The organism is Collinsella sp. LCP19S3_A7, assembly GCF_052121995.1.
Lineage (GTDB): Bacteria > Actinomycetota > Coriobacteriia > Coriobacteriales > Coriobacteriaceae > Collinsella.
Window position 1 is genome coordinate 288,358 of the sequence record NZ_JBQKDE010000001.1, and the last position, 46,187, is coordinate 334,544.

Annotated in this window: 34 protein-coding genes and 3 tRNA genes; 23 read left to right on the forward strand and 14 right to left on the reverse strand. The window is 57.7% G+C overall.

The window, feature by feature from the left end; all coding sequences use genetic code 11:
* Window positions 1-676: 676 nt before the first annotated feature.
* Window positions 677-1,162, reverse strand: a complete 486-nt coding sequence (locus ACTQV3_RS01190) for a CarD family transcriptional regulator (RefSeq protein ID WP_154518254.1) — start codon at window positions 1,160-1,162, stop codon at window positions 677-679.
* Between the two features lie 342 nt (window positions 1,163-1,504).
* On the opposite strand from ACTQV3_RS01190, the gene argS reads away from it, so the two are divergent.
* The 4 genes from argS to ACTQV3_RS01210 all read left to right on the forward strand — a co-directional run bounded on the left by argS (window position 1,505) and on the right by ACTQV3_RS01210 (window position 8,936).
* Entirely contained in the window at window positions 1,505-3,358 is a 1,854-nt protein-coding gene (gene argS, locus ACTQV3_RS01195; protein WP_441014784.1) for an arginine--tRNA ligase, read from the forward strand.
* 981 nt (window positions 3,359-4,339) lie between these two features.
* Window positions 4,340-6,718 (forward strand): transcription termination factor Rho, encoded by a 2,379-nt coding sequence (rho, locus tag ACTQV3_RS01200; protein WP_441535715.1) that lies wholly within the window; start codon window positions 4,340-4,342, stop codon window positions 6,716-6,718.
* A gap of 313 nt (window positions 6,719-7,031) precedes the next feature.
* Entirely contained in the window at window positions 7,032-8,480 is a 1,449-nt protein-coding gene (locus ACTQV3_RS01205; protein WP_441535716.1) for a hypothetical protein, read from the forward strand.
* A gap of 6 nt (window positions 8,481-8,486) precedes the next feature.
* A complete protein-coding gene (locus tag ACTQV3_RS01210) occupies window positions 8,487-8,936 on the forward strand; it encodes a VanZ family protein (protein ID WP_427794116.1) in 450 nt (149 codons plus the stop codon).
* Window positions 8,937-9,049: 113 nt separating this feature from the next.
* Here ACTQV3_RS01210 and ACTQV3_RS01215 read toward each other — a convergent pair whose 3' ends face one another.
* Window positions 9,050-9,940 (reverse strand): ROK family protein, encoded by an 891-nt coding sequence (locus ACTQV3_RS01215; protein WP_441535717.1) that lies wholly within the window; start codon window positions 9,938-9,940, stop codon window positions 9,050-9,052.
* Between the two features lie 140 nt (window positions 9,941-10,080).
* Window positions 10,081-11,262, reverse strand: coding sequence for a pyridoxal phosphate-dependent aminotransferase (locus tag ACTQV3_RS01220; protein WP_441535718.1), 1,182 nt, complete (start codon window positions 11,260-11,262; stop codon window positions 10,081-10,083).
* Window positions 11,263-11,427: 165 nt separating this feature from the next.
* Between ACTQV3_RS01220 and ACTQV3_RS01225 the strand changes: the two genes are divergently transcribed.
* From ACTQV3_RS01225 to ACTQV3_RS01235, 3 genes are all read left to right on the forward strand, one after another.
* Window positions 11,428-11,504, forward strand: a tRNA-His gene (locus tag ACTQV3_RS01225).
* A 22-nt stretch (window positions 11,505-11,526) separates the two neighbouring features.
* Window positions 11,527-11,602: transfer RNA gene (locus ACTQV3_RS01230), tRNA-Lys, on the forward strand.
* Between the two features lie 44 nt (window positions 11,603-11,646).
* Window positions 11,647-11,722: transfer RNA gene (locus tag ACTQV3_RS01235), tRNA-Lys, on the forward strand.
* 7 nt (window positions 11,723-11,729) lie between these two features.
* On the opposite strand, the gene ACTQV3_RS01240 is transcribed toward ACTQV3_RS01235, so the two are convergent.
* From ACTQV3_RS01240 to ACTQV3_RS01255, 4 genes are all read right to left on the reverse strand, one after another.
* A complete protein-coding gene (locus tag ACTQV3_RS01240; RefSeq protein WP_441535719.1) occupies window positions 11,730-11,993 on the reverse strand; it encodes a hypothetical protein in 264 nt (87 codons plus the stop codon).
* A gap of 121 nt (window positions 11,994-12,114) precedes the next feature.
* Window positions 12,115-13,641: an FAD-binding protein gene (locus ACTQV3_RS01245; protein ID WP_441535720.1), complete on the reverse strand. Its 1,527-nt coding sequence runs from the start codon at window positions 13,639-13,641 to the stop codon at window positions 12,115-12,117.
* Window positions 13,642-13,897: 256 nt separating this feature from the next.
* Window positions 13,898-14,902: a GGGtGRT protein gene (locus tag ACTQV3_RS01250; RefSeq protein WP_154518278.1), complete on the reverse strand. Its 1,005-nt coding sequence runs from the start codon at window positions 14,900-14,902 to the stop codon at window positions 13,898-13,900.
* A gap of 18 nt (window positions 14,903-14,920) precedes the next feature.
* On the reverse strand, window positions 14,921-15,655 hold the full coding sequence (locus tag ACTQV3_RS01255) for an iron-sulfur cluster assembly scaffold protein (protein WP_006235554.1): 735 nt from the start codon (window positions 15,653-15,655) through the stop codon (window positions 14,921-14,923).
* A gap of 402 nt (window positions 15,656-16,057) precedes the next feature.
* On the opposite strand from ACTQV3_RS01255, the gene ACTQV3_RS01260 reads away from it, so the two are divergent.
* Entirely contained in the window at window positions 16,058-16,870 is an 813-nt protein-coding gene (locus ACTQV3_RS01260) for a transposase (protein ID WP_441535721.1), read from the forward strand.
* A 633-nt stretch (window positions 16,871-17,503) separates the two neighbouring features.
* Here the strand turns inward: ACTQV3_RS01260 and sufU are convergent.
* Genes sufU through sufC form a run of 5 tightly spaced genes read right to left on the reverse strand, consistent with a single transcriptional unit; the run spans window position 17,504 to window position 22,857 of the window.
* Window positions 17,504-17,938, reverse strand: a complete 435-nt coding sequence (gene sufU, locus ACTQV3_RS01265; protein ID WP_441044703.1) for a Fe-S cluster assembly sulfur transfer protein SufU — start codon at window positions 17,936-17,938, stop codon at window positions 17,504-17,506.
* Complete coding sequence (locus ACTQV3_RS01270) at window positions 17,931-19,256, reverse strand: aminotransferase class V-fold PLP-dependent enzyme (protein WP_441535722.1); 1,326 nt, start codon at window positions 19,254-19,256, stop codon at window positions 17,931-17,933. The genes sufU and ACTQV3_RS01270 overlap by 8 nt, the downstream gene beginning before the upstream one ends.
* Complete coding sequence (locus tag ACTQV3_RS01275) at window positions 19,253-20,632, reverse strand: SufB/SufD family protein (protein WP_441535723.1); 1,380 nt, start codon at window positions 20,630-20,632, stop codon at window positions 19,253-19,255. Before ACTQV3_RS01275 ends, ACTQV3_RS01270 begins: the two co-directional genes overlap by 4 nt.
* Window positions 20,632-22,044: a Fe-S cluster assembly protein SufB gene (gene sufB, locus ACTQV3_RS01280; protein WP_441535724.1), complete on the reverse strand. Its 1,413-nt coding sequence runs from the start codon at window positions 22,042-22,044 to the stop codon at window positions 20,632-20,634. Before sufB ends, ACTQV3_RS01275 begins: the two co-directional genes overlap by 1 nt.
* A gap of 12 nt (window positions 22,045-22,056) precedes the next feature.
* A complete protein-coding gene (gene sufC, locus ACTQV3_RS01285) occupies window positions 22,057-22,857 on the reverse strand; it encodes a Fe-S cluster assembly ATPase SufC (RefSeq protein ID WP_441535725.1) in 801 nt (266 codons plus the stop codon).
* A 223-nt stretch (window positions 22,858-23,080) separates the two neighbouring features.
* Between sufC and ACTQV3_RS01290 the strand changes: the two genes are divergently transcribed.
* From ACTQV3_RS01290 to ACTQV3_RS01300, 3 genes are all read left to right on the forward strand, one after another.
* On the forward strand, window positions 23,081-23,512 hold the full coding sequence (locus ACTQV3_RS01290) for an RrF2 family transcriptional regulator (RefSeq protein WP_154518293.1): 432 nt from the start codon (window positions 23,081-23,083) through the stop codon (window positions 23,510-23,512).
* 138 nt (window positions 23,513-23,650) lie between these two features.
* Window positions 23,651-25,324: a hypothetical protein gene (locus tag ACTQV3_RS01295; protein WP_441535726.1), complete on the forward strand. Its 1,674-nt coding sequence runs from the start codon at window positions 23,651-23,653 to the stop codon at window positions 25,322-25,324.
* Window positions 25,325-25,526: 202 nt separating this feature from the next.
* Window positions 25,527-27,323, forward strand: a complete 1,797-nt coding sequence (locus ACTQV3_RS01300; RefSeq protein WP_441535727.1) for an AAA family ATPase — start codon at window positions 25,527-25,529, stop codon at window positions 27,321-27,323.
* An 11-nt stretch (window positions 27,324-27,334) separates the two neighbouring features.
* On the opposite strand, the gene ACTQV3_RS01305 is transcribed toward ACTQV3_RS01300, so the two are convergent.
* Window positions 27,335-28,354 carry a glycosyltransferase gene (locus tag ACTQV3_RS01305; protein WP_441535728.1) on the reverse strand — a complete coding sequence of 340 codons (1,020 nt, stop codon included), beginning with the start codon at window positions 28,352-28,354 and terminating at the stop codon, window positions 27,335-27,337.
* A gap of 255 nt (window positions 28,355-28,609) precedes the next feature.
* Here ACTQV3_RS01305 and ACTQV3_RS01310 point away from each other — a divergent pair, with 255 nt between their 5' ends.
* The 11 genes from ACTQV3_RS01310 (at window position 28,610) to ACTQV3_RS01360 (ending at window position 43,837) form a co-directional block, all read left to right on the forward strand.
* Window positions 28,610-29,713, forward strand: coding sequence for a glycosyltransferase (locus tag ACTQV3_RS01310; RefSeq protein ID WP_441535729.1), 1,104 nt, complete (start codon window positions 28,610-28,612; stop codon window positions 29,711-29,713).
* Window positions 29,714-29,719: 6 nt separating this feature from the next.
* Window positions 29,720-30,760 (forward strand): glycosyltransferase family 2 protein, encoded by a 1,041-nt coding sequence (locus tag ACTQV3_RS01315; protein ID WP_441535730.1) that lies wholly within the window; start codon window positions 29,720-29,722, stop codon window positions 30,758-30,760.
* 74 nt (window positions 30,761-30,834) lie between these two features.
* Window positions 30,835-31,953 (forward strand): glycosyltransferase family 2 protein, encoded by a 1,119-nt coding sequence (locus ACTQV3_RS01320; RefSeq protein ID WP_441535731.1) that lies wholly within the window; start codon window positions 30,835-30,837, stop codon window positions 31,951-31,953.
* 12 nt (window positions 31,954-31,965) lie between these two features.
* Window positions 31,966-33,033, forward strand: a complete 1,068-nt coding sequence (locus ACTQV3_RS01325) for a glycosyltransferase (protein WP_441535732.1) — start codon at window positions 31,966-31,968, stop codon at window positions 33,031-33,033.
* A complete protein-coding gene (locus tag ACTQV3_RS01330; protein ID WP_441535733.1) occupies window positions 33,034-35,520 on the forward strand; it encodes a glycosyltransferase in 2,487 nt (828 codons plus the stop codon).
* A 193-nt stretch (window positions 35,521-35,713) separates the two neighbouring features.
* Complete coding sequence (locus ACTQV3_RS01335; RefSeq protein WP_441535734.1) at window positions 35,714-36,280, forward strand: hypothetical protein; 567 nt, start codon at window positions 35,714-35,716, stop codon at window positions 36,278-36,280.
* Window positions 36,281-36,320: 40 nt separating this feature from the next.
* Entirely contained in the window at window positions 36,321-37,400 is a 1,080-nt protein-coding gene (locus ACTQV3_RS01340; RefSeq protein ID WP_441535735.1) for an acyltransferase family protein, read from the forward strand.
* 632 nt (window positions 37,401-38,032) lie between these two features.
* On the forward strand, window positions 38,033-38,245 hold the full coding sequence (locus ACTQV3_RS01345) for a glycosyltransferase family 2 protein (protein ID WP_441535736.1): 213 nt from the start codon (window positions 38,033-38,035) through the stop codon (window positions 38,243-38,245).
* A 382-nt stretch (window positions 38,246-38,627) separates the two neighbouring features.
* The gene (locus ACTQV3_RS01350) at window positions 38,628-40,034 is read left to right on the forward strand and encodes a hypothetical protein (protein WP_441535740.1); all 1,407 of its coding nucleotides are present in this window, start codon (window positions 38,628-38,630) and stop codon (window positions 40,032-40,034) included.
* Between the two features lie 59 nt (window positions 40,035-40,093).
* The gene (locus tag ACTQV3_RS01355; RefSeq protein ID WP_441568596.1) at window positions 40,094-42,325 is read left to right on the forward strand and encodes an N-acetylmuramoyl-L-alanine amidase family protein; all 2,232 of its coding nucleotides are present in this window, start codon (window positions 40,094-40,096) and stop codon (window positions 42,323-42,325) included.
* Between the two features lie 231 nt (window positions 42,326-42,556).
* Window positions 42,557-43,837: an IS256 family transposase gene (locus ACTQV3_RS01360; protein ID WP_441568597.1), complete on the forward strand. Its 1,281-nt coding sequence runs from the start codon at window positions 42,557-42,559 to the stop codon at window positions 43,835-43,837.
* 89 nt (window positions 43,838-43,926) lie between these two features.
* Here the strand turns inward: ACTQV3_RS01360 and ACTQV3_RS01365 are convergent, their stop codons facing one another.
* A complete protein-coding gene (locus ACTQV3_RS01365; protein WP_441536307.1) occupies window positions 43,927-44,940 on the reverse strand; it encodes an acyltransferase family protein in 1,014 nt (337 codons plus the stop codon).
* 197 nt (window positions 44,941-45,137) lie between these two features.
* On the opposite strand from ACTQV3_RS01365, the gene ACTQV3_RS01370 reads away from it, so the two are divergent.
* Window positions 45,138-46,187: GH25 family lysozyme (locus tag ACTQV3_RS01370; RefSeq protein ID WP_441536309.1), on the forward strand; the 1,050-nt coding region annotated here is incomplete at its 3' end.

Below are 46,187 nucleotides of genomic sequence, written 5' to 3' on the forward strand. Positions count from 1 at the left end.
TCAACAGCTGAACCTGCTTAACGGTTAGCCCCTGTTTTCGAAGCGCGAGAATCGCCTCATTGCGAAGTGGCTTGGAGACGGATTTGAGTTCCGTCGGAGCGCATCCTGCGACACTCTGCACGATTGCTGTGCCAAATGAATATGGTTTCCCATAAGGCACCAAGCGATAAGCTCGATATTGTGTTTGGGGAGGATTGCATCGAGGATCTGAAGCATGGCGATTCGGTCCTCGGCATCGTCAAACAGCAATTGCCCTCCGTTTCCACGCAACGTGACGTGGAAATAACCGGTTGGTGACTTTGAACGAGGTTTTCTCGGCATGGCCCCTCCTTTAGCTTGGATGGGCTGAAGATACCTCATTCGGAGGCCTCGGTTGTCGAGATTCAGTTTACCGACTATAGCTGCTACCTGCCGAAATGTTATTGCGTTTTCAAATTGATGCTTTTTAATGGTAATTGAGCAAGACGTGTGCGCTTGTTGCGGATACGGGCGTTGGTTGCGTCGATCTGGACGGCCCTCGCGTGATGTCATCACAAATGGGCTTCACGCATTTTCGCGGCGATAGAAAAATGGCCGGGGCTTACAAACAAAACGGAGCACCCGACCATTTACCAATTGTTTGTTGACGTTTCCCCAGATAAAACCTGCCAAAATAAACCTGTCCCTTTTTGGCAGGTTAGTTGAGGGCGGCTTGGGCTAGGCGGGCTTCGGCGTCTTCCTCGGTGACGCCCAGGGCCACGGCAATCTCCTCGATGGAGCGGCGCTTGGCTTCCTTGAGTACGCGCATGTAGTAAGAGCTGGGTTTTTTATCTGCTTCCTCGGCCTGGCGAATACGGTGCATCATTGTTTTTGCCACGCGGACCGTCTCGGGCGCACCCAGCTTGAGCTGCTGCTTAAAGTGCGTCTCCTCGAGCGAGCTGTTGCGCTCGGTAAAGGTGTCGCATTCCAGCTCGTCGTAATGGCTCAGTAGGTGCTCGGCATCTTGCTGGGAGATGGCGGCATGCAGACGGTCGGCCTGCGCCACGGGGTACATGAGGATCGTCTGCGCATGTCCCTGCTTGGTCTCGAGCAACAGCATGGGCTGCGGTGTGTCTTCCCTAAAACCGACGACGGTGCAGACTCCCTGACCCGGATGAATGACGTGTTGACCGATTGAGAACATGCTACCTCCAACTTATACGAATTTACGTATGTCTAGAATACCACGCTGACGTGCGCAAACCCTTACTTTATGCAGGAAAAGCACACAAATCCGATAGGTAAGAGTATTCGATATTCTGAGCTGCCCATGCAGATGTTTATGCATTTTCGGCGGGTGCACAACCAGCAGGCAGACCGCCATCTTTGAATGGCCTTGCGACAACTGTGGTCAATTTTGTGCATATGCAATATCGATTGACTTTACCCTGCGACAGTAGTTACCGCTTGTGATAGAGTGCTGCAAACTCTGGCTTTTGCCCTACGAGTGACCAAGAGCTCGGGGGCTTTAACACAAGGAGGATCTATGCCCGAGAAGATTGAAGAGCTGGTACGCGCTGCGCTTGCTGCGGCCCAGGAGGCCGGCGACCTTTCCGCATTTGAACTTGACGATTGCGCTATCGAGCGACCGGCTGACACTTCTCATGGCGAGTGGACCTCCACCATGGCCCTGAAGTCCGCCAAGCTGGCTCACTGCGCCCCGCGCAAGATCGCCGAGGCCGTCGTTGCCCATATGCCCGAGGATCCCGCGATCGAGAAGGTCGAGATCGCCGGCCCTGGCTTCATCAACTTCTACCTCTCCGTCGCCGTCAAGAACGCCATCTTCGGCGAGGCTCGCGAGAAGGGTATGGACTTCGCTAAGTCCAACGTCGGCGGCGGCCTGAAGACCCAGGTCGAGTTCGTCTCCGCCAACCCCGTCGGCCCCATGCATATTGGCCATGGCCGTTGGGCCGCTCTGGGCGACTCCCTCTGCCGCGTTATGGACCATGCCGGTTACGATATCCAGCGTGAGTTCTATATCAACGACCACGGCTCTCAGATGAACACCTTCGGCAACTCCATCAGCACGCGCTATATGCAGCTTGCCGACATCATCGCCAAGCAGGGCGTGGATATCGACGAGGCTCACAAGCTGCTGATTGCCGACCGCGATGCCTTTGTTGCCGACGAGAACGACGAGCATCCCGAGACCCATCCGTATCAGGACAACTTTGCCGAGACTCTGGGCAAGGACTCCTACGGCGGCGACTACATCATCGACGAGGCCGCCGAGTTCTGGCGCACCGACGGTGACAAGTGGGTCGACGCCGATCCGCAGGAGCGCATGGAGAGCTTCCGCGAGCGCGGCTACGTAAAGATGGTCGACAACATGCGTAACCTCTGCCACGCCGTCAACTGCGACTTCGATCGTTGGTTCTCCGAGCGCTCACTGTATGTGAAGGACACCGAGGGCGAGACCGCTGGCACCTCCGCTGTCGACCGCGCTTTCGAGAAGCTCGACAAGATGGGCTACCTCTACACCAAGGACGGCGCTCTGTGGTTCCGCTCCACCGACCTGGGTGACGACAAGGACCGCGTTCTGATCAAGTCCGACGGCGAGTACACCTACTTCGCCTCCGACGTTGCCTATCACTGGGACAAGTTCCAGCGCGTCGACCACGTCATCGACATCTGGGGCGCCGACCACCATGGCTACATCGACCGCGTCCGCTGCGTCTGCGACGCTCTTGGCTATCCCGGCAAGTTCGAGGTTCTGCTGGGCCAGCTCGTCAACCTGCTGCGCAACGGCAAGCCCGTCCGTATGTCCAAGCGCAAGGGCACCATGGTGACCCTGCAGGAGCTCGTCGACGAGGTCGGTTCCGACGCCGCCCGTTACACGCTCATCTCCAAGAGCTCCAACCAGATGGTCGACTTCGATATCGAGGCCGTTAAGAAGCGCGATAACTCCAATCCGGTCTACTACGTGCAGTACGCTCACGCTCGTGTGTGCTCCATTCTGCGCCGTGCCGCTGACGTTACGCCCGAGCAGGCTGACGAGATGGGCATGAAGGCCGTCGCCGCCAAGGCCATCGGCGAGAACGTCGACTACTCGCTGCTGACCGACCCCACCGAGCTTGCCCTTTCGCGTAAGCTCAACGAGCTCGCCGACCTCATCGCCAGCTGCGCTCGCGACCGCGCCCCGTTCCGTCTGACGCACTTTGCCGAGGAGCTCGCCGGCGACTTCCACAGCTTCTACGCTGCCTGCCAGGTGCTTCCGAGCGAGGGCCGTCCCGTCGACCCCGAGCTTTCGCGCGCCCGTCTGGCCGCTTGTGACGCCGTCCGCGTGACGCTCGCCCTGGTGCTCACCCTCGTTGGCGTTTCTGCACCCGAGCAGATGTAATCTACGGGTCGTTTGACCGTGTAGGTTTGGCTTTGCTGAGCCCTATAAGCCCGATCTCCCATGCGGAGGTCGGGCTTTTTGCGTTTGGCGGGGCTTTTTGGCGTGTTGAAAAATGCTACAAAAACGCAACTATACCGGTTTACGGGGCTGAATCGCTGCCTGGCGACCATAGCAACAGCAGCGAAAATAAAATCGCAGGTAGACGGCTTGCCGAATATTAAAAATGCAGGGTATGGTTGGCTTACGCCGTTCTTGCACCGTAATCCGCGATCGTTTTGAAAACGACCCCTTGGGGACGGAGGAAAACGGATCATTTTTGTCCGGTGGGAGAGCGGTGCGAAACCGTCCGCCACGAATCGGGCTTATCTACTACGTTTAGTCGCATACCCCGAACCATGCCGAAAAGTACGATATTAAAACCGCAGGTATCGGGCTTGCGATTTTAGGAAGATCGAGGGGGTGGTCAGGGGTCGCGGGTCAAACGTAGTAGATAGGCGCGTTTCGTGGCGCGGCTATTCCGGATGCCACGGCTTCACTCCTCTGGTGCGACAGAGGAAGCGCTTTTGAGGGAGAGTGTCCCTTTTGACCAGTTGTATAAGAACGTCCAATGACTAAGTTGCAGGTGGTGGCGGTTGTGTTACACTAACGCTGCGTATTTGACGCAATCATCTCGATACAGATCAATGATGCCCGTTGTGTTTTGAACGGAGCTAGACTGTTTAGCCGCCCTGAAGGTTTATGCAGGGAGCATGTGATCACAGGGCTTTAAAAGAAAGTTGAGCAAACACTGTGTCTGATCAACAGCAAGAAAATGAAATAAGCACGGCACAAACCACTCCCACTGCACCGGTTGCGTTGGACCAGATCGCGAAACCCGTACCGTCGCAGGCGTCGGTCCCCGAGACACACCAGAACGCTGCCTCGGCTTTGAGTGAGAACCCTGTTCCCGCCGCGCCTGCTACCGGGGAGGAGGCTGCGCCTGTGAAGCCCAAGCGCACGCGTCGTGTGGCCAAGCCCGCTGCGGATGGCGATGAGGCTGCAAAGCCCAAACGCCGCACCACGCGCACGACGCGTGCCAAGCGTCCGGTTTCCGCCGAGGTTTCGGCGCCGCTTTCAGATGAGGTCGCGCAGGCCCGCGCGCTTGCACAGATCAGCGAAGCCCAGGTTGTTCGTGCTCGCCGTCGTGCCGCCGAGCGCGATGCCGCGGCTCTGACCGAACTCGCGGCTTCGACCGCCCCCGAAGCGCCTTCGGCTCCGGCTCCCGAGCAGGTAGCAGAAAAGCCGGCTCCGCGCACGCGCCGTCGCACGGCGGCCAAGGTCCAGCAGGCTGCCGAGCAGGCTTCGTCCGATGCCGCCGAGACCTCGGTTCGCTCTGCGGCGGAGGGGGACGCTTCCTCTGCTGAGTCTGTCGTGCCTGCCGAGGCCGGCGGTGCATTTGTCGTCGATCCTGCTTTGCGCCCGCATCGCCGCGGCCGCAAGCCCAAGGCATTTGTCGAGGCGGAGAAGGCGGCCGCTGCCGCGGCTTCTGTCCAAGATGCCCCGGCGTTCGTCGAGCCTACAGCGGCTGTCGTGGTTTCGGCCGAGGGTGCTGATGTTCCTGAGGTCGCTGTTTCTGCCGCTGCCGAGTCTGCCGACGTTCGTCCCGGGCGCAGCCGTCACACCGCAGCCAAACGCCCAGCTAAGGCAGAGGCGAAGTCCGGCGCCGAATCTGCGGTAGCTGAGTCTACCGAGGTGAGTGTCGACACGACTCCCGAGACGGAGGGCGCCGATCGGTCGGCAGGCGAGAAGCCCAAGCGCACGCGCAAGAAATCTTCCAAGACCAAGTCTGCCGAACAGCAGGGGGATGCTGAGCAACAGCCCGAGTCCGACGCTAAGTCGGACGGCGAGACCCCGGCGACCGCCGATGCGCCCACGATGCCTGCCGTCGAGAGCGCTGAGGCCGAAGAGGGTTCCCGCCCCAACCGTCGTCAGCACAAGCGCAACGATGAGCGCAGCGAGCGCAAGGATGATCGTAACAACGACCGCCGCAGCCGTCAGCGCGACCGCAAACAGCGCAATAAGGAGCGCAATGCTGCTCCGACTGAGCCCACGCTTTCGCGCGAGGAGCTCGCGGCCATGAAGGTCGCCGAGCTTCGCGAGAAGGCCAAGGAGTTCGAGATCGAGACGACCGGCAAGAAGAAGGCCGAGCTCGTCGAAGAGATCTACACCACAGCCGCGAAGGCCGAGGGCTTCCGCGATATTAAGGGCATCCTGCAGATTCGCCCGGACAGCTCCGGCATCATCCATGCCCACGGCTACATGAAGTCCAATGACGACGCCTTCGTGCCCGCCTACCTCATCCGCTCCGCGCGTCTGCGCACGGGCGACGTGATCGAGGGTTCGCTTCGTCCCTCGCGCGGCGGCGACAAGCGTGCCGGTCTCGCCAAAATTACGACCGTCAACGGTATGGACCCCGAGCAGATTCGCAATCGCCCCAAGTTTGGCGATCTCACGCCGGTCTACCCCAATGAGCCGCTGCGCATGGAGCATGGCAAGGATTCCATTACCGGTCGCGCCATCGATATCGTGTCGCCGATCGGCAAGGGCCAGCGTGGCCTGATCGTGTCACCGCCCAAGGCCGGTAAGACCACGATTCTCAAGAAGATTTGCCAGTCTATCTCGATCAACAATCCCGAGGTGCACCTCATCTGCCTGCTCGTCGACGAGCGCCCCGAAGAGGTCACCGATATGCAGCGCTCCATTGAGGGCGAGGTCGTGGCCTCCACCTTCGATATGCCCGCCGACAACCATACCCGCGTGGCCGAGCTCGTCATCGAGCGCGCCAAGCGCATCGTGGAGTTGGGCGGCGACGTCGTGGTGGTGCTCGACTCCATCACGCGCCTTGCCCGTGCGTACAACCTGGCGGCGCCCGCCTCGGGCCGCATCCTTTCGGGCGGCGTCGATTCGGCGGCCCTGTATCCGCCTAAACGCTTCCTGGGTGCTGCCCGCAATATCGAAAACGGCGGCTCACTCACCATCCTTGCTTCCGCCCTTATCGATACCGGCTCCAAGATGGACGAGGTCATCTTTGAGGAGTTCAAGGGCACCGGCAACATGGAGCTCAAGCTCGATCGCGATCTGGCCGACCGCCGCATCTTCCCGGCCATCGACCCCGTTGCCTCGGGCACGCGCAACGAAGACCTGCTGGTCGACGAGCAGATGCGCCCGTTTGTCTTTGGCCTGCGCCGCATCCTCGCCGGCATGAACAACACCGAGCGCGCGGCAGCGTCGTTTATCAAGGGCCTCAAGGGCACCAATACCAACCAGGAGTTCCTGGTGCGTTCGGCTAAAAAGCACAGCGATTACGAGCAGATGTTCTAGCCCGTCCGCTGCACGCGACAGCAACCATAGACATGCCAGAAGGGCCGGGGTTTAGATCCTGGCCCTTTTCGTATAGCCGCTCGCCAACGATTATTGACCTCACGACCGGCAAGCAGCGATTTTCCCGTTTCAATTCCGCTTCGTCGCTTGCAATCCCCAAGGGGGTTTCGCATAATAGCAGTTAAGCTTCGCGACGGAAAACGCAGATGAAACGAACCTTATACCGTTGCTTTGGGGCTCAGGCCCCGCTTCATCTTCTCTCGCGCAGCCAACTGAATGACGCGATTTGGGTGCTGGAAGATGGGGAGAGCTCATGGCTTCTTCTGATGCAACACAACGAGCAGTCCTTGCCGGACTTTCCTGCGGGATCGGCCTTGCCGCACCCGTGGTCGTGTATGCCGCTACACTGCCGTTTTCGTCAATCAACGAGACGGTTGTCGCGGGTGCTGTTCCCTTTGCCGTGGGCGCAGTGGCCGGCGTGGGTATCTATGCCGCCTCGCTGGGTATCTCTGAGTATCGTGCGGAGCACGATGGCCGCCTGTTTGAGCCCGATGCCGTGGGCGGCGCCGCTCAGTTTAGTCGGACCTACAACGAGTTCAAGACCGCCTCGATTCCCGCTCAGCAGGAGGAGGCCGCTCCCCGGGCTGCTGCGCCTGTCACTTTGGACGAGCAGGGTCAATCCTCTTCGCTTCTTTCCGGTCTGACCGGCGCGTTTCAGCGCCGTCATGCCGATGATGGCGTTCCGACCATCGCCCGTGCCGCCAACGCCATGGACGAGGCCGATGCCTGGGCTATGATCGATAGCATGCTCGACGACGATTCGCCGGTTAGCTGCGATCCCGCTCGCTCGCGCGATGTCTATCAGGTCGCAATTGACGAGCTCACAAACGGTGAAAAGACTGGCTCCTATAACCGCGACGACATCGCTGCTGCCGCACGTGCCGTCTCGGGCTCTCATGCCGCCCCTGCGGGCAGCACTGCAGCTTTCGTGGCGCTTGTGGCCAATGCCGCCAACAATGCCGCCTATAACGGTGCTTCGTCGGCTGCGTACACCTCTGCCGCGGCGGCCGCTTCGACCGGCCAGCAGGGCGCAGCTCAGCCGGCTCCTATTGCCGACCCCTTTGCCGATGAGCCCCTGGTTGTCGACGAGGAGACCATCGCCGCTCGTCGTGCTGCCGAAAGCTCGCTTTGGGGCGCTTCGGCCCAAATGCAGGTCGCGGAGGCGGTGCCGTACAACGCCAAGCTCGCCAGCATGCCCATCATTTCCGATGCCAAGGGTGTGGATCTCACCGATTTGGACGAGCCCGCCGCCATCACTGCCTCTATCGATGCCCAGAATCGCGTGGATACCGACAGTCTCCCCGATGCCTCCCTCGAGGAAGATATCCCCATGGCCGATTATTCGGGCCACGAGAACATGTGGGCCGCCGCTATGGCGATCATGGCCGAGGTCGCCGAGCCCGCCCCCGCGCCGATGCCCACGCCTGCAGCCTCACCTGTCTCGGTTGCTCCCGTCTATGTCGGCCGCCACAGCTCCGTGTTTCCCGAGGATACCGCGCGTATCTCGCGCGAGGGTATCGAGCGCGCCGAGGCTATCGCCGCCGGCGTTATGGAAAACCGTCGCCATGAGCGTGTCAATCAGATCCTTGAGGAAGAGATCGAGCGCTTGCAGTCCTCTACCGCCAAGCGTACGGGCCGTGCCTATTTGAGTGTTATCGAGGGCGGTACCGCCAGTTTTACGCCGCTTCGTGCCGAGGCCTAGTTCTGCATGATTAAGATCGATCGTAAGTGGGCGGTTGCGGCCTGCGCCATGGTGTTGCTGATCTGGGGCAATTCACTGGTTCCCGGCACGGGGTCTGGCTCACTGAGCCTGGCGATCATGGAGGACGTCCGCGGGTTTTTGCATAGCTTGAGCCTGCCGTATGAATGGGTAACCAACTTTGTCGTCCGCAAGTGCGCACACTTTACCGAGTATATGGTGCTCGGTGTTTTGGTGACACATGCCTTTGATATCGAGGGTCGACGCACTTTTGACAGACTGCTTCCCACGGTGGTTTTTCTGTTGCTGGTCCCCTCAATCGACGAGACGATTCAGTTATTTGTGCCGGGGCGCGCCGGTATGATTACCGACGTGATGATTGACTGCTGCGGAGCGGCTACCGGCGTCGTGCTCCGATATCTCCTCCGATCGCTTGTATGCACCAAAAAGGCCGCCTAGGACGTTTTGCTTGGTCCTAGACGGCCTTGTGCGTTTGGGGGCCCTGCAGGACGCGATAGCGTTGTCTGCGCGTTATACGAGCCCGGCAATACCGTGTGTCGTTGGTGCACCCTTTACTGGAGCGCCTGTGCGCCAAGGGCCAGACAGCCCATGATGCCCTGCTTACCCTCGAGGCTGTTGTTGACAATGTAGGTATCGATGTCGTTGACCTCGGGCGTGACGATATAGCCGTTGAGCATCTCGGCGCACTTTTTGCGGGCGAGCGGCACGATGGGGGTGTGGTCGGCCACGCCGCCGCCGATGATGATCTTTTGCGGCGCATAGCACAGCGTGTAGGTCATGAGCGCCTGTGCCAGGTAGCCTGCGAGCAGGTCCATGGCCTCCGGGTCATCGGCCATGTCTCCGGCGCTTTTGCCATCCCAGCGCTTTTTAATGCCGGGCCCTGCGATGAGGCCCTCGAGGCAGTTGTCGTGGAAAGGACAGCCGCTGTGCTCGCCGATGGTGTCGCGCGGATCGCGTGTGACCAGGATATGCCCTGCCTCGGGATGCATCATGCCATGAACGAGCTGGCCGCCCGAGAGCACGCCGGCGCCCACACCGGTGCCGATGGTCAGATACACCACGTCGGTGAGGCCCTGGGCGCAGCCAAAGGTGACCTCGCCCAAGCAGGCGACGTTGACGTCGGTGTTGTAGCCACAGGGAATATTGAGCTCGTTTTGGATGGTGCCCAGCAGGTCAAAGTAGCGCCATGCCGTCTTGGGCGTCTCCAAGATCTTGCCGTATAGGGGCGAGGCAGGGTTGACTGCGGTGGGGCCAAAGGCGCCGATGCCCAGCGCGGCGATGCCCTTGTTTGCAAACCATGCGTTGACGGCCTCAACGGTCTCCTGCGGGGTCGTGGTTGCGATCTGCTCACGCTCCAGAACCGTACCGTCTGCATAGCCCGTGGCACAGACCATCTTGGTGCCGCCGGCCTCGAGCGCTCCGATAAGCTGCTGCTCTGCCATAGTATTCCTCCCCCTGGGACGAGTTGTTCGGTGACTAAAGTATAGCGCTTTAGACATATTAAGAAAGCGCTATAAAAAGAAGCCCCACAACGCGCGGGCGGTGCGGGGCTTCTTTGGTTGCTTTAGTTGCCGGGCCGTCGTTACCCGCGCGGCTTGATTTTATCGCGTAGCGACTTGAGGTTCTCCAGTGCCGCGTTAAGCGTCTCGTCTCGCTTGGCAAAGTGGAGGCGAATCAGATGGTTGACGGGCTCACGGAAGAAGCTCGAGCCGGGCACAGCGCCTACGCCCACCTTAGACGCGAGGTCCTCGCAGAAGTCGAGGTCGCTGTCATAGCCAAACTCAGAGATGTCCATCATGACGTAGTAGGCGCCCTGCGGCACGTTATGCTCAAGACCGATGCTGTCGAGCCCCTGGCAGAACAGATCGCGCTTGGCTGTGTAGAGATCGAGGACCTCCTGGTAATAGCTGTCGTCGAAGTTGAGGGCGGTGACGACGGCTTCCTGCAGGGGAGCGGCGGCACCCACGGTGAGGAAGTCGTGGACCTTCTTGATGCGCTCGGTAATCTGGGCCGGGGCGATGGTGTAGCCCAGACGCCAGCCGGTGATGGAGTACGTCTTGGATAGCGAACTGCAGCTGATGGTGCGCTCGAACATGCCGGGCAGCGTGGCCATATAGACGTGCTCGTGGGGCGCGTAGACGATGTGCTCGTACACCTCGTCGGTGATGCAGTAGGCGTCGTACTTTTTGCAGAGATCGGCGATAAAGGTGAGCTCTTCGCGTGTAAAGACCTTACCGCAGGGATTGGAAGGGTTGCACAGGACGATGGCCTTGGGGTCGTTGTCGCGGAAGGCTGCCTCGAGTGTCTCGCGGTCAAAGTCGAATGTGGGCGGGTTGAGCGGCACATAGATGGGCTCGGCACCCGAAAGGATCGTGTCGGCGCCGTAGTTCTCGTAGAACGGCGAGAAGATGACGACCTTGTCGCCGGGGTTGGTGACCGTCATCATGGCAGCCATCATGGCCTCGGTGGAGCCGCAAGTGACCACGATGTTCTGGTTGGGGTCGATCGGCATGCCCATAAAGTGCTCCTGTTTGGCGGCAAGCGCCTCGCGCATGGCCTGGGAGCCCCAGGTGATGGAGTACTGGTGATAGAGCGGCTTAGGGTCGGCGGCGATGGTGCCCAGGCTCTTGAGCAGCTGCGCCGGGGGATCAAAGTCGGGGAAGCCCTGCGAGAGGTTGACGGCACCGTACATATCGGAGATGCGCGTCATGCGGCGGATGACCGAATCGGTAAACGTTGCCGTGCGATTGGAGAGTTCTTTCATGCTTGTCCTTTCGAACATCGGGGTGGGGCAAGTTTACTCCTATGGAACCGGTGGGATTTGCTCGAAATGGATCCGAAAAACTCTTTTCAAAATTCTTGAAAATTGGGGCTTGCGTCGCGTGGCGTTCCTTGCAATAATAGTCGAGCGCGAAGCGCACAGGACACGGTGGGTGTAGCTCAGTTGGCTAGAGCGACGGGTTGTGGTCCCGTAGGTCGAGGGTTCGAGTCCCTTTACCCACCCCAGTTCTTGCTTCGTGTTGATATCGGGTCGTTAGCTCAGTTGGTAGAGCAGGGGACTCTTAATCCCAAGGTCCAGGGTTCGACCCCCTGACGGCCCACCACACGATATCTCCTCTAAAGTCCGCCACTACGGACTTTAGCTTTTGGGTCGTTAGCTCAGTTGGTAGAGCAGGGGACTCTTAATCCCAAGGTCCAGGGTTCGACCCCCTGACGGCCCACCAAAGCATGTTAAAGCGACTGGCTTAGGCTGGTCGCTTTTTTTGTTAACCATACATGGGTCGAACCCGAAAGGGCGCGGAGCTGAGGAAACGCGTAAGCGTTTGCCAGCGCAGCGCGCAAGGCGCGAAGCGCCGCAGCGGCCGCCTGCGCAGCAGGCTGACCCCCTGACGGCCCACCAAAGCATGTTAAGACGGTCAGCGAAAGTTGGCCGTCTTTTTTGTTGACCTCGCATGGGATCGAACCCGAAAGGGCGCGGAGCTGAGAAATCTCCATTGTGATTCCCTTAGGGAAAACACGGCTAAAGCCCCGTAAGCGTGTTCTCCTTAGGGGAATCATGCTTACGGGGCTCGATACATGTTGAGTAATTGTGATCAAGCTCAAGGTGGGAATCGAATCAGTCCGCTCGATAGTGCGATCCGAGGCTTTCGGTTCGCTTGCGCATGGCTTTGACCATTTCCTGTGCTAGTTGAATCTGCGATTGCAGGCGGGCGAGGGCTGCGATTTCGCTGTCCTGAGCTTTCTGTGTGCTCAAGGTCGTTGCCTCCGTCTTCAAGCCCTCAAGCTCGTGTAGCGCCTTGGATAGGCCCCCTTCAGTGCGGTTGATCATGCAATAGGTGCTCATCGTGTGCTTAAGGCCGCGGGTCAGGCGCTCGGCGTCTGTTGTGGCAATGCCATGCTGGGGGAGGGCGACATCCGCCTTTGGGGCCACCTCAGGTGCATTCTGTGCTGCTTGGGCTGCCGAGGCGCCCGCGATGCGCCCAAACACGATGCCGTTGGCGCTTGACAGGCCACCAATGCGATCGGCCCCGTGCATGCCGCCTGTCGCCTCGCCGCAGGCATAGAGGCCCTCAACGCCCGTGTATGCGGTCTTGTCGATTTTGATGCCGCCATTGGCGGCGTGGGCATACATCGCCACGCGCATCTCGTCGGTCGGCGCGATGCCGTGCTCGTCTTGTAGCCAGGTGGCAAAGGTCTGCACAAACTCGGGGACGTCCTCGCGGGGGAAGTCGTAGTGGAGCGCCAGACCTTCGGTACCCGCTTGATCGATGGCAAGATCGATGGCGCGGGAGGCCAAGCGCGAGGTGAAGGGACCATATCCGGAGCGTTGCTCAAGCAGATCGTCCAGCTTGTCGTCGGCGATATCGACCGGCTGGTCTACATGTACGTAGCGCCAGGTCTTCTCGTTAAAGACAAGGTTGCGCTTGGGCTCGATGAAGCCCGGCATCATCTGCATGAACTCTATATTAGTGAGCGTTGCGCCGTGTGCCAGCGCGATGGCCTGCGAGGAGCTGAGCACGTCGGCGGAAGTGAGGCTTCGCTCGAACAGGCCACCCGTGCCGCCCGCAGCGATGATGGTGGCCTTGGCTGCCATAGGTACGAGATGCTCGTTTGTGCGGTCGTAGAGTACGGCGCCGATAATCTTTCCGGTTGTGTCCTCAACAAGGTCGATAAGCTCGTGGCTGGGGAGCAGGTGAATGCCGAGAGACTTGATCTGGGCCGTACACGCGTCCTCAAGGGGCTTGCGGGTGAGGCCGCGCCAATTGCGTGTCTTATGGTCAAAGCAGGGGATAAATTGCTTTTGCTGGGCGCTCTCGGCGCTTTGCGGACGCTGGAGCTCAACACCTAGATTCTGCTCGAGCCATTGGATGGCCTGGGGAATGCCGTGGACGAACGTCTGGACGAGCGTAGGGTCGGCGACACCGCCGCCGACGGTCTGGACGGTGTCGATGAGGTCCTGCTCGTCGGCCGCGTCGGTGGGGCCAATAAGGCCAAGGCCCCAGGTGCCCGGGAAGAAGCTCGATCCGCTCATGGTCTTGCCGGCGCTTGCGTCGGCAACGGTCGCGCCCGCGCGTGCCGCTTCTATGGCGGCACAAAGGCCCGCAATGCCAGATCCTATTACCAGTACATCAGTCGATTCCATGGGATTCCTTTCTCGTCCGGCGCATTTTCGCATGGGTGATCGGCAATGAGGCCGAAAAGACTCGGCAAATCGGTAAAGGGCAAATATGGCAGATGGGCGTTATGGACGCTCTGACGCTCCATCTCATCACATCTCGTATTTCGTCCCAACTGATATATCGGCATTAGCAACCCTGCGGCAGTGCAAACAAAAAGAGCCGCTACCCGGGTGGATAGCGGCTCCGAAGCTCAACTATATGAGCATCGCGCGGGCGCGATTAGGCCTTGAGGGCCTCCTCGACGGCGACAGCGCAGGCGACAGTGGCGCCGACCATGGGGTTGTTGCCCATGCCGATGAGACCCATCATATCGACGTGCGCAGGCACGGAGGAAGAACCGGCGAACTGGGCGTCGGAGTGCATACGGCCCATGGTGTCGGTCATGCCGTAAGAGGCAGGGCCGGCGCCCATGTTGTCCGGGTGCAGGGTACGGCCAGTGCCGCCACCAGAAGCGACGGAGAAGTACTTCTTGCCAGCCTCGATGCGCTCCTTCTTGTAGGTGCCAGCGACGGGGTGCTGGAAGCGCGTGGGGTTGGTGGAGTTACCGGTGATCGAGATGTCGACGTTCTCGTGCCACATGATGGCAACGCCCTCACGGACGTCGTCGGAGCCGTAGCAGTTAACGGCAGCACGGGGACCATCGGAGTAGGGGATGGTCTCGACGACCTTGAGCTCGCCCGTGTAGTAGTCGAACTGGGTCTTCACGTAGGTGAAGCCGTTGATGCGGGCGATGATCTGGGCGGCGTCCTTGCCCAGACCGTTGAGGATAACGCGCAGCGGCTTCTTACGAGCCTTGTTGGCGTTCAGAGCCAGGCCGATAGCGCCCTCAGCGGCAGCGAAGGACTCGTGGCCGGCCAGGAAGGCGAAGCACTCGGTGTCGTCGGAGAGCAGCATAGCGCCCAGGTTGCCGTGGCCCAGACCGACCTTGCGGTCCTCGGCGACGGAGCCGGGAACGGTGAAGGCCTGGATGCCCTCGCCGATGATGGCGGCAGCCTCAGAAGCGTTCTTGGCGCCACGCTTGACAGCGAGAGCGCAGCCGAGGGTGTAGGCCCACTCGGCGTTCTGGAAGGCGATGGACTGGGTGTTGTTGACGATCTCACGCGGGTTGAAGCCCTTGTCGGTGCAGATCTGCAGAGCTTCCTCGAGGGAGGCGATGCCGTTGTCGGCGAGGCACTTGTTGATCTTGTCAGCGCGGCGCTCGTAACCTTCGAACGTAACAGTCATAGTTATTTCCCTCCCTTTCTACTCGTGAACCGGGAACACGCTGGCGACGGAGTGAGTCTCCTCGTCGGTGCGCGGGTCGATGTACTTGGCAGCGTTCTCCCACTGACCATAGTGGCCCATGGCGCCAGCGATGGCCTCCTCGGGGGTCTTGCCGGCCTTGACGGCGTCGGTGAACTTGCCGAGGTTCAGGAACTCGAACGCGATGATCTCGTTCTTGTCGTTGAGAGCCATGCGGGTGACGTAGCCCTGAGCGAGCTCGAGGTAACGAGCGCCCTTGGCCTTGGTGCCGAACATGGTGCCGACCTGAGAGCGAAGGCCCTTGCCGAGGTCGTCGAGGGAGGCGCCCACGGGCAGGCCGCCCTCGGAGAACGCGGTCTGGCTGCGGCCGTAAACGATCTGCAGGAAGATCTCGCGCATAGCAACGTTGATGGCGTCGCAGACGAGGTCGGTGTTGAGGGCCTCGAGGATGGTCTTGCCGGGAAGGATCTCGGAAGCCATGGCAGCAGAGTGGGTCATGCCCGAGCAGCCGATGGTCTCAACGAGGGCCTCCTCGATGATGCCGTCCTTGACGTTCAGCGTGAGCTTGCAGGCGCCCTGCTGAGGTGCGCACCAACCCACACCGTGCGTAAGACCGGAGATGTCGGAAATCTCCTTAGCCTGGACCCACTTGCCCTCCTCGGGGATGGGTGCGGGGCCGTGGTATGCACCCTTGGCAACGGGGCACATGTTCTCCACTTCCTGTGAGTACTGCATGCCTCTCCTCTCTATCGTATTGGCGTCCCGTCTGGAGGTCGTGGCTGGTGATTGCCGGGCGACCCTTCGAAAGGGACATGACATGCAGCCCCTATAATACCGCGAAATGCACGGAATATTCGGCGAACGGCGCAGTTTTCGTAACGAGAAGCGCGGAACTTTCAATTGAAACGATTTAACAAGCTTGGTTGCGGTTATGCGATACGTTTTAGGGGGTCAGTTCTGGTCAAGTTATTGGTTAGTTCTTGCCCTGTTGCGGTGTCTAGCCTGTGGTTATGATGCCATTCGCCGTTGGTTTGCCGCCTTTTACCGTCGACGGGTGCCATTTTGCGTGAATGTTTTGATGGCACGTTTCAATCGTGATGTATTGGATGGTAAGCAGGTCCCGGCGAAGGGAGCGTCATGCAGCGTGTTTGGAAAACGATCACCGGTTTTTACCATGTCTGTGCCCGCGGTATGGGCAGTCAGCTGATCTTTGAGAGCGACGAGGACCGGTGGGAGTTTTTGGAGCTGATGCGCGACTGCTGCCGCGATGCCCAGGTAACGATTGTGGCGTGGTGCCTCATGGGCGACCATGTTGATCTGGTACTTTTGGATTATGAGGACAACATGAGTGCAGCCATGCAACGCCTGCTGTTGACGTATGCTCGTCGGTTCAATAAGCGTACCGGGCGTTCGGGCTGCCTGTTCCGGGAACGTTTTGAGCGCTGTTCGCTCGATACCGACCGGCATGTGATGGAGGCTGTTCGCTCCGTTCACGCCGATCCGCAGGATGCGGGCATCAACCTAATTGAGCGGTATCCCTGGAGCAGCTTCGCGGAGCATCTGCGCGTTTACGACGGTGACGAGGCAGATGCTACGAGGGGATTTTCCGATCCTTCTTGCGTGCTTGAGCTTTTTGGTTCTGCCAAAGCCTTTATTGCCTATTCGCTTTCGACGCCCGACGGCGGCGATCCGGCGATGCGCGATTTGGTAGAGATGGAGTTGGAGCGGCGCGCCTTTGCCGACGAGTTGGCGAAGGGATGCGGGGTTGCGCTCCGGGGGGTTAAGGCGGCGCCGCCGGCGCAGCGCAATATCGTTATTCTTGGCTTGCACGATGCTGGTTTTACGGTGCGCCAGATTGAGCGGTATACGGGGATAAGCAAAAGTACCGCTTCTCGTATTGTGCGCGCCCGTGCTCGAACGGCGGTGCGGACTGATGACAGCCTGGGATAGGGCTGTCTGCCCACTGGGACCATCATTCTAAATGCTTGGACGTTAACTACACTTCTAAAAATGCATAGAATGATTGCCGTCTTGCATAAAACAATAGCTCAGTCCGGTTTTGCCTGTGCCTACCCCCGTCCACGCCGTGCAAAAAGCGGAGTTTTCAGCATCGTAGTGCTGTCGGAACTGCTATAACCTTGCAACTTGCGGGCCCCGAGACAATTATTTGTCTGCCAATACGCCCCGAAGCACGCGTTTGCGTCCCCGTAGACCGTAATGCCTGTTCTAAAACGCAATATATACGCGCCCGAAGGCGCTAATTTATGCTCGTGATTTGTATGCACATAGCTTGGCGTGCTGAAAACTCGCAAAAATGCACGCCGCACCCTATGGGACCCGTCTGCGGCAGGCAGGAGGCGAGCCGGAGCCTAGTAGGACGGTGCCTGGCGCTTTGCTCGGCGTGCCCCGTGGCCCTGTGGCAAGCCTTTGGTACTGTGAAAAACGCTTGTGCTTGCGGTTGGCCGTGCGATAAATGACAGATTGGGCGCCGGAAGCGTGGCTGCACGTGCGCTCGTTATGAAAAAGCCGAGCCGCCCGTATCGGGCGGCTCGGCAATCAAAAACCTTGGATTCGGGGCATCCGTTACTGGTTAGCCTGACCCTCGAGCATGCCGTCGAGAGTTCGCCAGGCGAGCTCGGCGCATTTGACGCGGGCGGGCATGTGTGAGATGTCCTGGAGCTGAGCGGCCTCGTCTAGGTCTTCCAAGTCTTCCTCGGAGAGCTCCTCGCCACGGATCATGGCGAGGAAAAGCTCTGCCAGACGACGAGCCTCCTCGACCGTTTCGCCCGTGATGAGGTCGGCCATGATGTCGGCGCTGGCCTGGCTGATGGCGCAGCCGTGCCCGGTAAACGAGGCCTCCTCGATTACATCGTTCTCGACACGCAGCTGCAGGGTGAGCTCATCGCCGCAGCTGGGGTTGATGCCGTCGTGCTCGTGCGTGGGGGCATCCATCTCGTACTTGTAGTCGGGGTGGGAGTTGTGCTCCATAAACGTGGTGGAGGTGTACAGATTACCCATTGAACGTGCTCCAAACGTGATGCAGGCCGGCGATGAACTTATCGATATCGGCCTTGTCGTTGTAGAAGGCCACGCTGGCGCGGCAGCAGGCAAGGTTCTCGACGCCCAGCCAGGTGAGCAGCGGCTGCGCGCAGTGGTGGCCGGCACGGATGCAGACGCCGTCCATGTCCATGATGCTCGCGACGTCGTGAGGGTGGATGCCCTTGACGTTAAAGCTCACGACCCCGTGGTGGTTGTCCCAATAGATGGAGCCGATGATCTGGACAAAGTCGAGCTGCATGAGCTCGCCCATCAGGTAGTGGACAAGCGCCTGCTCTCGTGCCTGGATGTTTTCGTAGCCCACCGTGTTGACCAGGTAATCAAGCGCCGCGCCCGTGGCGAAGATACCGGCGGCGTCCTGTGTGCCGGCCTCGAACTTCTCGGGGACGGGCGCCCAGACGGCGCCCTGCTCGGTGACCGAATCGATCATCTCGCCACCGGTAAGCATGGGCGGCATGGCGTTGAGCAGATCCATCTTGCCCCACAGCACGCCGATGCCCATGGGGCCCATGGCCTTGTGCGCGCTAAAGGCAAAGAAGTCGGCTCCCAGATCGGCCACATCGACCGGCATGTGCGGCAGCGACTGCGCGCCGTCGACGACCAGATAGCCGCCGTACTTGTGCACGAGCTTACCGAGATTCTTGACCGGGTTCTCGACGCCCAGCACGTTAGAGATCTGACCCACGGCCAAGATCTTGGTCTTGGGGCCCACCTTGGATAGAACCTCCTCGGTCGTGAGCTGACCGGTCTTGGTGGGGTAGAGGTAGACGAGCTTGGCGCCGGTTTCGCGGCAGACCTGCTGCCACGGGATCAGGTTGGAGTGGTGCTCCATGATGGTGATGACGACCTCGTCGCCGGGTTCGAGCACCGTGGGCGCAAAGCTCTTGGCGACCAGGTTGAGCGACTCGCTCGTGTTGCGGGTGAAGACGATCTCATTAGCCTGGGAGGCGCCGATGAGGTCGGCGATCTGCTGGCGCACCTTCGCGATGGCCTCGGTGGCCTCGACGGACAACGAGTACAGGCCGCGCAGGGGGTTGGCGTTCATACGCTGGTAGAAGTCACGCTCGGCGTCGAGCACACAGGCGGGGCGCTGCGCGGTGGCGGCGCTATCGAGGAAGGCGATCTCGGGGTGCTGTTGGAACAGCGGGAACTGCGCCTTGTAGGGGTTGGTCTCGATGTCGACGGTAGGCCAGCCGCGCGAGGCCTCGTCGCTGGCGTCGAATTCCATGGGCTCGGGGGCAGTACAGGTATCGCATTTAACGTGCTCGGTGTCGATCATGCGAGCTCCTCCTCAAAGTTATCGATCAGGTTGTTGCCCAAGCGGACGACGGCGGCGCGGGTGCGCTCGTCGGTCGCGGAAAGTGCGGCGTCCTCCAGCTTGGCACGGATGAACAGGTCCTCGGCGGCGTTTTGGTCAAGGCCGCGGCAGGCGAGGTAGAACAGCTGCTCGTCGCGGACGTGGCCGATGGTGGCGCCATGGTTGCCGGCGACGTCGTCCTCGTCGCAGAGGATGACGGGAACGGTCTTGTTGTCGACGCCCTTGTTGGCCAAGAGCACCGTCTCGCGCTCGGTGCCGACGGCACCCTTGCAGCCGTGCACGAGGTCGATGGTGCCGCGGTAGACCTTCTTGGATGTGCCGGTCAGTACACCGTTGGCATCGATTTCGCACTCGGTCTTGCGGCCGCGGTGACGAAGCTCGTAGTTAAAGTCGCGTACCTGCTGGCGGGCACCCAGGTAATCGGTATCGATCGTCACCTTGGCGGTGTCGCCCAGCAGGTCGCCGGCAAGGCCGGTGGCGCTGGCGCCAGCACCCAGTACGGTGTGCTGCACGTTGACGCGTGCGCCTTCGTCCAGGAACAGGCCGGTGTCGTCGAGCGCGATCCAGCTGTCGTCGAGCGTCTGCGTACAGGCAACGTTGACGGTGGCGTACTCGTGGGCACACACCCGCAGCACGGAGCCCACGACGCCCTCGCCGGTAACGGGGGAGTCCAGGGCGATCTGCAGGTCGAGCGTTGCCTGCGGGCGGGCGACGACATCGATGGCGGCGATGGCAGCGGCGGCGTCGATGCCGCTCACGCGCACGGTAACCGTGGCACGGCCGTAGGCGGGCACGTCGATGACGATGCGCTTGGTGGCATGGTCGGCCAGATAGGTGTAGGCGGCCTCGCCCATGCCGGTCTCGAAGGCCTCGGCGGGGGAGAGCTCCTCCTCGAGCTTGATAGCGCCGGCCTGGTAGACAGAGGTGGCGGGCACGTCGAGCTCGGTCTCGGGTGTGATGCGGGCGCGGTCGGCGGCGTCGCCGGGGGCAGAGGCGCGGCGCTCGGGGAAGCGCTCGGCCATGGCGTCCATGGCGGCGTCGAAAGCGTCGGCCGCACCATGGATCTGCTCGTCCAGCCCCTCGACCTCAACGGCCTCGGCGGGAGCGGCGGCAAGCTCGTCCGAAAGCTCGAGCTTGGTCTGGTTCATTTTGAGCCAGCCCCATGTGGCAGCCGGCATCGCGTTGACGCCCCCGATCTCCTGCAGCACGCCGTCTCGGGGCTCCGACCCTCCTCGCGTACCTTTAGTACGCGTCGTCGGGCTCGTCGCTCCCGATACGTCGCACTGCAGAAGCTCGGATGACGTAAATGCGTTCGGCGTGTTGGTGGTCTGTTTCATTATCCGATCGCTCCTTCCATCTCGAGCTTGATCAGGTTGTTCATCTCGACGGCGTACTCAAGCGGCAGCTCCTTGGAGACCGGGTTGGCAAAGCCGTTGACGATCATGGTGCGGGCCTCTTCCTCCGAGATGCCGCGGCTCATCAGATAGAACACCTTGTCGTCGCCGATGCGGCCGATGGTGGCCTCGTGGCCGATGTCGACATTCTTGGCGCGGATGTCCATGGCGGGGATGGTGTCGGAGCGGCTTTGGTCGTCGAGCATCAGCGACTGGCAGCTCACGGTTGCCTTGGAACCCTCGGCCTTAGGCGTGGCCACGATGGAGCTGCGGAAGGTCTGGATGCCGCCGCTCTTGGAGATGCCCTTGGTCTCGACGGTCGCCGAGGTCTCGGGCGCGTTGAGCACGACTTTGCAGCCGGTATCGAGGTTCTGGCCGGCGCCGGCAAAGGTGATGCCGGTAAAGCTCGAGCGGGCGCGGCGGCCGTTGAGCACGCTCATGGGGTAGAGGTAGCCCACGTGGCTGCCGAAGGAGCCGCTGATCCACTCGATGTCGCCGTCCTCGTCCACGCGCGCACGCTTGGTGTTGAGGTTGTACATGTTCTTGGACCAGTTCTCGATGGTCGAATAGCGCAGGTGTGCGCGCTTGCCTACAAAGAGCTCCACAGCGCCGGCGTGGAGGTTGGCCACGTTGTACTTGGGCGCGGAGCAACCTTCAATGAAGTGCAGGTCGGCATCGTCCTCGACGATGATGAGCGTGTGCTCAAACTGGCCGGCGCCCTTGGCGTTGAGGCGGAAGTAGCTCTGCAGCGGAAAATCGAGCTTGGTGCCCTTGGGCACGTAGACAAACGAGCCGCCCGACCATACGGCGCCATGCAGGGCCGCAAACTTGTGGTCGGTGGGCGGGATGAGCGTCATAAACTTCTCGTGGATGAGCGGCTCCCACTGCGGGTCGTGCAGGGCCTCCTCGATGCCGGAGTAGACGATGCCCATCTTGGACGCCGTGTCCTGCATGTTGTGGTAGACGAGCTCGGAGTCGTACTGCGCGCCGACGCCCGCCAGGTAGCTGCGCTCGGCCTCGGGGATGCCCAGGCGCTCAAAGGTGTTCTTGATGTCGTCGGGCACCGACTCCCAGTCGTGCTTTTGGTCGGTGTTGGGCTTGACGTAGGTGACGATGTTGTCCATGTCCAGGCCCTCGATGGAGGGGCCCCACGTCGGGTCGGGAAAACGGTTGAAGATCTCGAGGGATTTTAAGCGCAGGTCGAGCATCCACTGCGGCTCGTCCTTCTTGGTGCTGATCTCGCGCACGATGTCGGGCGTGATGCCGGCGTCGAGGCGCTCGAATCCCTCCTCGCCATAGGTGAAGTCGTAGAGGCTGCGGTCGATGTCCGCGACCTCGGTGCGGTTCTTGGTCATTGCGTCGCCCCTTTACGCCTGCTGCTCGGCAGCGACGGCCTCGGCCTGGGCGCGCTGCTCGGCGGCCTCGCGCTCGAAGGCCTCAAAGCCGTTCTTGTCGATCCAAGGGATCAGCGAGGCGTCGTCCTCGCGCACGATGTGGCCCTTGACCATAACGTGGACGCGGTCGACATCCAGGTGCTCCAGGATGCGCGTGTTGTGCGTGATGATGAGCATGGAACCGTTGCAGCTCTTGCGGTAGGCGTCCATGCCGTGGCTGACGGTGGACAGGGCGTCGACGTCCAGGCCGGAGTCGGTCTCGTCCAGGATGGCGAGTTTGGGCTGCAGCAGCAGAAGCTGGAGCATCTCGACCTTCTTTTTCTCGCCGCCCGAGAAGCCTACGCCCAGCTCGCGGTTGAGGTAAGCGGTGTCCATGTTGAGCTCGGCCGCGAGCTCCTTGACGCGACGGCGGAATTCCTTGCCCTTCATCTCCAGGCCGGGGCGGCCGGCGATGCTGGCGCGCAAAAAGCTCGACAGCGGCACGCCCGGGATCTCGACCGGAGCCTGGAAGCTCAGGAACAGGCCGGCGCGCGAACGCTTGTCGGTGGTGAGCTCGGTGATGTCCTGGCCGTCAAAGACGATGCGCCCGTTCTGCACGGTATAGACGGGATCGCCCATGACCAAGTGGCCGAGGGTGGACTTGCCGGCGCCGTTGGGTCCCATCAGCACATGGGTCTCGCCGGCGGCGACGTTGAGGCTGACGTTGTGGAGGATGGTCTTCTCGTCCACGGAGGCGGTCAGACCTTCGATGGAAAGCAGCGGATTTGCGCTCATGCTGTCCCTCTCTGTTTATGGTGTACTCATAGGTGTACTAAACCCTAGGAATCTTCTCGGAATAAAGTTACTATGGGTTCGGCGTTAGTCAAGGGAAAACCCGACTAATCCACTCGACTTTTCAGATGTGGGACATAATAGTCGGGATCGTCTGTCCCACACGCTTGGCATCGGGGGCAAACTCTGCTGATGATTTTTTCTCAAGCGCACCGGGAGGGTAGGTATGCTCATTTCTTCTAAGGGCCGCTATGCCCTCCGTTTGATGATTTATATCGCGGCGCTCGGTGACGCCGAGGGCAAAATCGCCCTGCGCGAGATTGCCGACCGTGAGCATATTTCGCAAAAGTATTTGGAGCAGCTGGTCCGTCCGCTTATGAAGGCGGGCCTGCTCAAGAGTGTGCGCGGCAAGGGCGGCGGCTACATGATGGCCGTGGACCCGGCCGAGGTGCGAGCCGGCGATATACTGCGCGCCGTCGAGGGCAGCACGGCGCCCGTCGCATGCGATGGCATCGATAACAACTGCACTCGCAGCGATCTGTGCTCTACTGTGAAGTTCTGGCGCGGTCTGGACGACGTGATTGAAAAGTACGTCGACGGCGTGACATTGGCCGACTTGGCGGCCGTGCCCGAGATTAACTTCGATATCAAGCTGTAACTCGAGCGCAATTCCTTAAGATTTCGCGGAGGGCGTTACCGTTTGTCGAGTTGCTGTTGTACGACATCGGTCTTGCTGCGATACTTAAATCTATCTTTGCAAACTGCACTTTAACTACACCAATGCAAGGAGGATCTTATGCAGCCCAAGCATTCTGCGATTGTTGCCGGATTGACGCTGGCTCTTTCGTTTGGCGCCGTTGCCGCGCCCGCGCCCGCTGCTGCGGATGAGCCCACGCCGGGCGTTGCCTCGGATGCCACCGATATCGATAAGGGCCTTTATACCCAGCAGTCTTTCTCGGGCGTGCTGAGGTCGGTCCAAGGTGTCTCGTTTGTCAATGTGACCAGCGAGATGAAGTACTTTACCAAGTATGAGAGCCACGGCAACTATAACCAGGGCTTTTCGTACGGCGATGGTTACAACGCGCTCGGTTACTACCAGTTCGACCGACGCTGGTCGCTCGTCCCGTTTATGAAGCAGGTCTATAACTACAATCCTGCCAAGTACGGCATGCTTAAGTCTGCAATTGACCGCGGGAGCGATATCTCCAACGCAAGCAACCCCATGTATTCGAACGGTCAGCTGACGGAGCTGGGCCGCATTGCACAGGAGGCCTTCCAGGGCGCCTATAACGCCGATCCGGCTGAGTTCTCGGCGCTGCAAGATTCATATGCATACAACTCCTATTACGCGGTGACCGAGGCCTGGCTCAAGAGCGCGCTTGGTATTGATATCTCTGGCCGCGCCGATTGCGTCAAGGGTATGGTGTGGAGCATCACCAACATGTGCGGCACCTATGGCTGCCAGGACTTTTTCCGCTGGGCAAATCTTACAAACGATATGACCGACCGTGAATTTGTGACGGCGCTTTCCAGCAGCGTGGTCAATAACGTTGCCCGTAAGTACTCGAGCCAGCCGCAATATCACGAGGGCTGGAAGAACCGTTACAAGAACGAGCTTAAGGATTGCCTGGTCTATATTACCGAGGACGAGGCCGCGGCGACGCCGCCGGTCGAGCCTGAGCCCGAGCCTGAGCCCGAGCCTGAGCCCGAGCCTGAGCCCGAGCCCGTGACTCCGGCACCCAGCCAGGCGCCCGCCGCTCCCGTTGCTCCCTCTGGGTCTAGTGCCGATACCAATGGTGCTGACGAGGATACCGTCGATGCTCCTTCGAACGATGCCGGAGCAAGCGACGGAAATGGCGATGTCGCTTCGGCCGGCAGCGCGGGGTCTGCCTCGCCTTCGAATTCCGCAGATGCTGCGGCAGGGTCTGGTTCTTCCGCCAGTGGATCGACTGCCGGTTCGAGCGACTCGTCGACGAATGACAAACCCTCTGCGAGCGAACAGCTTGGCTCCATGTTTGGCTCCTCGCTGATGTCTGGCATCAACAGCAGCTCGTCTTCCAAGAAGGATGGCTCCGACCAGGGCGCTACGGAAAAGACCGAGGATGCTAAGGGCGATTCGAAGGACGAGGGTTCTAAGGAGTCCGATTCCGACAGGGGCACGGAAGTCGACGGTGCGGAATCGAAGGATCCCCGCCTTGGTAAGGATGGCAAGCACGCGGACGACAATGGGTCCAAGGGCCTGGTTGATGATGGCGCCGACCAGAACCAAGGTAAAACCAAGGTTGCGACTTCCTCAGCCACGACGACTGAGTCCTCTAAGGGCAGCATGCCCAAGACGGGTGACTTGATTTTGATGGCGAGCCTTGCCAGCGCGAGCTTGGCCACATTGGGCGCTACGTCTATTGTGAGCGGTAAGCATAAACTTGATCAGCAAAACAAAGACGCTGCGGAGAAAGACGCCCAAAAGTAGGCTCTCAGCGAGCGTTTTGCCTTAGCGATTCAAATAGGGGCCCGGTGCTATCGCACCGGACCCCTATTTGTTGCGAATCGTTTTGTTATGCCCCCCTTATGGAGTCATTTCTACCGTTACCCGAATCATTTGTTGAACAATAAAAATGTTATCAAGATGGTCGCTAAAATGGCATCGTTATTCTAAAAGGGGAGATAAAACGGTGTCTGAACAGGCAATGTATGATATTGATAACACCTTTGGCGTGAAGTTGCTCAATCCCGGCGGAAATGCTGTTCTGCCGATTGATATTCATGATTTTGCCGACGCCGCCGATCATTGTGTTTTAGTTGATAAGACCATGTTTATTGCCGATATCTTAGATTGCGAATCGACTGTGGCGCTCTGTTGTCGGCCTCATGGTTTTGGCAAGAGCATGAACCTCTCCATGCTCAAATGTTATCTGGAGCGTCCTGTGCCCGGCTCGTCGAGCGTGAATCTGTTCATCGGTAGCAAAATATGGGACGCAGAAGATGGCATCTATCGTGATGAGTATGCACGCTATCCGGTCATTGCTTTGGATTTTTCTACTTCCTCCTATCGAGGCGCCGATGCCGAGGCCGCCATGCGCGATGTCGTCGCTCGTGAGTGCGCTCGTCTGTTGCCGCTGCTGGACGTTCCCGATTTAGCGCGCGGTGACGTGCGCCATATCGAGCGCGTAGCGCGCGGTGTTGCCGGTTCTGATGAAATCGATTCGGCTCTTGGGGTGTTAATCGAGCTCCTCCGTATGGCATGTGATGAACAGGTTGTGCTGCTGGTTGATGGGTATGACGCGGCGTTTACGAATCATATGCAGGCGAAGGGCGCCTATGGCTCGTGCTTTGTCGAGTTGCTTGACCGCCTGCTCTTTGAGGGCATTGTCTCCTCAATCGATTCTTTGCGGCTGGTTTGCTTGATGGGGGAGCGACCCGGCCCCGCACAGGCGGCATTTGCGCATCGCAACTGCCCGTATTGTTTGGCTTCGCCCTTGTCGAGCTGGTGCGATCGCCGGTTTGGTTTTTCGGATGCCGAAAACAGGGCACTGCTAGATTACACTGGCCAGAGCGACAGACTGGATGGCGCGCGTGAATGGTTCGAAGGCTACCGGTTTGGCGGGTTCTATTGTTCGAACCCGACGCGTGTGGTTGAGTTCTTGGCTCGGGGCTGCCTGCCGCCAACGCGCTTTGATGTATGTTGCTATGCCGATTGTCTGAACGAGACTGTGTGCGCTTGGGATTTAAGATGGCTTGCGGCAATGTTTGATTTGCTTAATCCGTATGGCTGTGTTGAGGCGCCGCTGTGCTTGGACGCCGTGAAGCCTGATGCCGGGACAGCGGAAGGTATTTGGACCGATTTGTATTTGAGTGGACTCCTGACGACAGATGCGACTGATCGCCAGGCGGACGGCAATCTGCCCCGCGCCCTGCGCCTTCCCAATAACGAGCTCCGGCATGCGCTGCGTCTTGTGATTATCGAATGGTTCGAGTGCGCTGCCGAGAGTGCCGAGACTATCGACGATTTCCAAGAGGGTCTTTCCCGCGGAGACGAGCATGCAGTTAGGCGAGCTTTGGGCGTAATTATTAATGACTTGGGCGTCGATGGAGACGAGTCGGATTTGCTGCTGGCTTTTCGTTTGGCACTGCAGGGTCTTTGTTTTGGGTTGCCTGGGTATGCCGACCCCGTTACAAAACGAACGCACGGTTCGGAGTTTGGGGGTTTCCAGGTGTTTCCGGCCGCCAATACCCTTGATGCGGCGGATACACTTGGCATATTGGATAGCCGCCCGCTGATCTCGGTCAGCATGCTGTACGACCCCGATGTCGATGCGTTGGGCCTAGAGCTTCTGTCGGTACAGGCATTGCTCGATATCGAGCGGAGCGGTCTCGACGACATTCGCGTGCCACGTCCTGCCGTGGGCCGCATGCGCTGGGGGTTTGGCTTTGATGGACAACGAGTTGCCGTCGCATGTCAGAGGTTATAGGAGGGCCGGCTTTACTCGGTTTCCTTCATGGGCGGCATGGGCTTCCAGTTGGGGTCGCGTACGATCTTGCGGGCATCCTTCATGCCACGGCGCAGCGCCGGAATGCCGGTCTTAAAGCACTTGTCGACGGCGGCAAGGCGGATAAACTCCTTGCAGAAGGTCGCCACATTGCCCAAACGGAACAAAATGGGGTGGTAATCACCGTAGATCTGCATGTAGCGGGCCAAGTAGCCGCGGTTACGCATGATGTAGTAGCGATTGGTGTCACTGGTGGAATTGAGCTGACGCTTACCGGCGATATCCCAGTTGGAGACGGCGCGGGCGCGCTTAAGCACCACATCGGCGACTACGACGGCAGGGAAGTGTTGGCTGGCGACATAGCCATAGCAGGCGTCGTCGCCGTAGATAAAGAAACGAGCGTCGGGCAGGCCGATCTTGTCGACAACACGGCGTGAGAACAGGCCTCCCTCAAAGCACAGCTGGTTCATGGCGCGGTAGCCCTCGGGGCCCAGGTCCCACTTAGCGATGGGGTTGGGGATGCCAAGCGAAAGGATGAGCTGGTACTGCCAAAAGAAGGCGCCGCCGTCAAAGTCCAGGCGCGAACCCTGGATGACATCGTAGCGGTCGGTCCACTTGGCCAGGCGCTCGATGCCCTCCGGGATGACGAGCACGTCGTCGTCCATCACCCAAAACCACTGGGCGCCCAGATCGTAGGCGCACTTGGTTCCGGCGGAGAAGCCGCCCGCACCGCCGCCGTTTTCGAGCTGCGGGGCGTAGATGACGCGGTCGGTGCCGCCCTGCGCGTCGGGCTGATCGGCGTCGATGCCCCACAGGTTGGCGAGGCGCTCGTTAAACGCCGCGCACATGGCCTTGGTCTCGCGCGAATTCTCGTTGTCGACGATCACGATACGCCACGGCGCGGCCGTGAGCTCGGTCATGGAGTCGAACAAGTTGGCCAGGAGCTCCTGACGCTTGTACGTAACGACGACGATGGCGAGCTTGTCGATGGGGGCGGGGAGGGTAGAAGTCATGGGGATTATATCCTTTCACGCGCGGCGGGCGAGCGCTGCGCGGAAGCTATCGAATGCGTCCGTTGGACGGCACCTATTGTAAAGGGTCGCTGCGCCATGTTGGCAAGGTTTGAATAAAACGCAGGAACCTGATATGTGCGCGACGAGTGGCGTGGGGCTGCTTTGCCCGTAAGAGGCTCCATAGATTATATAAACGCCCGCGGGCGGGACGACCCTTTGATACCATTAACGACAGGTATTTCCTAAGGAGCACATTTGTCTACTAATTCCTCTGGCAGCCCCGTCCTGTCGCTGCTTATTCCCATCTATAACGTCGAGCGCTACCTGCACGAGTGCCTCGATTCCGCCGTGGCGCAGACGCTCAAGGACATCGAGATTATCTGCATCAACGACGGCTCTACCGACAACTCGCCGGCGATTATCCGCGAGTATATGCAGCGCGATGTGCGCGTCAAGATGATCGACAAGGCCAACAGCGGCTACGGCGACTCGATGAACCGCGGGCTCGAGATGGCGCGTGGCAAGTACGTGGGCATTCTAGAGTCCGATGACTTTATGGCACCCGATGCGCTGGAGAAGCTGGTCTTGGCAACCGAGAGCAGTAACGCCGACTTTGCGAAGGCGAATTTTGACTTCTACTGGTCTAAGCCCGAGGAGCGCCGTTCGCTGCACGAGATGTTTAAGCCCAAGGACTGCGGCAAGCCGGTGCACCCGAGCGACACGACGCAGTTCTTTAAGCAAAAGCCGTCGATTTGGTCGGCCGTGTACCGTCGCGATTTTCTTGAGCGCAACGGCATCAAGTTTTTGCCGACTCCGGGGGCATCCTTTCAGGACACGTCGTTTGCCTTTAAGGTGATCGCGTGTGCCGATAAGGCTATTTACCTGCATGATGCCGTGCTGTCGTATCGCCAGGACAACGAGAGCTCTTCGGTCAATTCTTCGGCTAAGGTCTTTTGCGTCAATACCGAGTATGCCGAGATTGAGCGTTGGATCCGAGAGGATTATGCCCGCGACCACGCAAGCGATGACGTCGCCCGCATGCTCAAGTTTAATCAGCTCATTAAGTACGACTCGTATATGTGGAACTATGTGCGCTTGGCGCCTAAGTTCTATAAGGAGTTCCTGGTGCAGATGGCCAAGGAATTTCAGGCGGCCTTGGACGCGGGGGATTTTTCGCTTGACGACCTCAAGCCGTGGAAGCGCGCGAATCTTGCTGCCATCCTCAAAGATCCTGAGGGCTGGGTTGACGAGCATCCGAGTTTTGCGACGGATGGTGCCTTGGGGCGTGCCAAGTATTACGCCTCGGTCGGAGGCCCAGGCGTGGTCGCCGCCTTCCTCATCGAATCGCTGAGGGGGTAGGTCGACATGGGAGAGGCTTCGATTCCCAAAGCGACTATTGTCGTTCCCGTATACAACTCGGCGCGCTCGATTCGGCGATGCCTCGATTCGCTGTTGGCGCAGTCGGAGCGCTCGATTCAGGTTATTTGCGTTAACGACGGGTCCGCAGATGACTCGCTAAGCGTCTTGCGCCAGATTGCCCATACCGACGGCCGTGTGCTGGTGATTGACCAAGAAAACGCTGGCGTCTCGTGCGCTCGAAACGCCGGTATCGATGCCGCCAAGGGCGACGTGGTTTTCTTTGTAGACGCCGACGATTACATCGACGCCCAAACGGTGGAACGCGTGCTGCAGGCCATGGAGTCGTCGGATGCCGAGGTCGCCGTATTCGGTGGTGTCTGCGAGCCGTCCGACGCCGCGTCCAAGCGTGTTCAGGATCTCATGAGCCCCAAAGCTAGTACCTTCGGCGCTCGTGATCCCCAGCTGCTGTTTCATGCGAATGCGCAGCCGTATGCGTGCCGCGCGGCTTTTTCGCGCGAGCTGCTCAATCGCGAAGGCATTCGCTTTGCTCCCGGCTTGGCCTTGGGCGAGGATGTCGTATTCCAATTTGCGGCTTATGCGCTTGCCCGCAAGACCGTTGTCATGCCGGACAAGTTCTACCACTACGTGATGGAGAGCGAATCGGCGACGCACGAGTTCAACAGCGCCGAGGCCCGCGCTAAAAAGCTCGACGCCCACATGCGGATGCTCGAGGAGGTCTTGGAGGACTGGGCGGCCTACGGTCTTTTGGACTTGTGCCCCGGCGAGCTGATAACTTGGTTTTTGGACCTCATTGTGTTCGACCTGGCACGCTTGGATGCCGATGGTTTCTGTCGCGTGACCGGTCGCGTCAATATGGATTTCACGACGTTTTTGGGATCGGAGTGGGCGGATATGCCTGCTAAGGGCGCCGTTCGCCGTGTTGCCCATAAGCTCGTAGCGGCGACCTCGGGCGTTTCGATGGCAGATGCCACGCTGTTCTATCTTTCGACCCGCGGTCTTAAGGCCTGCCTGGAACGCTTTATCTAATTCTGGGCGCTGCCACCCGCCGCAACTCGGCTGCTAAAATAACCCTGTTACACGCTATCCAACAGGAGGTTCTCTTGCAGAACTCTGATACCCCTAAAGTTTCGCTGCTTGTCCCCATCTGCAATGTCGAACGCTACCTGCGCGAGTGCCTCGATTCCGCCATTGCGCAGACGCTCAAGGACATTGAGGTCATTTGCATCAACGATGGCTCTACCGATAGCTCGCCGGATATTATCCGCGAGTACATGGAGCGCGACCCCCGTGTAAAGATGATCGACAAGGCCAACAGCGGCTACGGCGACTCGATGAATCGCGGCCTGGAGATGGCACGCGGCGAGTACGTGGGCATCCTTGAGTCCGACGACTTTATGTTTGAGGATTCGCTCCAAAAGCTGGTCGCCAAGGCCGATGCTGAGCATGCCGATGTCGTTAAGGGCGACTTTTACTTGTACTGGTCTGCGCCCAGCGAGCGCCGTGAGCTGTTTGGGATTATCGACGAGCATATGACGGGCGCCGCGTATCGCCCCGTCGATCGCCCGGGCATCTTCTACCGCAAGCCTTCCATTTGGTCTGCCATCTATCGGCGCGAGTTCCTCAACGACAATCAGATTCGGTTTCTTCCCACGCCGGGCGCCTCGTATCAGGACGCAGGCTTTAACTTTAAGGTTTGGGCATGCGCCGAGCGTGCCGCGTTTATTGCGGACCCCATTTTGTGCTATCGCCAAGACAACGAGAAGAGCTCTGTTAATTCGCCCAACAAGGTATTTTGCGTGCGCGACGAATATGCCGAGATGCAGCGCTTTTTGGATGAACGCCCCGAGCTTAAGGCTCGGCTTCAGGGCATTTTAATGCGCATGAAGGTCGATACGTACCGTTGGAATGATGAGCGCCTGGTTGATGAGTTGCGCGAGCAGTTTTGGGAGAAGGCTTCACCTGAGCTCAAGGCCGATTGGGATGCCGGTCGCTTTGACCTGTCGCTCTTCGATCCGCGTGGCGAGACCGACTTGCGCCTGATGATCAAGTCGCCCCGTGCTTATATCGATTCGCGTTTTGATTTTAAGAAGCCGGGCAAGCTCAATACGTTTAAGCATTATTTTAAGATTGGCGGCCTGCCGCTGGTCTGGCGCGTGCTGACGTATCAGCGCGCCTATGGCGATAACCCGCATCCCGATGACGTGCCGGCGGCACAGTAGGAGCGCGTGATTATGGTTACCCCTAAGATTTCCGTTGTCGTTCCCATCTACAAGGTGGAGGATTGTCTGGCATGGTGCCTGGACTCCCTGCTCGCGCAGGATATGCCCGATTGGGAAGGTGTGCTGGTTAACGATGGCTCGCCTGATGGGTCGCGCGACATCGCCGCTGCCTATTGCGAAAAGGATACGCGCTTTAAGCTTGTCGATAAGCCCAACGGTGGTCTGTCGAGTGCACGTAATGCAGGCATCGCTGCGTCCACGGCGCCTATCGTCGCGTTTTTGGATTCCGACGACCGCTTTACGTCCGATGCATGCCGTGTGATCGTCGATGCCTTTGAGCGCGAGGACTGCGACGTTTTGACCTTTGGCGCGAACCCGTATCCCTTGGAGGCGGGGTATCCGTGGCTTAACTATGTGCTGAGTCCACGCGACGTTTCGTTTGAGGGCTATAGCTCCGACCTGCTGTTTAAGGAAGCGTCTCGCCCCTTTGCATGGCGCACCGCCTGCAAGCGCGCTTTTTTGCTGGGTAGCGGGATCGTGTTTGATGAAACCGTTAAGTATGGCGAGGATCAGGTCTTCGATTTTGCCGTCTATGGTCGTTCGCGCAAGACTGCGCTTATCTCGAACAAGCTGTACGACTACCGCGTGGCGCGCAAGGGTTCGCTCATGGACACCATGCGCTACGACGACGAGACACGTCTGCTGGAGCACGTGAAGATTTACTCCGCGGTGCTGGCTGACTGGCGGCGCCACGGTCTCGATGCCCAGCATGCCGATGACCTGGCGTACTTTCTATGCGATCTGGTGCTGTACGATGCGCTCAGGCTGTTGGGTACGGACTGCGGCAAGGTGTTTGCTGCCGTTGCCACGGCGCTTGCCGGTTCTGCCGTGGGCAGCGATGCTGCGCTCGCACAATGCGCTCCTTCTGTTGCCGCTATGGTGCGTGCGGCGCTTGTCGGTAAGGCTCCTGCTGCTCGTTCGCGCAAAAAACTCATGTTCGATTACGACGTCTTGAGGTTTGGGCGCCTGGGCGCGTGCAAGCGCATGGCTGCGAACGCTCTGGGAAAGCGAGAAGTGTAGATGAGTATCAAGCGTTTGGCGCTTTGCCGCAGTCAGGGTCGTCTGTTTGTCCTGCTTCGCTTTGTCGGCCAGGATATCGCGGGGCTTATTGAGCAGGAGGGTTCCCAGGCCTTTGCTCGCGCGACGACCAATCGCGCTTGCGTGCCGTCTTTGGCACTGCCGGTCGATCATGGCCGCGTGCTTGCACTTTGTCCCTCCGTTGCCGATTATGAGCGCGAACTCGTCGTTTTGGTGCTTCCGTTTATGGACGGCTCTACAATTGATGTCTCATTTGCGCCCGGCGGCAAAAGGCTGGGCTCCATTCGCCTTGATAGTCGTATTGCCAAGCTTGAATCTAAGATTAACTACAAGGCTAAGCCTGCGATGTGCGCGCTTATCCGCGATGCGCAGCGCGGCGAGTGCTGCGGTCGCTACGAGATTGATGCCGTTCGTTATTTACCGGCAGATGAGGGCGCCGTCTGGCGCTATGAGGTCAAGTGGGCGGGAGATCCCCAGCGCGTCCCTGGGCTCCAGATCTTCGATACGCACATGAATGCGATTGATGCTACCGTGCATGTGTTTGAGTCGCAGGTCGACGTGCCGCAGCAGAACGGATGCCGCGTCAATAAAACGTATCTGAGCGTTGAGATACCTCAGGATATACGAGATTTTGTCGCGATTGCGAGCGATCCCACAGAGCAGATCCAGAGCGGGTTTTGTGCCATGGATGGTCGTCTGTACAACGGCATGGTCGACGATAGCTGGAACCGCATGAAGGATGCACGCGCGGACGACGCTGCTTATCGACGTTGGTTCGAGCAGCATCGCGCGAAGCTGGGCGACCTGGCGTGTCAGTGCGTTGCAGCGGCGGCATTCGCCTACAGGCCGCTCGTGAGCGTTGTGGTGCCGTGCTATAAGACCGATCGGGTCTATCTGCGCGAGCTGCTGGACTCTGTGCTATCCCAGAGCTATGACAACTGGGAATTGCTGCTTATGGACGCCTCGCCCGAATGGGGCGCGGTGTCCAATCTTGCGGCCGTCGCCAATGACAAGCGGATTCGTTGTGTTGAGCTGCCGGGAAACGGCGGAATTGTGCTCAACACCAACGCTGGCATTCAACAAGCGTCGGGCGACTATATCGCATTTTTGGACCACGATGACATCTTGGAGCCGGATGCGTTGTTCCACTATGTCGCCGCGTTGAACAAAGCGGCAGAGGGAGAGCGTCCGCAGGTCCTGTTCTGTGACGAGGACATGTTCCAGAAAACGGGGGAGTGGGGTCAGCCAGTCTTTAAGACGCAGCTCAACGTCGACCTTCTCTATAGCCATAACTGCGTGACGCATTTTCTGATGGTGGAGAAGGCGCTTATCGATCGCATTGGCATGTCGCCGGAAGACGTTGCGGGCGCCCAGGATTATGATCTGACGCTTCGCTGCCTTGCATCGGGCGCACGCTTTGGGCATATTGCCCACGTGCTGTATCACTGGCGCGTGCATCCCGGTTCTACCGCCGATGGCTCTGCAGATAGCAAGCCGTATGCCATCGAGGCCGGACGCCTTGCGCTGCAACGTCACTTTGACTCGCTGGACGTTCACGGAACGGCGGATGAGACTGAGACGCCGTTTGTCTACCGCATGCGCTATGCGCTGCCGGAGCCTGCACCGCTGGTAAGTATTGTGATTCCCACCAAGGACCACGTCGAGACGCTCGACGCCTGTGTGATGTCGATCGCCCAGAAGGCCACGTATACCAACTACGAGATCGTCTTGGTGGAGAACAACAGCGAAGATCCGGAGACGTTTTCGTATTACGAAACCCTTCCGGAGCGCGTGGTCGCAGTATCTGAAGGCAAAGGTAGCGCACGCGTTGCGTACTGGCCGGGCGAGTTTAATTATTCGCAAATCATCAACTTTGGCGTTGAGCATGCCAAGGGCGACTACCTGCTGCTGCTGAACAACGATACCGAGGTCATAAGCCCGGACTTTATCGAAGAGATGATGGGCTATCTGCAGCGTCCCGATGCGGGCGTGGTGGGCGCCAAGCTCTATTTTGCCGATCATCTGGTGCAACATGCTGGCGTATTGGTTGGCGTGCGTGGCGCACTTGCCCATGCCAATCAGGATTTCTCGGCAAAGTGCGAGGGCTATCTTGCCCGCGCCGTACGTCCGGGTAACTTTAGCGCCGTAACAGGTGCCTGCCAGATGGTCCGACGCGACGTATTTGAGCAGGTCGGAGGCTACAACGAGGAATTCGCAGTCGGCTTTAACGATGCGGACTTTTGCCTGCGTGTGTGGGAGGCGGGCTACCGTACCATCTTTACACCCTATGCCGAGCTGTGCCACTACGAGTTCACCTCGCGCGGCAGGGAAGAGGCCAACGAGGAAAAGCTGCACCGTTGGAAACGCGAACAGGCCCTGTTCATGCAGCGCTGGCCGGAGTTCTTTTTGACGGGCGATCCGTGGTTGGGGCCGAATTTATCCGCTGAGAGCGAGTATTTCTCGTATTAAGGCAATGGTTTTTAGGAAGTCCTTAACTTTCTTTCGCTATGAGCTTGGAAGAAAGCAACATTGGACTACTTATTTAAGACAAATTACGAAAGGTCGATACTTTCGCGATAAGTTTATACACGCTTATATAACTCGATATTATCCGATATAAGTAGATATCGCACTTGCCTTTGCCGGCTTACCGGCCGGCGTTATGGATATTATTAACGGCAAGGCGCTTACGTTCTTGCGTCGTGCCCTCCCCGAAGATCTGGCGCCTATCAACCAGGTGGAGGTAGCGCTCTCTATGGGCGATAGCTTTGTCGCGACTGGTTTGACCATAGAGGACGATCTTCTGTCGAGAGCCGCTAAGGCCACTAAGGGCTATGCCTATCTGGTGCAACTGGTCGGTTATTCCATTTGGCAGCGCGTCAACTTGCATCGTGCTAAAAGTGCCATTGTGAGCGAGCGCGACGTCACCGAAGGCATTGCGCTGGCAGAGGCTCGTTTTCACGATGTTGTTCACGAGCCCGCGATTTCTGGACTGGGGCTCAACGATATCAAATACCTTTTGGCCATGTGCGAGGATAAACAACAGTCCAAATCAGCCGAGATTGCTAGGCGCATGGGTAAAAAGACCAATGAGATCAGCTCTATTAGGGCCAAATTGCTACAAAGAGAGGTTATTCAGGCACCACAGAGGGGTTACGTGCAGTTTGCCGTGCCGGATTTAGATATTTATCTGCGAGAAAATGCCGAGGAGATTCTCGAGCGGTTCTAGGTCGAGGCTTAATTAGGTTTTGATTTTACTTGGGGGCATTATGGCAAAAATACGAGATTCCCGTATCGAATTACTTCGCATTGTCCTTATGTGGACGGTAATGGCTCATCATTTTGTTGTTCACAACGCTGATTCTGTTTCCGTATTTCCTGGTTCGTTTACTAGGTTTTTCTACAATATCTTTTTCTATCCAATTGGAAGAACTGCGGTCGGCTGTTTTGTTGCAATAACAATCTGGTTTGTTGCGGGGAAAGCTGGATACTCCATTAAACAAGCTGTCAAACAGATAGCTTCAATTGAAGGCACGGTTCTCTTTTATAGTGTTGCGCTGGGTTTTTTCTTCATGCTTCGCGGCGATATTCAAGTAAGTCCAACCAATTTGATAGATATTTTTGCACCAATTCTTACTGGTTCTAGTTGGTGGTTTGTAACCGTCTATGCTTGGCTTGTATTTTTACTGCCCTTTTTAATTCCGGCTTTGCATGCGTTGGACCAGAAACTACATCTTTATCTATCAATCTTTCTGGTCTTCGCCTTTGGATTCCTGCGTTATGTGCCGCTCTTTTGGATTCCCATCGACGGGCTACTAGTGGATTTTATTATAATTTGCGTTCTTGTTTGCTATATTCGCTGGTATGTAGATTTGTCAACAGTGAATATAAGGCACTTGGTTGCTTGCTGCATTGCTTCTTTTGTTGGAGTTGCAATCTCGTTTTATGGTCAATTCCATTTTGATGGTTTGCTGGGCTCGACCTTTGCGAATTTGTATAACGGCTTTTTTGGTTCGCCGGCGTCTATTTTTTCACTAGTTATAGCCATCTCTGTCTTGTTGATTGATTTAAAAATGCCGCATTTTTCCTCCCGTTTCGTTAACACTGTTGCGAAACTTTGTTTTGCTACTTATCTTATTTCTGACTATGGGCCTATCCAAAGTTGGCTCTGGAGCTCGCAGTTTCCCTTTACGCGTGTCGGCGTTGGACTGGGAATGTTGCAGGTGCTTCTGGTTCCAACAGCTGTGTTCACGATTTGCTTAATGTTGGAAGGTCTCAGGAAGCTCTTGATTGGTTTCATCATACGTTTTATCGGCCCTTTCGATTTGTTAAATAAAGCTTTGTCGTAGAACCAAGACTTTTGATATTTTCTTTCGCATACGTGATTTGACGACGATCCCGCTACGCTGGTGGTGGAAAGATTGGGATTCCGAACCAACGTTCACTGGTTGTAGCGGATTGGTCGATAATCATCTAGGAAAGCGCGTCGTGAGCACGCGAAACCTGTTAGAGGCATGGTAACGCCCACGGTTGTTGCAACTAAGACGACTATCACCGAGGCTGCTGTTAAGAAGCCGATCGAGCCGAAGGCTGACATGGTAACCGTTGCTAAGTTTCTGAGACCGTCGATGATGACTCGGTCGGTATGCCTCTGGTGCTGGTGTTGTTGGAGGCGCTATTAATTGCTGTAGAGGCTTCGGTTTAAATCAAGGAATCGAACCGGTTTCCACATCAATAGAATGCGCTGGCCGCATATGACGTATCGATATGGGCATGATATTGCGTTTTTTAATTTGCGGCCACAAAGATGCCTTTTGCAAAGCGTGGGGGCTATCTTGCCCGTGCTGTGCGCCCGGGCAACTTCAGTGCCGTGACGGGCGCCTACCAGATGGTCCTACGCGACGTATTTGAGCAGGTTTGAGGCTACAACGAGGAACTCGCCGCCGGCTTTAACGACGCAGACTTTTGCCCTCGGGTGTGGGTGGCCGGCTACCGCACCATCTTTACGCCCTATGCAGAGCTGTACCACCACGAGTTCACCTCGCGCGGCAGGGGAGAGGGCAACGAGGAAAAACTGCGCCGCTGGAAGCGCTTGCAAGCACTGTTCATGCGGCGCTGGCCTGAGTTCTTCTTGGATGGCGATCCGTGGCTCGGGCCGAACCTATCCTCCGACAGTGAGTACTTCTTGCTTTAGAGCGAAGTAATTTCAAGATCCGGCAAAGTGCCCTCAAGAGCTGCAAGAGCGGTGGGGTTCAAGTACTCCTCGTTCAAGCAGCTCTTGTCATATCGAAAACGTGCCTCAGAATTTTTACAGGTGGTTGTATTAAATTGGTTCGCTTATGTGCTCGGTTTGACTCAGAAGCTATTTGACGTAACGGTTGAGGTGTGGTGACTCATATTTAAATTGCAGCTACAAAGACACCTTTTATCGAATTCCCGTTGAAAAACTGAATTGATAGTTTAAAAATAACTTTAGAGAGCCTTAAATCTCGGAGAAAGGATGTCGTATGAAAAACCTTCGAGAAAGATGGCACGGACTAACAGTGCTGGGAGTTGTTGCATTTGCTGCTGCCTGCATGACGGTTGCCCCGGCGCCCTCATTTGCTGATATTGCTGGCGGTGGCGGAGGCGGTGGACCGATTACGGAATGGTGTTCCGACGGTCGTCCGATTTCTTACTGGGGCTATGACGGTTGGAACGGCACTCAAAATGAACAGACGTCTGACCCTCTTACGCGGTATAGCGTTGAGTGCAATGCTGGGGGGACTACTCACAGGGATTTTCTAGTAGGCTTAAACTCAATTGATCAGAGCGCCTCGAGGACCGATTCTTCTGTAGTTACATCACGTCCCGCAGGTACATACTATTTCAACAAAGATGGTTTCATGAAGACCGGACTCGTCTGGTGCGAGGACGGCGAACTTCGCTATTTCGATCCGAAAACTGGCGCCATGGTCACGAACCAGTGGCATAACGATTACGAAGCCGTCTGGTACTATTTTGGCGCTGACGGGACCGCAGTTTCGGGCTGGCAGTCTATCGGTGGGGACAAGTACTACTTCTACCCCGAAAGCCATGATATGGCATACGGCCGAGTTCAAATTGACGGCAAGAATTACTTCCTGAACACCCCTGGCGCCAACGCCGATGGCCGCATGCAGCATGGCGGCTGGTTCTACGACTCCATCTACGGAAAGTGGTCCTATGCGACCTCCGACGGTGAGCTATTGACCGGTTGGCATAATCTCGGCGGGGCTTGGTACTATTTCAATGAATCTGGGGTCATGCTGACTGGCTGGATCAACGATTCGGGTACCTGGTACTACACTAATGCCTCCGGTGCGATGGTCACTGGCTGGCTCAACATCGGCGGTACTTGGTTCTACCTCGACGGCTCGGGCGCCATGGTCGCTAACAGCTGGCGCAGCCTCGGCGGCTCCTGGTACTGGTTCGGCGACTCCGGTGCAATGGCCACTGGCTGGTTCTTGGCAGGCGGCTCTTGGTACTATGCGAGCGGTTCGGGCGCCATGGCAACCGGCTGGCTCAGCAATGGCGGCACGTGGTATTGGCTCGGAGGTTCGGGCGCTATGGCCTCTAACTCTTGGGCTAACGTTGGTGGAGTTTGGTACTGGTTCGACGATTCCGGTGCGATGGCCACCGGCTGGCGTCAGGTCGGCGGCGCCTGGTACTACTTTAGCGGTTCCGGCGCTATGGCCCACGACGCCTGGGTCGGCGACTACTACCTCCAGTCTTCTGGCGCCATGGCTACGAATGCCTGGGTTGGCTCCTACTATGTCGGCGAGGACGGCAAGTGGATTCCGGGCTACGGTTTAGTTTGGTATAAGAGCGGTAGCGATGTTTACCATACGCATAAGTGTCGTACCGTTGGCAAGGACGCAAAGGGCTATTCGCAGATCTCTATCCAGGAGGCCCAGAAGCGCGGTGCTTTACGAGAGTGCAAGAACTGCCAACAAATTGGCTAACGCATTATTGAGCTAGTTTTGATTGAGGCCCCGTTGCCCTGAGGTGACGGGGTCGCTGCGTGATTGGATACCGTGCTGCTATGAAGAAATGGTCATTCGGAGTGCTGGTTTTTTCGGGCCTCATTTCTTTTGGGCTCCTATTGGGTTCTCCCTCGATGTCATGCGCTCTTGATTTGGCAAACCATGATGAGGGCCCTTCTTCTGCCGTTGTTATTGCTTCTGTCGAATCATGTGTTGATGCTCAGCGCGAATCGGCCTTCGCCGTTGAGCAGAACTCTCAGGTGGATAATGAGGTCTCTTCTGAGGTTTCGAATCAAATTATTTGGCATCAGGGGTGGATATCGCCCGAAGAGGGGGCTGGTTTTTGGCGTTGGGGCTTGTCCGACGGAACAATTGCTGTTTCTTCTTGGAGACATATAAACGGTAGCTGGTACTGGTTCGACGACGAAGGCCGAATGGCTCAGGATGGATTGGTCCAAGTCGGTGGTGCGACTTATGGATTCTCCTCTTCTGGCGCAATGCGTGTCGGCTGGTACCTAGATTCTACGGGCTCCACTTCTGCTTGGCGTTATTTCTCCGGTTCTGGCGCCATGGTAAAAGGCTGGCTTTCAGACGGCAGCAACTGGTATTGGCTGGATGATGAGGGCAAGATGGTCCACGATACAATGCTGCAGATCGGGGAAGCCACGTATGGATTCTCCTCTTCTGGCGCAATGCTTATCGGATGGCACCTTGATGCTTCCGTCTGGCATTATTTCTCCGGCTCTGGCGCCCTGGTAAAGGGCTGGCTCTCGGATGGGGGCCGTTGGTACTGGCTTGATCCTGCGGACGGTTCTATGGCAACCGGGCTGAATGCATGCAATGGAACCCCTTATATCTTTAACGGGTCGGGGGCCATGCTCTCCTCTCAGTGGGCACTTGTTGACAATAACTGGTATTACGCTGACTCCAACGGCTTGCTGCATGGAGGCTGGTTGCTTCTAGGGAATTCTTGGTATTACCTGGATCCAGGAAGCCATATTATGCTCACGGGCTTTGTGCAAGTGGGCTCGTCCACCTATTTCCTTACGAGTTCAGGTGCCATGGCAACAGGCTGGGCACTTGCTGATGGTACTTGGTATTACGCCGCATCAAGCGGAGCTATTCAACGAGGACGGTGGATAAAGTCCGGAAGCGCCTGGTATTACCTTGATGATGTATCCGGCGCAATGCGTACTGGTGAATTCGCGGTAGGAAGCACGCGCTATTTTTCTTATGATTCCGGCGCGATGGCATCTTCGTGCTGGATTAACTTGGGCGACGGTATGTCATGGGCGAATTCGTCTGGAGCACTGAGCGAGCCGTTGCCTACTTCATCTGATGGATCTCCCGTAATCGCTGATCGTGCCGACTTGTCTTCATTGCCAGGTACAATTCATATTGGAGACGCGGTTTTCTATGCGGACGCAAACGGTGTCGTTAATGTGGCATCTGGTTGGATTATGTCGAATGACGCTTCTGACGAAAATGGCAATTCTTGGCACTACGCATCTTCCAATGGTGTCCTTAAGTCTGGTTGGCAATATGTCAACGGTGCGTGGTATTGGATGGACCCTTCTACATTCAAGATGAAAACTGGATGGCTTAATGACGGCGGTACGTGGTACTGGCTCCAGCCTTCGGGCGCCATGTTTGCTAATGGGTGGCTGAAAATTGATGGCGTCGACTACTACTTCAATGCAAGCGGTGCATGGTTGAATACGTCTGGTTCTGTTTTGGGGGTCAATAGGTCCAGCCTGGTCAATTGGCTTATGAGCCACGAAAACGATGGCTATTACCGTGGAACACGCTACGACACACATCTCAGCCAGGAAACGTGCATATACCCAAAGGGCGATCCGCGTTGGGACGGTTATACGGGCATGAATTGTGGTGGATTTGTATCGCATGCGTATATGAAAGCGGGCGGTAATTTAGCTCCCATTGCCGCCGAGCAGAGCCATTCCCCTTGGAGTGGAGGTCCCGGAAGGGGCGGCTGCGTAAACGCGTATCGTTGGTACGGCTACGCTATCGATACGTGCGCGAACGTGACTTATTTCAACTCTATTGATGAGTTGTTACGTAGCGGTTTGGCTCGTAAGGGGGACATTGTGTTCTTCAATCCTTACAACCCATATGCGGACGATAGCCACATTGGCTTTTTCTGGGGCAATTCGCCGAGCGAAAATTTGTTCTGGCATAGTGATGGTTATGGAAATCGCATCTCCGGTTTGACTGCTTTGGGTCCATCGAAAGTAATCTTGATTCGCTAAACTGCAAAGAAGTAGGGGCCAAGTTGCCCCTACTTCTTTGCATCTTTTTGGCGTCTTTTTGATGACTGTGTCCAACATATTTCTAATATGTTAAACGATGGGTGCTAGATGATCGCGTCGAAAATGTTGGTGTAAGGGTGACACCCTAGCGCTCGTTTAACGAAGAACGGCCTTCGTCCTAGAATCTGAAATCACCACAACAACAGGTTCTAGGAAAGGACGAAGACCGCTATGGAAATCTTATCAGACCCGACGCCGGACATGCTCGCTATGCCCCGTTTCGACGACGGCGCCATCGATATGCAGGAGCTGCTTCGCAGACTCGCCGAGCAGGTCGTGAACGCCGTGATGGACGCCGAGGCCGACCAGCTCTGCGGTGGCGGGGCGAACAGCCGAAACGGCTACCGCGAGAGGTCGCTCGCCACCTGCGTCGGCACGCTGACGCTGCGCATCCCCAAGCTGCGCTCCGGCAGCTTCTTCCCGGAGGACGTGCTCGAGCGCCACCGGCGCGTCGACCGCGCCCTCGTTGCCGCCGTCGCCGAGATGTACGCCACGGGCACGAGCACCCGCAAGGTGCAGAGGGTGGCCGAGAAGATGGGCGTCTCCAGGCTCTCGAAGGACCAGGTGAGCGCAATCGCCTCGAGCCTGGACGCAGACATCGAGGATCTGTGCGGAAGGCCGCTCGACGGCTCGCCGGTGCCCTACGTCTGGCTCGACGCGACCTACGTCAAGTGCCGCCGCGGGGGGCGCGTCGCCTCCACCGCCGTGGTCACCGCCATCGGCTGCGATGCGGGCGGCTGGAGGCGCGTCCTTGGCGTCGACGTGGTTGACACCGAGTCTTACGACTCGTGGCTCGCCTTCCTGCGGGCTATCCGCTCGCGCGGGGCGGCGGGCGTGCGGCTCGTCGTCTCGGACGCCCACCCGGGGCTCGTCCGGGCGCTCGGCGAGGTCTTCCAGGGCGCCGCGTGGCAGCGCTGCGCGGTCCACCTCATGCGCGACTGCATGCGCGAGGCCGGCTCCTGGCAGCTCAGGCGCCGCGTGGGCAGGATCGTGTCGCAGGTGTTCCGCGGGCGCGACGCCGCCACCGTGACGGCCATGTACCACGCGGCGTGCGACATGCTGGCGGGGTGCTGCCCCAGGGCGGCGGCGGTGCTGGAGGAGGCCGAGCCCGACGCGCTGGCCTACCTCGACTTCCCGCCGGCCCACTGGAAGCGCCTGCGCACCAACAACGTGCAGGAGAGGACCAACCGGGAGATAAAGCGCAGGTCGCGCGTCGTGCAGGTGTTCCCCTCCACGGGCTCGCTGGTGCGGCTCGCGGGCGCGGTCATGTGCGAGCAGGACGAGATATGGCAGGAGTCCAGGTACTTCTCGGAGGCGAGGATGAACGAGCTCTACGACGACGGTCGCACCCGGGGGACCGACGGTCCCGTCGATTGGGCGCGGCTCGAGGCGGAGGCAAGGAAGATGCTCGAGTCCGGCCTCGAGCTTGCGGACAGGGTCGAGGCGGCATAGGATATCAACCGTATTCCAGATTCTGGGACGCCGGGCCGACTCGCTTCGGATCGGGCACTACACCAACTTTCTCGACACTACCTGCTAGATCAATTAGGCTTTACGGAGCTGAACAGGCTCACTGCCTTTTTTCGAAATAGCTCAAGAGTTAAAAAGGCCACGAAAAAGGCAAGGCTTATTAATATCAGAAGGGGCACACCAATTAAAGTGGTTCTGTCTAGCAGCCAGCTGAGTCTTCCGTTGAGCCAGATGCTGTAAAACCAATTGCTATTATCTATTGTGTAGACTGCAAAGGCCAACGGTGAAGCTTGCTTTAGTAGCTGTTGCAGTTTTTCTGAACTGACGTTAATTCTTGTTGCGAGGATGAAGAGACAAATAGAACTCGTTGCAACGTAGGGGTTGGAATAGGCGAGCCATCGAAGGGGATTCATCTGTAGCACATGAACGTCGTTCCACTGGTGATATAAAACGACAAGTGGCAGCAATAAATATACAAAGAACAGCCGTTTTGTACTCACGACCTTGTCTATAGTTTCTTTATTTCTTTTAATCGATGCACCGGCAAGCCAGAGTACGGCAAGCCACATCGTAGAATAGCCTTCATTTAACCCTGTTGATTCAAATAGAGTTGAGGCAATTAGCAACGCTGAAGATGTTAAGCCCAACTGAAATGATGTCAATGATTCGATTGCGCAATTAAGGAATGGCACCATTAGCTGCAGAAGAAGAAAGCTATTTAGATACCAATATTCTGCAGTGGAAACCGGAAATGGCGAAGCAAACAATTCGATTTTACTGATTTGTCCAAGCGCGAATCCCGTTAGTGCGGATGCTGTGGACCAAAAACATGCTGTTGCCCAAATCGAGAAAATGGAACGTCCCTTAATCGGTCTGCCGGCGGATAAATAACCTGACATTAATGCAAATACGTTTACAGCGACAATCGCATAATTCTCAATTGCCATATATGCTAAGTCTCTAATGGAATCTAGCGTCCAGTCAAGGACTCCCCCTCGTCCAAGGTTGTGTAGCAGCACAACCATAAACATTGAGGTCAGTCGAGCAATATCGATGCCGTATACACGTTGTTTTGGCTTTGTCATATATTTGCTTTCCTTAGTTACTTCAGGTGCCCCGATAATAGTACTAGCATAAGCGTTGTCTATGAGTAAGTGTGTATAGACAACGAAGCGCGTGGATTGCTTTCACGTTATTTTGACCAAGACCATTTGGTAACCCATGGGAACATACTTGATATATGCTGTAGGCTAACAATGATTTACTCGAAAGTAGAGTTGACATGGTGAAACATATTAAAATGTTCCTACTGGCATTAACGTTGCTGATGCTAACGCCCAATTCAATGCTTCTATTCCCGTCAAATGCGGAAGCTGCTCAGTTCCCAGTCGAGAATTCTTGGCGTTATGAGGATGGACAATTGGTCGATGAGGATGCTTTTTCCGAAGAAGGTGGAATAGCCTTATTGTCAATGGACATTCTTCCTGATGGGGCTGCAGCGCAGGGCATCGATGTCAGCGAGCATCAAGGACGAATTGACTGGGATGCAGTTAAAGCTTCTGGCATCGATTTCGCTATTCTGCGCGTTGGATTTGGCGCTCCGTCCTTCGGCGGTCGAGTTGACTATCAATTTAATCGAAATATTTCTGAGTGCGAGCGACTCGGAATTCCCTACGGCGTCTATATCTATTCATATGCTTTTGATAATCAGCAGGCAGCTGATGAGGCATCAATGGTGATCAATTGCCTTTCTGGGCATAATCCAAGATTGCCGGTGTATTACGATCTTGAGGATAGCTCGATAATTGCAAATGGACGTCAAACCGGAATTGCATCGAGGGCGCAGGTTTTTTGTAATAGGATTTCTGCCGCAGGATATGAGCCTGGTATTTATGCAAATTTAAATTGGTTTAACAACATTTTGACTGACTCTGTATTTAAGAGTGGTTCTTGGGATCATTGGATTGCTCAATATAACTCGCAATGTGACTATACCGGTAATTACAGTTTTTGGCAGTATAAGAGCAATGGAAAAGTCCCTGGAATCAACGGCAACGTTGATATGAACTACGCATATGTTGACGTCTCTCTTTATCATTGGCAACTAATTGACAGCACCTGGTATTATGCAGCCTCCAACGGTAAGGCGTATGCCGGATGGTTGTTTCAGGGCGGCACGTGGTACTGGCTCGAGCCCGACGCGGGCGGTGCCATGGCCACCGGCCTGCACGAGTGCGGCGGCTCCATGTACTGGTTCAGCTCCTCCGGCGCGATGGCGACCGGGTGGGTCCTCGACGGGGGTACTTGGTACTACGCGACGGGGTCCGGCGCG

What these genes read in the sequence shown, in the direction of transcription:
- ACTQV3_RS01250 (WP_154518278.1), bottom strand. Translation starts at nt 14,902, where the DNA reads ATGACTGTTACGTTCGAAGGTTACGAGCGCCGCGCTGACAAGATCAAC.
- ACTQV3_RS01295 (WP_441535726.1), top strand. Translation starts at nt 23,651, where the DNA reads ATGCAGCCCAAGCATTCTGCGATTGTTGCCGGATTGACGCTGGCTCTT.
- ACTQV3_RS01255 (WP_006235554.1), bottom strand. Translation starts at nt 15,655, where the DNA reads ATGCAGTACTCACAGGAAGTGGAGAACATGTGCCCCGTTGCCAAGGGT.
- ACTQV3_RS01315 (WP_441535730.1), top strand. Translation starts at nt 29,720, where the DNA reads ATGGGAGAGGCTTCGATTCCCAAAGCGACTATTGTCGTTCCCGTATAC.
- sufU (WP_441044703.1), bottom strand. Translation starts at nt 17,938, where the DNA reads ATGGGTAATCTGTACACCTCCACCACGTTTATGGAGCACAACTCCCAC.
- ACTQV3_RS01240 (WP_441535719.1), bottom strand. Translation starts at nt 11,993, where the DNA reads ATGGAGATTTCTCAGCTCCGCGCCCTTTCGGGTTCGATCCCATGCGAG.
- sufB (WP_441535724.1), bottom strand. Translation starts at nt 22,044, where the DNA reads ATGACCAAGAACCGCACCGAGGTCGCGGACATCGACCGCAGCCTCTAC.
- ACTQV3_RS01360 (WP_441568597.1), top strand. Translation starts at nt 42,557, where the DNA reads ATGGAAATCTTATCAGACCCGACGCCGGACATGCTCGCTATGCCCCGT.
- ACTQV3_RS01305 (WP_441535728.1), bottom strand. Translation starts at nt 28,354, where the DNA reads ATGACTTCTACCCTCCCCGCCCCCATCGACAAGCTCGCCATCGTCGTC.
- ACTQV3_RS01275 (WP_441535723.1), bottom strand. Translation starts at nt 20,632, where the DNA reads ATGAAACAGACCACCAACACGCCGAACGCATTTACGTCATCCGAGCTT.
- ACTQV3_RS01245 (WP_441535720.1), bottom strand. Translation starts at nt 13,641, where the DNA reads ATGGAATCGACTGATGTACTGGTAATAGGATCTGGCATTGCGGGCCTT.
- ACTQV3_RS01210 (WP_427794116.1), top strand. Translation starts at nt 8,487, where the DNA reads ATGATTAAGATCGATCGTAAGTGGGCGGTTGCGGCCTGCGCCATGGTG.
- ACTQV3_RS01215 (WP_441535717.1), bottom strand. Translation starts at nt 9,940, where the DNA reads ATGGCAGAGCAGCAGCTTATCGGAGCGCTCGAGGCCGGCGGCACCAAG.
- sufC (WP_441535725.1), bottom strand. Translation starts at nt 22,857, where the DNA reads ATGAGCGCAAATCCGCTGCTTTCCATCGAAGGTCTGACCGCCTCCGTG.
- ACTQV3_RS01350 (WP_441535740.1), top strand. Translation starts at nt 38,628, where the DNA reads ATGACGGTTGCCCCGGCGCCCTCATTTGCTGATATTGCTGGCGGTGGC.
- ACTQV3_RS01205 (WP_441535716.1), top strand. Translation starts at nt 7,032, where the DNA reads ATGGCTTCTTCTGATGCAACACAACGAGCAGTCCTTGCCGGACTTTCC.
- ACTQV3_RS01325 (WP_441535732.1), top strand. Translation starts at nt 31,966, where the DNA reads ATGGTTACCCCTAAGATTTCCGTTGTCGTTCCCATCTACAAGGTGGAG.
- ACTQV3_RS01340 (WP_441535735.1), top strand. Translation starts at nt 36,321, where the DNA reads ATGGCAAAAATACGAGATTCCCGTATCGAATTACTTCGCATTGTCCTT.
- ACTQV3_RS01270 (WP_441535722.1), bottom strand. Translation starts at nt 19,256, where the DNA reads ATGATCGACACCGAGCACGTTAAATGCGATACCTGTACTGCCCCCGAG.
- ACTQV3_RS01190 (WP_154518254.1), bottom strand. Translation starts at nt 1,162, where the DNA reads ATGTTCTCAATCGGTCAACACGTCATTCATCCGGGTCAGGGAGTCTGC.
- ACTQV3_RS01365 (WP_441536307.1), bottom strand. Translation starts at nt 44,940, where the DNA reads ATGACAAAGCCAAAACAACGTGTATACGGCATCGATATTGCTCGACTG.
- argS (WP_441014784.1), top strand. Translation starts at nt 1,505, where the DNA reads ATGCCCGAGAAGATTGAAGAGCTGGTACGCGCTGCGCTTGCTGCGGCC.
- ACTQV3_RS01220 (WP_441535718.1), bottom strand. Translation starts at nt 11,262, where the DNA reads ATGAAAGAACTCTCCAATCGCACGGCAACGTTTACCGATTCGGTCATC.
- ACTQV3_RS01260 (WP_441535721.1), top strand. Translation starts at nt 16,058, where the DNA reads ATGCAGCGTGTTTGGAAAACGATCACCGGTTTTTACCATGTCTGTGCC.
- ACTQV3_RS01335 (WP_441535734.1), top strand. Translation starts at nt 35,714, where the DNA reads ATGGATATTATTAACGGCAAGGCGCTTACGTTCTTGCGTCGTGCCCTC.
- ACTQV3_RS01330 (WP_441535733.1), top strand. Translation starts at nt 33,034, where the DNA reads ATGAGTATCAAGCGTTTGGCGCTTTGCCGCAGTCAGGGTCGTCTGTTT.
- ACTQV3_RS01290 (WP_154518293.1), top strand. Translation starts at nt 23,081, where the DNA reads ATGCTCATTTCTTCTAAGGGCCGCTATGCCCTCCGTTTGATGATTTAT.